Below are 57671 nucleotides of genomic sequence, written 5' to 3'. Positions count from 1 at the left end.
AAAGTTTTGTCTTCACCAGTACAAATCTCGTCACGGTTAAAATAAACCTGAATCCTCCCTTCGGAATCCTGCAATTCTGCAAAACTTGCCTTTCCCTGAATTCTTCTTGACATCAAACGTCCGGCAATCACCACCTTCTTCCCTTCTTCGAAATTCTGTTTTATAGATTTGGTGGAATCAGTGATTTTGTATTCAGCGGCAGGGAATGCATCGATTCCCAGATCGGTCAATTTTTGTAATTTTTCGCGACGGATAATTTCCTGTTCTGATAATGACATTTTAATTCAATTTTTTCGAATTGCAAAAATAGTGATTTTTAAATGGTTGTGGAAGTTAAATTTTGACATAACCACAAAAGACACAAAAGGAGATTCTTTGGATTTATTTTAACGCAAAGGGTGCAAAGTTTTTTTATTTATTGAGGATATTTTAAGATTCGCAAAGTCGTAAAACTCATCAAAGAAATAAACATAAACTTTGTCATTCCGTAGGAATCTTTGTTATTTAAGCTTCTACGGAATGACAAAGTGGTATTTTTAGGAAAACCTTTATTTTGCCGGCGAATTTGCAGCCCGGCTTGAGCGGAGCTCCTTTTTACGCAACGCAGTGAAGTGAAAAGAGCGTGAGCGGAAGACGGAAAAAGCTGCCCAAAAGTTACTTCTCTTTATTCAATTTTTCTATGCCGGCTTTCACGTCCGGATGGCTCATAAATAATTTCCAAATCAAACCTGTTCTGTGATTTTCCATCATCACGGTCATTGGCGCCTGATTCAGTCCCATAAAAATCGGAGAACACCAGTTGTTATTTAAATCAAACGAATCCCGGAAACCATATTCACCCCAAAGAAAATCGCCGTAATTGAGATAGAAATTTTTCAAAACTGCCATCGATTCGGTTGGTGTATAAGGAAAAGAGGCAATTGCGCCAGTCGGAGTCAATTTGCCTGTATCTTCTCTTTCCACAGGCTCATCAGGATTGTAGCCGTTTGGTCCGTCCGAAGCTGTTAAACCCCAACCGTCTTTACCATAACCCTTTTGTTTTTTCGGATTTTCGACACAATACAGGTAATTGATTTTGGCAATATTCTGATTATTTTTGAAATAATTGGTGTATCGGTCCGTCAATCCGTGTGGGTCATATCCCATAAATGAATAATGTGCGAAAAAGAGCGGACCGCCTTTGTTGACGCCAACATCCAGTTTGATTCCGTAATAGGTATTTCCGTTAGTGTACATTGAACCTTCATCAGATTTTCCCCAATCTTTCCGGTAATCCTGAGCAATTTTATCCTGACTCGCCCAACCCGAATAATATATACTCGCCGGAACCGAATGTGTTGGTGAAGCTATAGCCATCAAATAAGTTACCATCGTCTCGTTCCAGCCAATCAGACGGTGATTGATTGTCCAAGCCTGGTCAGGCGACCAATGCCAATATAGAAATTTGCTATCCGGCGTTTGTTTGAACCAGTCCCACTCGATACCTTTCCAGAACTTGTCGATTTTTTGTCTGATATTTTTCTCTTCCGCATTGTCTTTGTTAAAATATTGATGAGCCGCTAACAACCCCTGAACGAAAAATGATGTTTCCACCAAATCGGCTCCGTTATCTCTCTTTCCGAAAAACGGTTCGGTTTTCCCCGTTTTTCCGTCAATGAAATGCGCTACTGCGCCGTGGTATTTGTCTGCTTTTTCGATGAAATTAACAATCCTAGTAAAACGTTCCACAGATTCTTTTCTTGAGATAAATCCCCGTTCAGTTCCGGCAATCAGAGCCATAATTCCAAAACCTGAAGCGCCGGTTGCAATCATATTTTGTCTTCCGTTGGTATTTTCTTTTGACAAGCCGCTTTCCGGTTCTGCGCCGTCCCAATAATAATTAAAAGACGCTTCCTGAACCATCGTTATCAGTTCTTCATCAGACATATTTTTGGTTTCAGTTGAAGCGATTTCTGATAATTTTGATTCGTTGAAAAGCTTGTCGAGGAAACTAATTTTATAGGAATATTTCTTTCCGGTTTCATTAGTGAAATCAGCAAATCTATCAATATAAGCATCCTGAATTCCGACCGGTTTGAAATCTTTTCCATTTTCGGAGCGGTAGATTTTCACATATCTGATATTATTGTCTTTGATTGGACTCCATTTCAAATCTACGTGTTTCATGTAACCTTTAGCGAATGAAATTTTTGGAATTTCAGCAATCTTCTCCTTTTCTCTTGAATCAATGAAAGCAATATCGTCTAACCAAATTTTGTTATTAGAATCAGAGTTTTCAGGCTGAGTGAAAACAATCGCTTTAACGGATTTAGGATTATCCTTCACAGAAGCATCCATATTTGAAATGTCAATCAAAACATTTTCCCACTGATTATTTTTCACCAGCTTAAAAGTAATCGGTTTCGAAAAACCGCCGTCGGTTTTCTGAAGTTTTACAGTTGGCAGAATATTAGAATCATTTTTTTCAGATTTAATCCAAAAACTTAGGAAATTGGCTTTGGTAAAGAAATCTTTTCCTCTCACATCTTCATATTCTAATGATGCTTCCCATTTTCCGTCTTTTGCATTTTTATAATCCAGCAAAAGTGAATTTCCCGCAGAATGAAATTCATTTTTATCAACCAATAATTTATTATTCTGATTTTTCACAGAAGCTGAACCTGAAGATTTTACATTTCCATAAAAGAAATTATCTTTCATCAAACTGTTTGTGAAAAAAGTATAATCATATTGATATTCCTGCGCACATAACGATGCGGAAAAAAATAGAGCAGAATATAAGATAGACTTCATAGATTTTATTTTTGAAAAGATAATCATTTTCTCCAAAAGAAGCAAGACAGTTCAAAACTGCCTTTAATCCTTATAGTCAGAGCTATAAATTATTTTGAAGATAAAATATATTGTGCCATAAATTTCGCATTTTCTTTGCTCAATCCATTGTGAGCCGGCATTGGAACATCACCCCAAATTCCTGAGCTTCCTTTGATGATTTTATCTGCCAGCAATTCTACATTCTCCGGCGTGTTTTCATATTTCGCAGCCACTTCTTTATAAGACGGGCCAATCATTCGTTCATCCACTTTATGACATCCTAAACAATCTGCACCTTCCACTAAAGACTGACCTTCAGCAATTGGGTCCGTCACAACTTTTGGTGCAGCTTCGGGTTCTTGTTTCAGAACATCTTTGTTTCCTGAATTATCACTTTTCGAACAAGCCACAATTGAGGCCAGAGCAAACGCCAGAAATAGTCTTTTCATATCCATTGATTTATCCCACAAATTTACCGAATAAGGAATTAAGACTGAATTTAAATTAGAAATAATAGGAATGATTATCTTTGCAGAATGGTAAAAATTGGCAACATAGAACTTCCTGATTTTCCGCTTTTGCTGGCACCGATGGAAGATGTAAGTGATCCACCTTTTAGAAAACTGTGCAAAATGCACGGCGCAGACCTGATGTATTCTGAGTTTATCTCTTCGGAAGGATTGATTCGTGATGCAATTAAGAGCCGCAAAAAGCTAGATATTTTCGATTACGAAAGACCTGTCGGAATCCAGATTTTTGGTGGAGATGAGGAAGCAATGGCAATGTCTGCCAGAATCGTGGAAACAGTTGAGCCAGATTTAGTGGATATTAATTTTGGTTGTCCTGTAAAAAAAGTAGTTTGCAAAGGCGCAGGTGCAGGCGTTTTGAAAGACATCGATTTGATGGTTAGATTAACCAAAGCTGTCGTGAATTCTACACATTTGCCGGTTACTGTAAAGACCAGATTGGGCTGGGATGACAGCAGTATCAATATTGATGAAGTTGCCGAAAGATTACAGGATGTTGGAATCAAAGCCTTAACCATCCACGCCAGAACACGTGCTCAAATGTACAAAGGCGAGGCGGATTGGGAACACATTTCCAGAATCAAAAGCAATCCGAATATCGAAATTCCGATTTTTGGAAATGGCGATGTCGATTCTCCCGAAAAAGCTTTGGAATATAAAAATAAATACAATTGCGACGGAATAATGATTGGTCGTGGAGCGATTGGTTATCCATGGATTTTCAATGAAATCAAACATTTTTTTGAGACCGGAGAAATTCTTCCTGAGCCAACTATTGCAGAAAGACTAGAAGCCGTGAAAAACCACGCTCTTTGGTCTGTGGAATGGAAAGGCGAACGTCCAGGAATTGTGGAAATGAGACAACATTACAGCAATTACTTCCGCGGAATTCCGCATTTTAAAGAATTTAAGACTAAGTTTCTTCAGGCTTTGACGCTTGAACAAATTGACGAAATTATTGAAGAAACGAAACATTTTTATCAGGAAAATGTTAGCTAATTTTTTTTAAACACGACGCTCGCAAGGCTTTTTTACAAAGGTCAAAAATTATTATAGTGAACTTTGTGAACATCTTTGGGTCCATTGTGGTAAATATTATTCAATCTCTGTAACTTTTAACATTTAAATTCCAACTTATCAGACCTCAAATAATTAAAAATGAAAAAATTATTACTTCTCTCCATATTAATCTCCGGAGTTTCACAGGCTCAGTTTTTTGAGAATGCAAAACCGACCAAAATCGATACGCTAAAAGGCTCTAATACAGAATTCAGGAACTTTTGGGATGTTAAGAAATATGATATTGTCCTGGAACCGAACTTTGAAGCGAAAAGTATCAAAGGAAGTAATAAAATCAGTTTGACAATTGAGAAAGATGTCAGAAACCCGACTTTTCAAATCGATTTACAAAAGCCAATGAAAGCCGATAAAATATCGGCCAGCTTTCCAATTGCCGAGAAAAAAATTGACGGAGATTTTATTTTCCTGACGACAAAAAAGAATTTCAAAAAAGGAGAAAAATATACAATTGATATAGATTATTCGGGTAATCCTCAAATTGCTAAACACGCACCTTGGGACGGCGGCTGGATTTTCACAAAGGATAAAAACGGAAATCCGTGGATGACTGCGGCTGACGAAGGGATTGGTGCGAGCATTTGGCTTCCTGTAAAAGATATCTGGAGCGATGAGCCTGATAACGGCATAACGTTCAAAATCATCACACCAAAAGACCTTGTTGGCGTTGGCAACGGAAAATTAATCAAAGAAGAAAATCTGGGCGATAAAAAATCCTGGCTTTGGGAAGTGAAAAATCCGATTAATGATTATTCCATTATTCCATCCATCGGGAAATATGTCAATTTCAAAAATACTTTCAACGGCGAAAAGGGAAAACTGGACCTGGATTATTGGGTTTTGGATTATAATCTCGAGAAAGCAAAAAAACAATTCGAGCAGGTAAAACCAATGTTGAGCGCTTTCGAATATTGGTTCGGACCATATCCTTTCTATGAGGATTCTTACAAAATCGTGGAGTCACCGCATCTGGGAATGGAACATCAAAGCAACGTCGCTTATGGAAATAATTATGGCAACGGCTACCTTGGAAGAGATTTATCAGGAACGGGTGTCGGGCTGAAGTGGGATTACATTATCATCCATGAGTCGGGACACGAATGGTTTGCCAACAATATCACAGCCAAAGACCAGGCCGACATGTGGATCCATGAGAGTTTCACGATGTATTCTGAGCCATTGTTTGTGGAAAAATATATGGACAAAGACTCGGCTGACAAATACATCCAGGGTGTTCGCCAAATGATTGCCAATGACAAGCCAATCATCGGAACGTACGGCATCCGGAATGAAGGCAGCGGCGATATGTATCCGAAAGGTGCGAATATGATTCACACAATTCGCCAGGTGATCAATAATGATGAGAAATTTCGCCAGATTCTGAGAGGTTTAAATAAAGATTTTTATCATCAGACTGTGACCACACAACAAGTAGAAGATTATTTCATTCAAAAATCCGGAATTGATTTGAAGTCGATTTTTGACCAATATCTGAGAACTGTTAAAATTCCGACTTTGGAGTATAAACAAAACGGAAATCAATTGACTTACAGATGGACAAACGTTGTTCCTGATTTTAAATTACCGATCAGACTGGCTGACGAGCAAGAACTGAAACCAACTGAACAATGGCAAACCACGACTTTAAAATCAGACAAGCCTGTTGAGTTTAATAAGAATTATTACGTGATTTATTCGAAACAATAAGTTATTAAACGAAAAGACCTGTTCAAATTTGAACAGGTCTTTTTTCAGCAATATATGATATTATTGATTTTCTATTTTGGAACTTTAAATAACAAAATCATAGCCCAAATCTGTAAAATAGTTTGTACAATATTAATTATCCCTAAGACTAAATCATTCTTAAGGTTCTGAACTATAAAAGGCAAGCCGATTATTCCAAAAAATAAAAGTACCGCAAGAACATACTTCATCCATACTGCTCCTTTACTTACAAAATAACCAAGTACGAAGACGAAACCTACAGAAATTATTGCAATGAATATTTTCAAGCCATTATCTAAAGTCTCGTATTTCCAAATTAAATTTCCGATTCCCAAAGCACCAGAAAGGTAAATTAAATCCGCAGCTTTTTTATAGTTTGGAGAAATCTGAGATTCTTGATGATTTTCGTTCATTTATAATATTTTTTAAAATCAAATATAGTGTTACTGCAGAAAAAAGCCAACAAAAATACTGCTGGCTTATCACTTATTGATTATGATTGATCATTCATTAATTATTCCCACTCAATCGTTGCTGGCGGTTTTGAACTGATGTCATAAGCCACTCTGTTGATTCCTCTAACCTCATTGATGATTCTGCTGGAAACGGTATCCAAAAACTCGTAAGGCAATCTGCTCCAGGTTGCCGTCATAAAATCAATTGTGTTGGCAGAACGGACAACGGCTGTATATTCATAAGTTCTTTCATCACCCATTACACCAACGGATTTTACCGGAAGAAGAACCACGAATGCCTGAGAAACTTTCTCATACAAATCATTTTTATATAATTCTTCGATGAAAATATCATCAGCTTCCTGCAAGATTCTAACTTTTTCAGCATCAACTTCTCCCAAAACTCTGATTCCCAAACCTGGACCAGGAAACGGATGTCTGTAAACCAACTCGTGTGGAATTCCCAACTCCTCGCCTACTTTTCTCACCTCATCTTTGAACAATTCCCTCAAAGGTTCCAACAATTCGAATTCCATTTCTTCGGGAAGCCCACCAACGTTGTGATGAGATTTGATAACTGCAGAAGGTCCTTTCACAGATTGTGATTCGATAACATCCGGATAGATAGTTCCTTGTGCCAAGAATTTCGCACCTTCGATTTGTTTTGATTCTTCATCAAAGACGTGAACAAATTCGTTACCGATGATTTTACGTTTTTCTTCAGGATCACCTACTCCTGCTAATTTGGATAAGAATCTTTCGGAAGCATCTACCATTTTGATGTTCATATGGAAATGTTTGCCGTAATTTTCCATTACTTTTTTGCCTTCGTCTTTTCTCAAAAGTCCCGTATCTACGAAGATACAATTCAGCTGGTCGCCGATGGCTTTATGAATCAAAACTGCAGCTACGGACGAATCAACACCTCCAGACAATCCAAGAATCACTTTTTGATCGCCTACTTTTTCTTTGATTTCGGCAACGGTTCTCTCGATGTAATTTGTTAGTTTCCAGTTTTTGTCAGCTTTACAAATTCCGAATACGAAGTTCTCCAGCATCTTTCCGCCTTCTTCAGAATGCGAAACTTCCGGGTGAAACTGTACGCAATAGATTTTTTTCTCAGGATTTGAAATCGAAGCGATAACACCTGATTTTGCATTGAGTTCAAAACCTTCCGGTAATTCTGCAACCTCGTCAAAATGGCTCATCCAAACGATGGAATTCTGATAGACACCTTTCAGTAATTCGTTTTCTTTTACAATTTCAAGGTGAGCTTTTCCATACTCGCCTTTTTCTCCTTTGGTCACTTTTCCGCCCAAAAGATGAGCTGTTAATTGCATTCCGTAGCAGATTCCTAAAACCGGAATTCCTTGTTCATACAATTCTTTTTCTACAAGGTGCGCATTTTCTGCGTTCACAGAACTTGGACCGCCGGAAAGGATGATTCCTCTTGGTTTTTTCTCAAGAATTTCTGCTAATGGTGTGTTGAATGGTACTATTTCCGAATAAACTTCCATTTCACGGATTCTTCTTCCAATGAGTTGATTGTACTGTGAACCGAAGTCTAAAATGATAATTCCGTTTTGCATATAATGTTGTAATATTTTTTAAAATTGTGCATAAATAAAAGTTCTTTTGAACGGATAAAAAACCGGCGAAACTGTAAAAACTTTTCTAAGTTCTTCTTTATAATCCTGTTTGTACTGATTTTTCAATTCATCCGGCAGTTTTTCAACAAACGGAATCATTGCTGTTCCTGAAGCCCAGTCAAAAACGGCATCTGCATCTTTCATAATGTGCGGATAAACTTTTTCGAAGACATTGATTTTTCTACCTTCGTTGTCTGACAAAATCTTGGCATAATCTTCTATATTAAGAACCGAATATTTTCTTTTCCAACCATTGAAATGTTTCTGATAAACCTCGTGTTCCGCAACGACAGACAATAACTGATGAACTATGAAATTGTGATTCGATGGAACTTGTACGGCTAATTGCCCATCGGGATTCAGTTTTGAAATCAGTTTTGGAAACAACTCCTGATGATTATCACACCATTGCAAAGAGGCGTTGGCAAGAATTAAATCAAATTTATCTTTCAATTCCACCTGCTCCTCTACGCTTCTTTGAAAAAACTGCAATCTTTTTGTTGCGTATTGCTCTGCTTTTTGAAGCATTTCTGCAGAAGAATCGATGCCGATGATTTTTGAATTTGGAATAAAATCTAAAAGTCCAGAAGTCAATTCGCCAGTTCCGCAACCTAAATCGATAACAGACATATCAGATTCTATTTCAATCAGTTTTATTAAATCAAAATATGGTGCTGAACGTTCTTTCTTAAACTGGTCATATATATCCGGATTCCAAGGCATTTTTTAGTAATTAATGATTAATTGTTAATTATGAGTAGACACTTCGACGAGCTCTGTGTGCCAAATCTAATACTGAATTGCAAACTAGCCCCGATTGCAACGGCATCCTTTTTTGTCATTGCGATTGCTGACTTGTTCAACAGATTGCTTCACTTCGTCCGCAATGACAAAAAAGATATAGTGGAAAGCGGGAAACAGCTTCTAAAAAAAAGAGACATTGGTCGCCCAACATCTCTATATATTTAGAATTTCGCAATATCGTCTCGGTAAAATCCGTAGTCAAAATCTACTGCAATAGCATCCTCATAGACTTTTTTGCGTGCTTCTTCGAAAGTGTCTCCAAGCGCTACCAAGTTAAGAACTCTACCTCCCGTAGAAACGACTCTGTCTCCTCTTGAATCTGCACCAGCATAAAGCAACGTGCTTCCCTTTACTTTTTCTGCCCCTGTAATCTCAAAGCCTGTCTCGTGATTCTGAGGATAACCTCCCGAACAAACCACAAGACAAACTGCTTTTTTATTTTTAAATTTCAGTTCCAGCTCCTTACCGTGAAGACAATCCTCGATAACATCTACCAAATTGTTCTCTAACAACGGTAAAAGCACCTGAGTTTCCGGGTCACCCAATCTCATATTATATTCCAGAAGATAAGTTCCGCTTTTTGTCACCATTAATCCGAAGAAAATAAATCCTTTGAAGCTAAGACCTTCTTTTTTAAGACCTTCAACAGTTGGATTCATAATATTCTGAACAAAGTCCTGAAAATGCTCATCCGTGAATTCCGGACTTGGCGCTGCAGAACCCATTCCTCCTGTGTTTGGGCCTTTGTCTCCGTTTCCGACTTTTTTGTAATCTTTTGCAGGAATAAAAGGGAAAATCTTTTCACCGTTGGAAACACCGATGATGGATGCTTCGAAACCTTGCAAAAATTCTTCGATAATAACCTGAATCCCCGCATCGCCAAAGATTCTTTTGATCATAAAATCGTGAATTGTACCTTCTGCATCTTCGAGATTTTCAGCTATAACTACGCCTTTCCCGCCAGCTAAACCACTTGCTTTGATTACCAAAGGAAACTTTTGTTTCTGTAAATATTCCTTAGCTTCTGCGTAAGAATCAAATGTTACGGATTGTGCCGTTTTGATTCCGTAAGTTTTCATAAACTTCTTAGAGAATGCCTTGCTGCCTTCCAATGAGGCTGCTTTTTTTGCAGGACCAAAAACCTTGAGGTCAACTTTTTTAAACTCATCCACGATACCTTCTACAAGAGGTGCTTCAGGACCAACAATAGTCAAATCTACCTTGTGTTTGATTGCAAAATCTCTCAGTGCAATGATGTCGGTTTCGTTGATATTTTCTCCCAGTTTTTCGGTAGTGGCATTGCCAGGTGCAAAGTACATCTTCGTAATTCTGTTGTCTTCGCTTAGCTTGGTAGCCAAGGCAGAAGCACGTCCACCGTTTCCTACAATAAGTAATCTCATATTATGTTTTCAGTTTAACTTTTTAAAGTGCCAAATTTAAGATTTTTTGAGGACAAATCTTATACCGAGTCTGATGTATTTTTCTTAAAAGTTTATTAAAAAATTAAGATTGTGGTAATTGCATTGGAACTTCCATTAACAATATTTCGGAATTTTCTTCAGCTTCTAGCACAAAATTTTCTGTATCCCAGATCCCAAGACCATCTCTTTCATCAAGGATTTGGTCGCCGATTTTTGCCTTTCCTTTGATGACAAAAACATACACGCCATTTCCTGATTTATGGATGTTGTATTCCTTAGAAAAACCTTTGTCAAATCTTGCCAAACTGAACCATGCATCCTGATGAATCCACACACCTGCATCATCAGCATTAGGAGAAAGAATCTGCTGAAAATCATTCTGTACAGATTGTTCCTCGATGTTGATTTGATCGTATCTTGGTGTAACATCAGTTTTGTTTGGAATTACCCAGATTTGTAAGAATTTGACAGGTTGTTCGGTGGCGTTTTCCTCGCTGTGCATAATTCCGGTTCCTGCAGACATCACCTGGATATCGCCTTTTTTGATAATTCCGGAATTACCCATATTGTCGCCGTGTCGCAAATCGCCTTCCAAAGGAATCGAGATGATTTCCATATCGCGGTGCGGATGTCTCCCGAATCCCATTCCACCTTCTACAAAATCGTCATTCAAAACTCTGAGAACACCGAAATGCGTTCTTTCCGGATTGTGATAATTGGCAAAACTAAAAGTGTGATGACTTTTTAACCAACCATGGTTAGCATAACCTCTGGTGTCTGATTTGTGATATACTGTTTTCATTATAAATTGATTTTAATTGTTAGGCTTTTTTGTTGATACAAATTTCCAACTTTGAAAACTCTTACACATTGACGTAGGATAAGAACGAAAAATCCACCGATTTGGTGGATTTAATATTTAGACACTTCAACAAGTTCAGTGTGACAATTCCGTATGAAATTAGAAATGAACCTGCTGGATTTCTTCTTCGATTTCTTTTGGTGTTTCATCATCTGATTTGATGAAAATCATCGTGACAACTGCACCAATCAGCATACAGATTCCACCAACAACAATGTAATCAATTGCCATTTTTCCAAAAACATTGGAAACAATTGGGCCTCCGAAAATCCCGTTGATGATTTGAGGAATGACGATAAAGAAATTAAAAATTCCCATATAAACACCCATTTTTCTTTGGGGAATCACTTCAATCAACATCGCATAAGGCATTGCTAAAATACTTGCCCAGGCAAATCCCAATCCTATCATAGAAATCCAAAGCAACGATGTGTCCTTAATAAAATACATCGAAATCAATCCCAGTCCTCCTGATAACAAAGCCAAAGCGTGTGTTTGTTTTTTGCCTAAGAATTTGGCAATCGGTGTTAATAAGAATGCAAACGGAATCGCCCAAAGATTGTACATCCCAAATAATTTTCCGGTCAAATCCCCGGCATTATTAAAAGCTTCCGAGTGTGTATCTTCCGGAGACAACCCAAAGTGATGTGTAGCCAAAGCACTTGTGGTGAAAACCCACATCGTAAACAGTGCAAACCAAGAGAAAAACTGAACGACGCCCAATCTTTTCATCTGAGTAGGAATGTTCGCAAAATCTTTGAAGATGTCGCTAAATCTAGAAGGTTCTTCCACAATTTCTTTTCCGTCTTCAAAAGCTGCAAACTCTTCAGGTGAATATTCTTTCGTCGTCAGAATCGTGTACAGAATAGTCAACAGTAAAAATCCGGCACCAATATAAAAAGAAAAAATCACGTTATCTGCTACAAAACCTTCTGGTGCAACATTCGAGATTCCCAATCTGGTTAACCAATCAGGAAGATAAGAACCGATTACAGCTCCAATTCCTATCAAAATCGTTTGAACAGAAAACCCAATCGTTCCCTGATGTTTTGGAAGCATATCTCCGACCAGAGCCCGAAAAGGTTCCATTGCCACATTGATAGATGCATCCATCATTGCCAGGAAAATCACGGCTAGTAATAACACATTGGCTGCAATAAGATGAGTCACAGAAGCGGCGTTTGGAAGGAGAACCAATCCGATGGCACATAAAACTGCACCAATCAAAAAATAGGGTTTTCTTCTTCCCAATGGACTCCACGTGTTATCTCCCATATGTCCTATAATGGGTTGAACAATTAATCCTGTTACTGGTGCAACCAACCAAAACCAAGACAACTCGTGAACATCAGCGCCAAGATTTGCTAAAATTCTACTGGCATTTCCGTTCTGTAAACCGAAGGCCATCTGGATTCCCAAAAATCCCATACTCATATTGATAATCTGAGCGATGGAAAGATTTGGTTTAACTTTTTTTGTCATTTATTTTTAAGGTATTTATATATTATTTTAATTTCTGAATCAAAGCATCCTCGATTGGCGTTTTGATTTTGGTGACTTCATCAACAACTTCATTTGGAACTGTTACCGACAGAACGTATTGCTTTACTTTCCATTTTCCACCGATTTTTTCAACAACACCAGAACCTCTGCAGATTTTCATTTGTGTATCCAAAATCTCATCAAACCAAGCATAATTTCCGTCTTTGCTGAAATAAATATTTCGTTTTAGAGATTTGAAATTCCAAGTTGTTTTCTTATCAAAAAATGGTTTTGCCCAATCTTTGAATTCTTTTTTGTTCCAAACTTCCGTGGCATCTGTCCCGATAAAAGTTGATTCTTCTGCAAAACAATCAAAATAATTTTTATAATCTGCATTGGCAGCAAATGTATTGAAATCGTCCAGTAATTTGCTGATATTCTTTTTCTGCACATTCTCGTAAAATCCCTTTTTCTGGGCAAAGGCTGAATTAGAAAACAATAACAGAAAAAAGAAAAATCCAAATAATGTATATTTTTTCATAATTAAATATAGTTTAATTCATTCTAAAATTAATAATTATCAGAGCAGAAAAATATGCTGAAAATCATTCCCAAATTAAAAGCTGAATGGCAAACAATTGAACATAATAAAGAGTCTGTTTTTCTTCTGCATATATAAAATAAAACACTGACTAAAAACATACTGATTACCCAAATCAGAGTTGGAATCGTAAAAAGTTTCCATTCATTATTGATAAATACTAATCCGAAATGAGAAATATGAGTCAGAGCAAAAGCAGAACTATCAATTACTGACGCTTTCTTATCTCCAAATGATTTAGCAAAACTCGAATGAACAATGCCTCTGAAAATAATTCCTCTCCAATTGGACTAAAAATCATTCCTGTAACTGCCATTATTACGAACATTATCAATTTATCATTTTGTTTTATATCTGCCGGAATATTATATGATTTCCCAATATAAACATACCAATTTTCAAACGAATTTTGATAAATTAATTCTCCTAAATAATAAAGAACTAAGCTAAAAATCAGACCTGAAATAACAGCAAAAATTAACCAGCCATAATTACTTGGTTTTGTTAATCCAATTACTTTTCGACCATATCTGCTCAGGAAAATGAATGGTGCAATTGCGGAAACTGTCATTATCATACCAATGTATTTGTAATCTGAAGTTTCATTAGCATTTAAAACCAAAATGAATCTAGGAATACAAATAATTAGAATAAGGAAAAGTCCAAACTTCCAATTGAATGTGAATAATTTTTGCCAGAATGGTTTTAGTTCAGTTTCCATTAGATTTTATTTCAATTCCAAAATTAATGAAGATTTTGCAGGAACAGATAGATTGGTTTTCAAATCAAAATCTTTGTCCGAAATAATATCTTTCCCCGTTGTAAAATTCTTTAATCCTTCGGAAAAACGCTTCAAATCCAGATTTTGAGCTTCTTTGTTGTTATTGATAACAACCATTACTCTTTTGTTATCGGTATAACGGAAATAAACATAAACGTTATTTTTTGGTATGTAATGCAAAGTTTTTCCAGTGTGAACCGCTTCGTTTGTTTTTCTCCAGTTCAGAAGTTTTTTGGTGTAATCGAAATATTCATTTTGAGAAGCTGTTCTTCCTGATTTTGTGAAGGCATTGTTCGTATCGCCAGCCCAACCACCTGGAAAATCTTTACGGATTTCGCCATCGCCGCCGTTGTTTTTGTCGCCAGCCATTCCGATTTCGGAACCATAGTATAATTGAGGAATTCCACGAATGGTCAAAATCAAACTCATTGCTAATTTGTAATCTTCAACTTTCGGAAAAATCTGATTAAATCTATTCGTGTCGTGATTCTCAGCAAAAACCAACAGATTATTGATATTCGGATAAAGAAAATCATTCGCCAGATTGTCATAAACTCTCTGCATTCCAGAATCCCAGCCAGAATCTTCACGGAAAACCTGACCAAGAGCGTCGTGAAGTGTAAAATCCATCACAGAAGGCAAATAAGAATTATAACCTTCTATCGCTGCAATTTTGGAATCCTTCTGCCAATAAGACATCTGCGCCTGGTCGTGCATCCAAACTTCGCCTACAATATTGAATTTCGGATACTCATCGGTGATTCGTTTTGTCCAATCTGCAATTCCTTTTTTATCGTTGTAAGAATATGTGTCCACACGGAACCCGTCCAGACCTGCATATTCAATCCACCAGATTGCGTTCTGAGCCATATAAGTTACAACCATTGGATTGCTTTGGTTCATATCCGGCATTGTCGTATCAAACCAGCCATCCATACATGCTGCTTCATCAACTTTCGCAGCGTTGGTATCAAACTGCGTTGTCATTCTGTAATTACTCCTTTGGAAACCATTTTCCTGTCCGTTCCAATAATGAATCCAATCTTTTGAAGGCAAATCTTTGATAATCCAGCTTTTTGAACCCCAGTGGTTGGTCACATAATCCATTACGAGTTTCATTTTTCTTTTATGAAGTTCATCAGCGAGGTTTTTGTAATCCTCGTTGGTTCCGTAACGTGGGTCGATTTTGTAGTAATCGCTTTGCGCATAACCGTGATAAGAATAGGAAGGTTCATTATCTTCCAGTAAAGGCGTGTTCCAAATCGTGGTAACACCTAATTCCTGAAGATAATCCAAGTTCTTGACGATTCCGGCAATATCTCCACCGTGTCGACCACCGGTTTTGCTTCGGTCAGCTTTTTCAGCCGTGTCTGGTGTGTTGTCGTTTTTCGGATTTCCGTTCGCAAATCTATCAGGCATTATCAGATACATGACATCCGAAGATGTGTAAGAATCTCTGTTCGCTGAATTTTGTTGTCTTTGCCTAAATTCGTAATCAATAGTTTTAACGGTTTTGTTTCCGTTTTTGAAGTTCAGTTTTGTTTTTTGTGGCTGAACGCCGTTTGTGTCAATGGTTACGAAAAGGTAATTCGGGTTTTCAACTTTTTTGACTTCTTTGATTGTGATTCCGCCTGAGAATTCGGGTTGGAGATTTTGAATATCTTTTCCGTAAACTAATAATTGAAGTTCAGGGTTTTTCATTCCGCTCCACCAAAATGCAGGCTCTACTTTTTGAACCTGAGAATAAAAGATGGAGGAAAGTATGATTGAAGAAAATGTGATTATTTTTTTCATAGTGTAAATTTTAGGAAAAGACTTTGTCAAAGTGTGAACCAATGACAAAGTCCTGATTGGTGTTGAAAGCCATAGCCCCGATTGCAGTGGAAATCCTTTTTTGCGTGGACTCTGAGAGCCTCAGCCTGACAAAAGGTGTGGCAAAAAAGATTACAACGGAAAGCGGGATTAAGCTCCTAAAAAAATTATTTAACAGGCTTCACAGAAATTGCATAGCCGCCGCTTCTTACCAGGTGAACCGGCAGTTTTGTTTTGCTGTCAACTGTTTTTTTGTAGATATGATAACTCTGTGGATTGTTTACATAATCAGCGTCTTTTCCATCTTCATAGATCGTTGCTTCATATTTTCTACCCTTGTCCAGAAATGAAAAGTCTACTGTAAAATCTCTCGGGTTCTCATCTGTAACGCCACCTACAAACCAATTGTCTGTTCCTTTTGCTTTTCTGGCTGTATGGATGTAATCTCCAGGTTCTGCCGAAAGAATTTTTGTGTCATCCCAATCCGCAGCCACATCTTTTATAAACTGGAAGGCATCCATATGTTTTGCGTAATTTTCCGGTAAATCTGCAGCCATTTGTAAAGGCATATACATCACGACATAAAGCGCTAATTGCTTAGCCAAGGTTGTCTGTACAAATCTCTTATCTCCCGGGAAATAATAATCCAGTTTGGTTTGGAAAATCCCCGGCGTATAATCCATAGAACCGCCCATCCATCTTGTAAAAGGGAGAATTGTCTGATGATCCGGTTTGTTACCACCAAAAGCTTCGTACTCTGTCCCACGCGCAGCTTCTGCAGAGATCCAGTTTGGATAGGTTCTGCTTTCTCCGCCAGGACGAACCGACTCGTGAGAATTCACCATGATTTTATAGTCATTTGCTTTTTCAGCAATTCTGTAAAAATGGTTGATTGTCCACTGAGAATAATGGTGTTCCCCTCTTGGAATAATATCGCCTACATAACCCGTTTTCACAGATTTGTAACCGTATTTGTTCATCAATTTGAAAGCATCGTCTGCCCATCTTTCGTAGTTGGTTGCTGAACCGGAAGTCTCGTGGTGCATGATTAAATTAATTCCTTTCGAATGTGCATAATCATTCAACATTTTGATATCAAAATCGGGATAAGGTGTAATGAAATCGAAAACAAACTCCTTAGAATGTCCGAACCAATCTTCCCAACCCGTGTTCCAGCCTTCGATAAGCAAACCTTGGAAGCCGTTTGCAGAAGCGAAATCGATGTATTCTTTAACTTTTGTATTGTTGGCAGCGTGTTTGCCATTCGGAGTTAATTTAGAAAAATCGGTTTTTCCAATGTGCACGTTTTCGGACGTAGAATATGCCCATTGTGATTTCCCGATGATCATTTCCCACCAGACACCCATGTATTTGGTTGGTTTGATGTAAGATGTATCTTTATATTTTGTAGGTTCGTTCAGGTTGAACATCATTTTAGAATCCATTACGTCTTCTGCTTTGGGAGCAACGATAATTGTTCTCCAGGGTGTTACAGTAGGTGTCTGGATGTAACCTTTAGCTCCTTGTCTATCAGCCGTGAGGTGGGTTTTGAATTTGAAATTCTGAGCATCTACTTCCAGGTGTGAAGCCGGATAATCCAGAACTGCCGCTTCTCCTACATTGACATATAACTGATCCTTCCCTTCCTTTTTCAACATCAAAGGTGATTGAACAGCATTCTTGATCAGTTTTTGAGATGCATTGGAATCATAAGCCTTGGGCCACTGATTCGGAATTTCGGAGATTTTTGTGGTTTGATATTGATATTCCTGAGAGTCGTAATCTGCAACAATCCACCAAGCTTTCATATCTGTAGGAAAATCAATCTCGGAATCTTCTTCTCTGATGACAAAATAATTCAGATTTTTTTGTTGAGGAAATTCGTATCTGAATCCTAAACCGTCATTAAACAATCTGAATTTCACAACAATACTTCTATCTGTAGAAGCTTGGTTAAGTGTAATAGCTAATTCATTATAATTGTTAATATAGTTCTTTTTTTCTCCAAGAATTGGCTGCCAGGTTTCGTTTTTTGAATCTCTTTTTTCAGCCGTCTTTGTAAAGCCATTATTAAGATCAAAACCAGCATCTTCGGGTTTTGCAATTTCGGAAGCAAACTTGATAGAAGAATCTTTGAATAATCTTAATCCTAATTTAGAATCCTCTACAACCACATTACCGTTATATTTCAGGTTATAAAATGGCACTCCATTTTTCAGTTGGAAATTAGCTTCGAATTTTCCGTCCGGAGACTTTAGACTTTGAGCATAAACGCCGTTAAACATCATAGTAAGCAAAACTGCTCCAATGGTGAATTTTTTCATTTGACTAAATTTATTTTTTAAAGGTCAAATGGAATCGTTTATCAACTTTTGTATTAATTAAATAATAAATTGGCCAATGACGATTTCATTTTTCTAAGGTTTATATATGTTGTACAATATAAAAAAAGTGCTGCGAAACCGCAACACTTTTTTGTTATAATTAGAGAATTTTACAACTTCACTAGCTTGTAAGTTCCCATTTTCAAATCTACAGTAATGGTATAGAAATTATCACCTCCACTAAATTTGATATTTCCATTAGCATCATTTATACCAAGATATCCGGTATTTCCAATGTTATCTTTACCAATATTACCCCACTCTTTTCCAGACCAATCCTGCTGACCCAGGAATTTGAATTCTGCATTATCAGGAATCTGCCTGATCATTTCAAATTTGCCATTCCCAAGAGAATTGAACTGTTCTGCTGCTCCAGCATTCCAACCTTGTAGAGATCCAACCAAATACAGGTTCGGAATATCCCAAACACCTGCAGTAGCAGTAGCGGTCAAAGACTTAACCCCAAAATCTGCATTAATAACAACATGATAAATTCCTGCTGTTCCGGTGAATTTCATATTTTCATGATCCCCAAATTCAACATTAGATGATACAGTCTTGAAATATCTTTTTTCTGCATCAGTTCTGGAATCATCAATACTATAATTAAGAGGATTCCAGTCTTGTTGACCTAAAAATCTAAAATTTTCAGGTTGTAAATATGTATAGATTTCAGATATATTGTCATGCTTGTATAGCTTTTGAGATCCTGTCGCATTCCAAGAAACCGCTGATGCCGCTCCAACCAAGAAAAAGTCAGGATAATCAACCTGATATGGTTTCATTTTAGCGGTGACAATAGCAGATTTTAGTTCAATGGCAGGAGTAGAAAAGCTTGTTTTTGCAGTAACTCTGAAATCAAATTCGCCTTCAGTATTAACTATTCCTCCAGCTGTCAAAGCTGCAGTATTAAGATCCTTATTTGAAATAGCCAAAGATTTTGAGTTTGTAACTACACCTAGAGAAGAAAAAGTTGTAGAACCTTTCTTAGCAATTTCTACCGTATAAGTCACCGGTGATCCATAGTTAGAATAGTCATTCCAAGTAATTGTAGTAGCAATTGCAGACTGATCAGCAGAATTAAGGGTAATTGTACCTCCATTTGTCGGAGCTGTAATTATAGGCCCATCAACAGGATAAACTTTTACTCCAAAGCTGATTGTATTAGAAATTTCCGAATCTTTTGTTATTCTTATATAGACAAGCTGAGAAGTGAATGGCGAAAAATTTAGTTGTAACAACTTAGCATTCAAATTTCCTATAGTTGTTGTAAAACTGTTTTCGGATGATTTTCCTAATTCAACTTTTTTAGTAAAATCAGATGTTGATGACAATTCTACTTTATATTCACCGCTTCCTATTGATTCCCAAACCAAAGTAAAGGGATTGTTGCTCATAGTTTTGTATAATACATTTTCAGCACCTAAAGATGTATCATTAAGCTTAAAGCTTGCTTCCGGTGTTGTCCAATCTCTATCTGCATCATTGTTACATGCTACAAATAAAATTGACACAAATACTGAAGCTATTATTAATTTAAATATATTTTTCATAATAATTTTGATAAATTAAAAAATTATTTTATTGGAATCAAAGTGTAATCTCCTGTTACATCATTAAAATAGACATCATAAATCCATTCTGAGCTTACAGGTATATTATCACCTCCCTTTTGGGCCGTTCCGAAGAATTCAGATTTTGTACCCCAGCTTACATCCCACGTATTGTTAGCTCTAAATTTAAATTCACCTTCTTTCAGGGTAATACTTTTTGCCGTCCATACGTGAGGATCAAAAGCCGATTTAGTCAGTTGCGTATCTGTATTCCAATTACCATTCACAGTACCAATAATGGAGATGTTGCTATAACTTGCAGTAGGTGCTTGCAACGCTTGCAATGTGTAAGTTAATGCGTTTGTATTAATTGTCAATTTATAGTACCCATCGGCAGGAATAGTAATATTTCCAGAACCACCACCTGTATCTAGTGTTCCGCTAGTAGCATTAGTCGCAGTTCCCAGACCATATTGTGCATCCCATGAACCTTTGTTTTTGATAATTTTGAACCCATCAGCCTTAAAGAATCCTGAATAAGTATAAACATCCTTATTTGTTGTTTTAAGTAAAGGATAAATATTAAGGTTAGTTATTTCATTGGTCCATCCTCCAGCAGTAGCCGCACCAATCAGATAAAGATCAACATAATTATATATGGGACTTGCCAGGTAAGGTGTAACTGTGAGGCTTGTAACATTAGAAACCTGTGAATAGAAGTTACCATTAACTGAAGATATAACCCTAAAATAGATTTTTTGAGGTTTTGCAGGTACTAAACCAATTAATTTAGCCGCATCATTGATCTGTTTCGTTGTAAAACTTTTAGTATTTACAGATTGAACAATTTTTTCGCCCAATGGGAATTTTTTATCAAAATTTTCATTCGCACTGATTTCAATATTATAATTGATCTCCACAGGAACCGTGTACTTTGCAGGAGTCCAAGTTACTGTCAATGCTGGATTAGTAGGAAAATTGGAATCCAAAATCAAGTTTTGAGTAGATAGATTTGCAATTACTGGACTCTGCGAATCTTCAATTGTAATTATCTCCCTATCTTGACATCCCACAATCATTAAGCTTAATGCAATAAGCGAAAAAATATATTTTATATTAGAATTTTTCATAAGATTGATTTTTAGTAACCAGGATTTTGAGTTAAATTAGGATTAGCCTGCAATGCCGTAGTTGGTATCGGGAATAGTTTATAAGTATCAGGAATTGATGTTCCTTCTTTTACACCTCCTTTCCATGGCCATAGATAAGATCCCCCTGTAAACTTACCAAATCTTATAAGATCTTGTCTTCTCATGCCTTCAAAATTTAATTCTCTTCCTCTTTCATCAAGAATATTTTGTAGGTTGATCGTAGTAAAAGGGACAGCTCCAGCTCTTTCTCTCACCATATTAAAATAAACTAAAGCTTGGTTTAGGTTGGCAGAAGATGCTCCACGCAAAGCACACTCAGCGTACATTAATAAAACATCACTGTATCTAAACAAAGGAAAATCTGTTGACGAAAAACTTGTAGGAACTCCGCTTCCATCTGAATTTTTGTTCCAGAACTTGACAGATGGAAAACCATCACTCCAAGTTTTATAATCGTTCATTTCCCAAGTATGACCTGTTGTAAAAAAATAGTGTCCACGAATATCTGGATTGGAAAGAATCTCAGCTGCACTGTTACCATATAGCCCATACCAAGATTTTGTAGCTCTGTGGCCTGCCCATCCTTCAGTTGCTCCATAATTTGCCAATGTCATGTCATCACTACTTAAGCTACCATTTACAATATAAGTTGTATTCCCATAACTTTGACTATTAACTGCATCAGCAATTAATGGAAAAATTATCTCTTTGGATGTATTGTTATCTGCTGAAAAATTCTTTCGAAAGTTAGACTCCAATTGGTATCCCCCCTCAGAAATAATTTTATTAAGAAAAACAGCTGCATCATTATATCTCGATGTTCCAGTATATACTTCCGCATTCATATAGAGTTTTGCAAGTAACATTCTAGCGCATGATTTGTTAGCTCTGCCATAAGAGTTAGTAGGAGGTAGACTAGATTCTATTGCAAGTAACTCACTTTCTGCAAATTTGAATAAATCAGCTCTTGAGGTTTCCGGCAATGGTGCGGATGTATTGAAAGTTTCATCATTTAAAAGTGGACCTTTACCAAAAAAATCAATCAAATAGTAATACGACAACGCTCTAAGAAATCTTAGTTCACTAATCACTTGCTCTTTATTCGCATAATTAACTTGATTACTTTTCATAATCAGAATCAGGTTAGTCGCTTGAGGTATAGTATAATAAATTCTATTGAAAACGTAACCAAAAAACTTATTGTTACTTGTCCAATTGGAAGTGGTTGTCAGCTGATCTAGCCCATTATCTCCCCATCTGTTTTTTAAGTCATCTGCTGTAAAATCCTGCAAATTGACAAGTCCTCTAATAAACGGCGACTCTCCAGCATTATCTGTTGACCCAAGATCAGAATCCCCAGGTCCACTAACACTCGATAATGCAAAACTTGCATACAATCTGGATAACAATCCATCTACGGCATTGGGATCTTGTTGTAGAAGATTTTCCAATGTTGGCTCTACCTTATTGTCTACATCTAAATCTCCAATACATGAATATGTGGAAATCAGAAAAAGTGATGATACAGCAAGTACTTTTAAATATATTTTTCTCATTGCTTCTTAAAAATTAAAGTTAAAACCAATAGTGAAAACTCTCGGTCTTGGATAAAAATTATTATCTATTCCATTAAAATTCTCTGGATCTTGACCAGTAAAATTCGTCCATGTATAAACATTATTTACAGCACCATATACTCTAACATTGGTATTACCAAACATATTTTTGATCATATAACCAAGTGTAATATTGTCTACTTTTAGAAACGTGGCGTCTTCTAGAAAATAATCTGAGAAATACGTATTATCGGAAAGCTGTAAAAATGGGGAATCTGCTGCGTAAGTAATAACATTATTAAGGTTATTAGAGTTTGCAGGGACTGCGGAGCTTCTGTAACCCTGTGCAATTTTTCTTGTGTTATAAATTTCCCCTCCAATCTGACCTCTAAATGCTGCAGATAAATCCCAATTTTTATAATTGAAAGATGTTCCAAAGCCATACGTCCAGTTTGGTCTTATAGGTCTATAATAGCGATCTGAATTATTGATAACTCCATCGCCATTACGGTCCACATAAACCTCTGCTAAAGGATTTCCATTAGCATCATAGACTTGCTGAAAAACCCAAGCCGAATATGGTTGATAGCCTACCGTGTTATAAGCGATATTAATTCCTGTTCCGACCGGCAAAGTACTACCAGAATCACTAAAGGTGGTGATATTTTTTAAATCTGTAATTTTCCCTTTATTATATGCTCCATTTAATGAAACACTCCAAGTTATATTTTCAGATTTTACTGGTACTACATTTAACCCCAGCTCTACTCCATTATTTTCCAAAGAGCCTATGTTTTCAATAAAGTTGGAGGTAAGACCTTGTCCTGGTGGTAAAGGAACTCTTGCCAATAAGTCTGATGTTTTTCTATTGTAAACATCTACACTACCTGTAATTCTGTCACTATTAAACAATGAAAAATCAAGCCCAGCATTGAGTGTTGTTGTTTTTTCCCAAGTAACGTCAGGATTAAAAGGCAATGCGCTATAAGTCGTTAAACCTGGAAAGTACTGCGCATTGGATGCCCCAATTGAAAATAAAGCACTGGATGGATAAAATCCTACCACACCTGTAATATTCTGTTGACCGGTTTTACCCCAACCTAATCTCAGTTTTAAATCTCTGACAGTATTAGAGTCCTTGAAGAAATCTTCCCTCACTTTCCACGCAAAACCTACAGCTGGAAAATATCCCCATCTTTGATCTTTCTGAAAAAGAGATGAAGCATCCGCCCTAAAGGTAACAGTGAATAAATATTTATTATAAAAATCAATATTAGTTCTACCAAAAAAAGACTGCAGATTTTGGAATAGATAATATCTGTTATTTGGGTTGAGTTCAGTTCCAGGTTTTGTAACCCTTAAACCAGACGTCACATCGTACATATAATTATCTTTAAAACCATCATTCTTAAAATTCTGATAAGAATAGCCGCCCTGAATTAAAAAATGTGATAAAAATCCCGAGAAGTTCTTTTCATATACCAAATAGGAATCTAACGTTGTGTTTGTAATAGTTTGATGTTCGGCATAGTCAACTCCAGGATTAAATACATAATTGTTAGGATTTGTATATGGAAAAGGGTTGTTGAATGTTGCAATAGCATTATCTGCGAAAACAGTCTTAAGATCAGATTTAGAAGCTTCAACCCCAAGATTCACTACAGCTCTCAAGTCTGGAAGAAAATGAAACTTATAGTTAATCTCCGTATTTCCTAAAAATTTCCATATTTTTTGAGGCGCACTTCTCTGATTAAGTGCTGCTAATGGATTTGTCTGACCAACTAATGTATATCGATTACTATTAAGCGTTGTACTTTGGTAATAACCCCCAAAAATGTCATATGGGACACCAGATAACCCCGTCTGACTCGTATAAATTGGTTTTGTAGGATCCATAAATAGTGCACTTCCGATAGTTGCGCCTGCATCAATTGCATTAAGATCTGTAAATGATCCTTTGGCATTAATATCTATCTTTAGATGTTTATCTAAAAATGTCGGCGACATATTTAAAGAGACAGTATATCTGTCAAGGTCATTGGTTTTAACCACGCCTTCAATTCTGGAGTAACCAAAAGACAATCTAGTAGGTACACTCTTGAAAAGACTTCCTGATAGACTCAAGTTGTTATCAGATGATACAGATTGTCTATAAATTGCTTTCTGCCAATCTGTATCATAAATCTTACCCATAATCAAAGATTCATTCACTTCAGTATCAGGATTATCTGACATTCCTCCCACTCCTAACCTAAAGTTATATAGCGGATAGTTTTTATTAATGAAATCTACAAATTGACTAGAATTCATAACATCTGCATATCTTGTGACTTGACCTACAGACACATTTGTACTTAAACTAACTTTCAATTTTCCACCGCCTCTTTTTGTTGTAATAATAATAACACCATTAGAAGCTCTAGAACCGTAGATAGCAGTAGCAGAAGCATCCTTCAGTATAGAAAAAGATTCAATGTCATTGGGGTTAACATAATTAAGTGGATTTGCAGCTCCAGCAACACCATTAGAATCGACTGGAACACCATCAATAACAATCAGAGGATCATTAGAGGCACTCAAAGAAGAACCTCCTCTAATTCTGATATTTGGTTTGGAATCAGGAGACCCGCCGTCATTTACAATTCTTACACCTGGAGCTTTACCCGTTATAAGCTGATCCGCAGAAACGATTGCTCCCTTGTTGAAGTCTTTGGAGGTCACAGAAGTAATAGACCCCGTAAGATCCGTCTTCTTCTGCTTACCATAACCAATCAGCACAACCTGCTCGATTTCGGTTTCTTTTTTGGCCGAATCACTTTGTTGTGCATGTAACACTGATCCGAGCAATAGAAATGCTGGAGCAATTTTTAATACATTATAGTTTCTCACAAAAAATAAATTTTTAAGGTTTATATTATTATTTTCAAATCATTAAGATATACACTATCTCTTGTTTCGCAATTTATAAAAAAATCGATATTCTGTTAAAATAATTTTAAAATCATCACAATCCCACCTAATTTAATGCTAAAAAAAACAAACACAAACAAATAAAACAATGAAATACAGAAACTTAAGTTTATGTTAATTTTTTTAACAAAAACTGTTTTTGCAATGTTTTTCATGAAATTTTAACAATTTTTCTTCTTCTAAATTAACCAATATTAATCCTATATTAATCAAAAATGAACTTTTTGGAATTTTATCGATTTTCATGTAAAGAGGAAAAAACAAGTATTTACGGTGATTTCAAAAAACAAATAAATTACATTAATAATCATTAAAAAATTATTTTTTTCAACAATAAATAAAAAAATAGTTAAAAACCATCAAAGCCAATTTGAAGAGACATCTGAATGGATAAGGTTAATAAATATTTTTCCATTGGCCTATCATTTCTTTTATTAACAATCTAAATGAAAATCGTAATTTTGCAATTCAAATTTTTATTTATAAAATGTCAAACAGAAAGATGATTACGGCAGCTTTGCCTTATGCAAACGGACCGGTTCATATAGGGCATTTGGCGGGTGTATATATTCCTGCGGATGTTTACGCAAGATTTCAGAGAAGATTGGGAAAAGATGTAGCGTTTATCTGTGGTTCGGATGAGCATGGGATTCCTATTACCATAAGAGCTAAAAAAGAAGGAGTTACGCCACAGGATATTGTTGATAAATACCACGAGATCATTAAAAAATCTTTTTCGGATTTGGGGATTTCATTTGATGAATATTCAAGAACGACTTCTAAAAATCACTATGAGACAAGTCAGGATTTCTTTAAAGTTCTTTATGAAAAAGGAAAGTTTACGGAAGAACTGTCTGAGCAATATTTTGATGAACAGGCTAATGAATTCTTAGCCGACAGATATATCGTCGGAACCTGCCCGAATTGCGGAAACGAAAATGCATACGGAGATCAGTGTGAAAGATGCGGAACTACCCTTTCTCCATCTGAACTGATCAATCCGAAATCAATGTTAAGCGGAAATGTTCCTATCTTAAAAGAAACAAAAAACTGGTATTTACCGTTAAATGAATATGAAGATTTCTTAAACGAATGGATTATCGAAGGTCATAAAGACGACTGGAAACCGAATGTTTACGGACAGGTAAAATCCTGGTTAAACGACGGTTTGAAACCTCGTGCCATGACCAGAGATCTGAATTGGGGAGTTCCTGTTCCGCTTCCTGATGCAGAAGGAAAAGTTCTGTATGTTTGGTTTGATGCGCCGATCGGCTATATTTCTTTCACCAAAGAATGGGCTGCGAAAAACGGAAAAGACTGGAAAGATTACTGGCAAAGCGAAAATTCTGATTTGGTTCACTTTATCGGTAAAGATAATATTGTATTTCACTGTATTATTTTCCCTTCGATGATGAAGGCTCACGGAGATTTCATCATGCCGAAAAACGTTCCTGCTTTTGAATTCCTTAATCTTGAAAATGATAAAATTTCAACTTCAAGAAACTGGGCGGTTTGGGCACATGAATATGTAGAAGATTTCCCGGGACAACAGGATGTATTGAGATATGCTCTTCTTTCATCGGCTCCCGAAACAAAGGACAATAACTTTACATGGAAAGATTTTCAGACGAAGAATAACTCTGAATTAGTTGGTATTTTTGGGAACTTTATCAATAGAGTTGCTGTTTTAATTCATAAATATTATGACGGAGTTGTTCCTCAAGGTAATACAAACAGTCCTGAATTAAAGGAAATCAACAAAGCAGCGAAAGAAATTTCAGGGTTTTTAGAAAATTATGAATTCAGAAATTCTCTAACAGCTTTGATGAATTTAGCTCGTTTTGGAAACCAATATCTTCAGACAGAAGAACCTTGGAAAACCATTAAAGACAATCCTGAAAAAGCGGCTCAATCCTTATTTGTTGGAGCTCAGATTGCAGTTGCTTTAGCTCAGTTATGCGAACCGTTTATGCCTTTCAGCTCTGAGAAATTATTGAACATGTTCAATGTACAGAGGTCAGACTGGAATGATGTTGAAACAAAATCTGTTTTAATTGAAACGGGCCACAAAATCAACGAAGCATCTCTTCTTTTCTCAAAAATCGAAGACGATGTGATTGAAGCTCAAATCCAAAAGCTGGAAGACACAAAGCAAAACAATAAAAAAACAAACCCTAACGCAAACCCTATGAAAGACGAAATCACTTTTGATGATTTTACTAAAATTGACTTAAGAACAGCCACCATCTTAGAAGCTGAAAAAGTTGAAAAAGCAGATAAATTACTAAAACTTACTGTGGATACAGGTATTGACGTAAGAACTGTAGTTTCAGGAATTGCAGAAAGTTTCACTCCGGAAGAAGTGGTTGGAAAACAGGTGATGATTTTATTGAACCTTGCTCCAAGAAAAATCAGAGGAATTGAATCTCAAGGAATGTTGCTATTAACAACAAAACCGGACGGAAAACTATCTTTCGTAACACCTGATGACAGCAATGTTGAGAACGGTATTGAGATTGGATAGACGAATGAAATAATGTTATTAATATAAAAATCTTTTGGAAATTATCTAAAAGATTTTTTTTCGCATAATTTTTGATACTGTTTAAAAAAAATTTAACCTATTCATGAGAAAAATATATCTTCTATTTCTTTTTGCCACAATCCTTTCCTGTGGGAAAAATAATAACCACGAAATGATATCTGCAGATTTAGCTCTAGTAGATAATGTAAGCGCAAAGAGTGAGAGTAGTGACAAATTACTTCCACTACCAAATTTAATTGAGGAAAAAACACCCTCGGACAATCCTCAAAAGATTTCTCAAAAAATAATTAAAACCGGAAGAATAGAAATTGAAGTTGGAGATATCAACAAAGCTCAAAAAATCATTACCGACAATTTCAAAAAATTAGATGCTTACAAGCAAGGCGAATTTTTCAGCAATAGCGAAGAGCAGGAAATGCTGAAAATGACTATCAGAGTTCCTAATGAGAACTTTGATAATCTTTTGCAATCAATGGATGAAGGTATTGGAAATGTCATTTCAAAAAATATAGGTACTGATGATGTTACAGAAGAATACACCGATGTTTCTATAAGACTTGAGAACAAATTAACCTATCTTGAAAAATATAGAGACCTTCTGAAAAAAAGTACTAATACAAAAGATATTTTAGAAATCCAGGAAAATATTCGCAATTTAGAAGAAGAAATAGAGTCTTCAAAAGGAAGATTGAAGTTCATAGATGATAAAGTAAAATACAGTACAATAGAATTGACTCTAATTAAAAACAAACCGAGAAATTCTGTTACCTCTAAAATAGGTTTTGGAAGTCAGTTTGTAGATTCGGTAGCACAAGGCTGGAATAATTTTGTTGGCTTCATTTTAGGATTAATTACGTATTGGCCATTTTTATTAATCATCCCGATCATTATCATCTTATTCAGAAAATGGAGAAATCGAAAAAGAAAATCTAAAGACTAAAATAAAAACCTCAGAGTTAATTTCTCCGAGGTTTTTTTTATTTCTTGATCAACTTTGACAGATAAGCATCTTCATCCTGCAAAACTTTTTCAATTGCAAACCCATTGTTTTCAACTGCATTTTTCAAGGTATTAAAATCAAGATACAGCCATTTAATTGGATCTTCAGATTCACCTTTGTAATGAACGATATAATCCAGCTCGCCATAATATCCTTCTGCAGGAATATAAACTCCGCCGTCTTCATCCCGATCGAACATATATAAAATATCGGTGCTGTCAATCAAAATCTGACCTTTTTCATTCAACAAAGAATGTAATTTTTTGAGATAAATATCAATGACTTTCAGGCTTTGAAAAATCCCTGTTCCGTTCATTAATAAAAGAATTGTATCAAAAGTTTCTCCTTCAAAATGAAGCATATTTTCAGCAACCGCTTTTTTGATTCCCCTCAATTTGCATACTTCAATGGATTTTGGTGAAATATCTAACGCAGTAACATCCAGATTTCTATCATTTTGAAGATATAAAGAATGTGATCCGGATCCGGCTCCAATATCTAAAACTTTTCCTTTGGACAGTTCTAAAGCTTTTTGTTCAATATCATTCATATCTTCAAAATCACGGAAAAGATAATCCACCGGAAGCTCGTCCAGTTCAGAAATTGAAGTTTCAGTCTGCAAATCTTTTGGATCTTCATCATGATAAAAATCCCAGATTGCACGGCCCATTAAATCTTTCATAGATGTAAATATGGCGGCAAAGATACTGCGTTCCGAAAAGAAACGAAAAATATATTCTTAATTAAGAGTATTATTTCTTTTAAAATCATTTTAAATACTTTATAAGCATCATTAACATTTTCTATTTTTCAAGCACTATTCTTCTTACAATATTTCCTAACTTGTCTGTTTTTAAATACAAGAACAACCTCATGACAAATAAAAGTTTTAATGTTCATCAGGGTTTTACTTTCAGTAAACATGTTCCGGAGGAAATTTCCAATTTCGAAAGGGTTTTCGATGTATTCAGAGATTTGCTCATCCACACTTCCGGCGATCTTGAGGAAGCTTTTGAATGGCTCGATATGCTCGACAGAGAATACAATATTTTCGATGATGAATACACCCGTGAAGATTTTGAAGAAGATCTGAAAAAACGCGGCTATATCAAAGCAGAAGATCCTGAAGATGGCAATTCCGGAACCGGAGAAGGTAAAAACGTGTTGACTGCCAAACTGGAAGCTGCCCTTCGTGAATATGCCTTGGATCAGATTTTCGGGAAGCTCCAGAAAAGTGGTGTCGGAAATCACCGAACCACCAAAACCGGAATCGGAGATGAACGTGATGGAGAAAACCGGAATTTCCAATATGGTGATGATTTATCAGCTGTAAATATGACTGAAAGTTTGAAAAACGCCCAGATTAACAATGGAATTTCAGATCTCAGAATGACGGAAGATGACCTCATCGTAGAAGAAACCAAACACAAAGCTCAGATGAGCACGGTTTTAATGATAGATATCAGCCACTCTATGATTCTGTATGGCGAAGACCGTATTACTCCTGCCAAAAAAGTAGCCATGGCTCTGGTGGAATTAATCAAAAGAAAATATCCGAAAGATTCTATTGATATTATTGTTTTCGGAAATGAAGCGTGGCCAATTAAAATTAAAGATTTGCCTTATTTGCAAGTTGGGCCGTATCATACCAATACGGTTGCCGGGTTGGAATTGGCAATGGATATTCTGCGAAGAAAAAGAAATACCAACAAGCAGATCTTCATGATTACCGACGGAAAACCAAGCTGTCTGAAGTTACCGAACGGAGAATATTACATGAACAGTGTAGGACTTGATGAAAGAATTGTTTCCGAATGTCTTCATAAAGCAGCACAGGCAAGAAAACTGAAAATTCCGATCACTACTTTCATGATTGCACAGGATCCTTATCTCCGAAAATTTGTTGAGATCTTTACTGCTCAGAATAAAGGAAAAGCTTTCCTTACAGGACTTTCAGGATTAGGGCAGATGATTTTTGAAGATTACGAAAAGAATAGAATTAAAAGGATTTGAGGAAGAGCCAAGGAAAAAGATAAAAGATAAAAGTTAAATGTCTTTACAAACCAAAATAAAGCAGTTAGTTAGACCTATTAATACTGCTATATAACAAATTATATGACTAGACAAATGAAAAACGATACAACATTTAAAGAACTAAAAAATTCAGGGTATACTCATAAAACCATCAATCAGGAAATTCAGGCTAATCTGATTGCTAAAATTAAAGCTAAAGAACCTGTTTTTGAAGGACTTTACGGTTATGAAGATACCGTAATTCCGCAATTGAAAAAAGCAATTTTGGCGGGTCATCACATTAATCTTTTAGGATTACGCGGACAGGCAAAAACAAGAATTGCCAGAAGCATGGTCAATCTTTTGGATGAGTATATGCCGATTGTAAAAGGTTCTGAAATTAACGACAGTCCGTTTCATCCGATTTCAAAATATGCGAAAGACCTGATTGCAGAACTTGGTGACGAAACTCCGATTTCATGGGTTCACCGTTCAGACCGTTTTTTTGAAAAACTGGCAACTCCTGATGTAAATATTGCCGATTTAATTGGAGACATCGATCCCATAAAGGCAGCAACTTTAAAATTACCTTATTCTGATGAACGCGTTTTACATTACGGAATGATCCCAAGAGCCAACCGTTCCATCTTTGTTTTGAATGAATTACCCGATCTGCAGGCCAGAATTCAGGTTTCTTTGTTCAATATTTTACAGGAAGGTGATATTCAGATCAGAGGTTTCCAATTGAGAATGCCTTTGGATATTCAGTTTGTATTTACGGCAAACCCGGAAGATTATACCAACAGAGGAAGTATTGTAACGCCTTTAAAAGACAGAATCGGTTCTCAGATCTTCACTCATTACCCGAAAAGTGTCGAGCTTGCCAAACAAATTACCGAGCAGGAAGCTTTGATTTCTCCAGAAGACCGAGACAAAATTCAGATTTCCGATTTGGCGAAAAATCTTTTGGAAGAAGTAGCTTTTGTAGCCAGAGACAGCGAATATGTGGATGCCAAAAGTGGAGTAAGCGCAAGATTAACAATCAGTGCCATGGAAAATCTTTTTGCAGCGGCTAAACTGCGTCTTTTGGAAACCGGTTCAGAAAAAACAAGCATTCGTCTTTTAGATTTCATGTCTATTATTCCTTCTATCACCGGAAAAATCGAATTGGTGTATGAAGGAGAACAGGAAGGCGCAGATCATGTTGCCAAGATTCTTATCGATGATGCAATTATGGTTCAGTTTGAAAGTCTTTTTCCCCGAATTCCCAAGCTGGAAAAAGAAGGACTGAAAACACCTTACACCGATATCATCCAATGGTTCAACAGCAATCATCTTGAACTGAATTATGCTGATACCGACAAAGAATTTTATAAGAAACTGAACAGCATAAAACCTTTGACAACTTTGATTGAAAACAATGTTCCAGAATTGGATGAAAACGAACAAAACTTCTGCAAAGAACTTGTCCTTTGGGCTTTAACCATAAGCAAAAAGCTTGACAAGTCCGAGAATACTTCAGCTTTCAATTTTGAATCTGCCGGAATCGGGCAGTTTTTCAGAAGTTAAAAATTACCGGTAAACTTACGTTAAAAAAAGTATTCATGTCATCAAACCAACAACCTCAGATTAATCGTCTGAGGTTGTTGTATTTATAGCCCCGATTGCAGTGGAAAATCCTTTTTGCGAGAGGCTATGCCGAGCAAAAAGATTATAACGAAAAGCGGGATAACGCTTCTAAAAAATATTTAAAACTGTCCGCCTCCGAGTGCTCTGTAAAATTCGGTTACGGCCTGTAACTGTTGCAGTTTGTCGTTAACAGCAGACAATTTTGCAGCCAATAAAGATTGTTCGGAAGTCAAAACATTCACATAGTTGGTGTTGGAAGAATAGGTCAATAATTCTTTGTTGAATTCAACAGCTTTCTCCAGAGACTGGATTTGCAGCTGTCTTGTCGCTTCCTTCTCCTTCGCTTTTTGGTAAGATAATAAAGAGTTGGAAACCTCGGAACCAGCCGTCAGTAATGTTTTTTCAAAGGTATAATAAGCCTGCATTTTTCGGGCTTCCATTATTTTGACCTGAGCTTTTCTGTTGCCCATCTGGAAAATATTCTGTGTTAGAGTACCGCCAACCGTATAAAATAAAGAGTTGGTGAAGAAATTTTCCAGAGTTCTCGAGGACAAACCTAAAGTTCCGGTAATGCTTAATGTAGGATACACCTGTGCAATTGCCATATTTTTATTTTCGAATGCCTGGCGGAAACCCAGTTCTGCGGCCTGCACATCCGGACGGTTTTTAAGTAATGAAACAGGAATACCGGTCTTAAGGTCACTGTAAACCACCTGCGAATCGATAGTATTTCTGTCAATCGATTGTGGATTGTCATTCATCAGAATGCTTAATGAGTTTTCTGTCTGCTGAATCTGCAATTCCAAATCCGGCACTGTCAATTGCGCTGAATACAGATTGGCCCTGCTCTGCTCCACATCTGCACCCGTGAGATAGGCTGCTTCCATAAGAGCTTCCACTGTTTCCACATCTTTTTTCCTAAGCTCGATGGTTTGTTTTGTGATCTCAAGCTGCTTATCTAGCGAAATCAATTGGTAATAAAGATTGGCAGCCTGTGCAACCAGCTGAGTCTGAATAGCACGTTTTGCCGCATCGGTTTGAAGAAAACCTGCATAAGCTGATCTTTTCAAAGACTTGATCCTTCCCCAGATGTCCACTTCCCAACCTGTGGATATCCCTAATCTGTAAACCAACAGATCCGGCATTATAAAGTTACCGCCTTGAGCAGCTGCACTGTTCTTGGTTTCTGTCACAGAAGCAACACCATCCAGACTTGGCAGATTCTGTAATTTTGATTGTTTGAACACCGCATCGGCTTCCTGAATTCTTGCAACGGCAAGCTTCAGGTCAAGATTATTCTGAATAGTTTTATTAATGATGTTCTGAAGTTTCTGATCAGTGAAAATCTGATTCCATGAAATGTTTGCGATAGACGTACTGTCATTACTTGTTTTCTGGCGGAAGAGATTATCCTGTCTGCTTTGTTCTATCTGCGGATCCTGATAAGTATCCGTCACTTTACAAGAGTAAAAGAAACCTGCGATACCTGCCAATAGAACTAAATTTATGATTTTAATTTTCATCTGTAACTTTAATTTGGGTTATTCGCTAAGTGCTCCTTCGTATTTTTCAAGGTCTTTTTTACCACTTACTTTTTCTTGCAGATACATAAACACAGCAAATAAAATCGGGATAAAGAACACGCCAAAAATAGTTCCGAACAACATTCCTCCAATGGCTCCAATACCAATCGATTGGTTACCTACTGCTCCGGCTCCCGTTGAAATCGCTAACGGAATCAAACCGAAAATGAAAGCAAATGATGTCATCAGAATTGGGCGAATCCTTTGTTTTGCGCCGCTAATAGCAGCGTGACCTATTGAGTAACCTTTTTTCCTTGCATCTAAAGCAAACTCTACAATCAGGATCGCATTCTTCGCCAAGAGTCCAATCAACATAATGAGTGAAATCTGAGTATAAATATTATTAGAGCCTCCAATCCATGCGCTAAACATCATTACTCCTGCCAAACCGACAGGTAGTGATAGCATTACCGCAAATGGTAACAAATAACTTTCGTATTGTGCAGCCAGAAGAAAATAAACAAATACACAGCAAAGAATAAAAATAAATACCGTTTGGCTTCCCGCGCTAACTTCTTCCCTTGTCAAACCGGAATATTCGTAACCGTAACCCTGAGGGAGCGTTTGACCCGCAACTTCCTGAACGGCATTAATTGCATCTCCCGAAGAGAATCCCGGATTTGGTGTTCCATTGACGGAAATTGCTGTAAATAAGTTGAAACGCCCAATTGCCTGAGGTCCGTAAACTCTTTTTGCCGTTATAAATCTGCTAAGCGGCGCCATTTCCCCACTTGCATTTCTTACCTTAATCATATTGAAACTCTCCAAGTTCTCTCTAGCTTCATAAGGCGCCTGATAAATCACACGATATTGTTTCCCGAACAAGTTGATGTTGGACGAATATACTCCACCATAATAACCCTGCATCGTACTCAAAATATCGGACACCGAGAAACCGGCAGCTTTTGTAGCAGGAATATCAATATCAATCATGTATTGAGGATAATTCGGGTTGAAAGAAGTGAATGTTTTCTGGATTTCCGGGCGTTGGTTCATTTTATCAATGAAATCATTAGTCACCTTATTAAGATCGCTCACACTTCCTCCTTTCTGATCCTGTATCTGCAATTCGAAACCGGCAGCATTACCAAACCCTTGCAAAGTCGGTCTTCCGAAGAATGTCATTTTTGCATCTTTGATTCCGGCTGTTTCCTTGTACATTTTTGCAACGAACGATTGTAGATCCTCACCTTTTTTGGTCCTGTCTTTCCAGTCTTTCAGTTTTACAATCAACATCCCATTATTAGACCCTGTTCCACTAATCATTCCTCTTCCTGAAACTTTGAAAACGTGAAGAACTTCGGGTTGCTTCTCAACAATTTTTTCAACTTTGGCAAGAACTTCTTTCGTTCTATTTTCGTTGGAACCAATCGGAAGCGAAATATCCATAAAAATCCCGCCCATATCTTCACTAGGAACGAAAGACTTAGGTGTCGTATTCATTAACCAGACAAAGATTCCGGCAAAAACTGCAAGTCCGGCAAATGCCATCCATTTTTTTCTCAGTAAAAATAAAACACCTCGTGAGTATCGTTTTACAAAAGCATCGAAAATGATATTGAAGTTTGTGAAAAATCTCTGTATAAAATTCTTTTGCTTTTCTTCATGGGAATGAGGTTTCAGGAAAATTGCACATAATGCAGGACTCAGTGTCAATGCATTAACGGCAGATAATACAATCGATATCGCTAATGTCAACCCAAACTGTTTATAGAAAACTCCTGCGGAACCGGTAATGAAACTCACAGGAATAAAAACCGCAGCCATTACTAATGTTATACTGATAATCGCTCCACTGATCTCATCCATTGCATTCACCGATGCTTTTAAAGGAGATTTTTCACCTTGCTCCAGTTTACTATGGACTGCTTCTACAACTACAATTGCATCATCCACAACAATTCCCACCGCCAAAATCAATGCAAAAAGCGTCAAGAGGTTTATTGTAAATCCAAATATACTCAGGAAGAAAAACGTACCAACAATTGCAACCGGAACCGAAATCGCAGGAATCAATGTCGAACGCCAATCCTGTAAGAATAAGAAAACAACAATAAATACAAGAATGAATGCTTCAAATAATGTATGGATAACTTTTTCTATAGAAGCATCCAAAAAATCATTTGCGTTAACAAGTGCCACATACTTTACACCTTTTGGAAAAGATTCTTGAGCCTTATCCAAAACCGCAATCGATTGATTGATTACATCCTGGGCATTGGAACCAGCAGTCTGCGCAACAGCCATACCAATGGCAGGATGTCCATCCGTAACACTGCTACCTGTGTAATCCTGCGCACCAAGCTCCACCTTTGCAACATCTTTCAGCCTTAAAATCTGACCGTTTTCTGTTGCCTTAATAACAATATTATCAAATTCAGGAATCTCGGTCAGTCTTCCTTTGTATTTCAATGTATAACGGAAGGCCTGATTACTTTCGTCACCTAAACTTCCGGGAGCGGCTTCGATATTCTGTTCAGCTAAAACCGCCCTGATATCAGAAGGAACTAATCCGTAAGAAGCCATTTTGTTCGGATCCAGCCAGATTCTCATCGAGTAATCTTTGGTACCGAAAACCATTACATCACCAACTCCTGTTACCCTTTTAACCTGCGGAATGATATTAATATTGGCATAGTTTTGCAGGAATGTCATATCGAATTCCGGATTCTCACTATAAAGCGAAAAAATTAAAACATTGGAACTCTGTCTTTTGGTAGTTGTAACTCCGGCCTGTGTAACTTCGGCAGGTAACAATGGCGTTGCTCTGGAAACCCTGTTCTGGACATTAACGGCTGCAATATCCGGATTAACACCCTGTTTGAAATACACTGTAACAGATCCGGTTCCATCATTGGTTGCGGTAGATGTCATATACGTCATCCCTTCTACCCCATTGATCTGCTCCTCTAACGGAACAATAACACTTTTTAGAATGACATCAGCGTTAGCACCCTGATAACTTGCACTTACAACGACCGTTGGCGGGGCAATATCGGGATATTGAGAAACCGGTAAAGTCACAATTCCCAAAACACCGAGAATCACAATGATAATGGAAATTACGGTGGATAATACCGGGCGTTCTATAAATTTTTTAAACATAAATTTTTGGCTAGAAGAAAAAGATGAAAGAGAAAAGATTTAAACAGAATCTAATTCTATCTATCTTTCAAATTAATACTAATATTATTTTTTGTTGATGACATTTTGTAAAGTCGTTTCCTTTGGAACAACCTGAGTATCATCTTTCAAAAGACCAATACCTTCAACTACGACTTTATCACCTTGCTTAAGACCAGAAGTTACAGCATAAGTCAATCCGTCCGGAAGATTTTCAACTTTGATTTCCGTAGATTTTACTTTATTATCATTTCCGATGACATAAGTGAAAACCTTCCCTTGCAGTTCATATGTTGCAGATTGCGGAATTACAATGACATTTTCCAAGTTATTAGGTAACTGTACAGTCGCACTGTATCCGCTTCTCAAAATTCCTTTTGGGTTTGCAAATGTTGCCCGCATAGAAAAAGAACCAGTATTGGGGTCAACCAAACCACTGATAGATTCTATTTTTCCTTTTTCGTCATACTTGCTCCCGTCAGATAAAATCAAATCAACCAAAGGTGAATTATTAATTTTTTCCTGAATTGTTGCTCCTGTTGAATGTTTAAAAAAATCAAGCTGCTGTTTTTCATTAATTGAAAAATAAGCAAATATCTTGGAAATATTGGAAACTGTCGTCAAAGGTTGTGCAGTAGCACTGCTGATATAACTGCCAGCTTTATAAGGAAGCGTACCGATAACGCCATTCACAGGGCTGTATAGTCTGGTATAACCTTGATTCACTTGTGCATTGGTCAATTGTGCTTGAGTCTCAGCCAAGGCCGCTTTTGCAGATTTAAGTGCTAGTTCAGCTGCCTGAAGTTCGTAAGCAGAAATAATTTTTTTATCTACCAAAGGTTTTGTTTTAGTGACCTGCATCTGGGCAGTGGCAACTTGTGCTTTTGCACTATTCACAGTCGCCTGCGCAGCTAAAACGGATTGCTCGTATTGAGGATTTCTTATAAGAAACAAAAGCTGTCCTTTACTCACCTGACTACCTTCATCTACATAGATTTTTTCAACAAATCCGTCAATCTTTGGACGGATCTCTACATTTTGTATACCTTCTAATCTTGCTGGATATTGGGTAAGATTTTCTGCAGATCCACTTTTCGCAACAATATACTGATATGGTTGTGGTGGCAATTCTTTTTTGCTGTCTTTATTTTCTGACTTTGAACAAGACGTCAAAAGACCTAAAACAACAAAAAAGCTTAGCGCGATATTCCTCATAAATACTATTTTTTAGATATGTTTTTCAAACAAACGTTCAAATTTATTGATTAATTATGCATTCCACAAAATGTACCAATTAATAAAATTAATCAAATATAATCAACAAAAACTATTATTATTGAAAACCAAATAGTTAATAATTATTTTTAAAGAATATTTAACACAAACCTATCAAACAAATGTTTGAAAAAAATGTCTAGTTTTATAAGTACTTTAATGTAATCATTTTATATTTTCATTAAATTTAACAATAATATATTTTTCAAATTTTACACTTAAGAATGAAAAACACTGTACTAATATTAATAACATCAATCCTATTGAGTTGTAAATCTCAGAGCAAAAATACAGGAAATGAAATATACGTTTTATTCATTGGAAATAGTTTAACCTATTTTCACAATATGCCACAAACTCTTCAGGAAATGATAAATGAGACTAATCCTAATATTAAAATTGAACAAAGTACATTTCCCGGAATGCCTCTAAATGGACATCTGTCAGAAATAATTACCTCTCGCACCGAAAACGAAATTAGTACAAGAAATAAAAAAGAAAGTGAAAAAACTGAAACAGAAAAAAAAATTGCGGAAAAAAAGTGGGATATTATTGTTTTACAAACAGGTTCAGTAAGTGTTTTGATACCCGAAAACCGTGAGTTTAAAATAAACAAAGCAATTTCTGATATAAAAAAGATAGTTGCTAATCCCAGATGTAAATTCATACTTTTCAATACCTGGCCTTCTAAAGATAGATATCCTAAAGAGTATTGCTATCCTGCGATACTTATTGACAAATCTATAGAAAAGTCAAAATGCTGCTCCCCAATTATGGAAAATTTAAGGCAAGAAGTAAATGTTATCAACAAATCATACGAAACACTTGCAAAAGATAACAATCTTGTCAAATCCTCAAATGGAACAAAATTCTTTGAAGTCATAACAAAATATCCTGAAATTGAACTTTACGACGATGATAGTCATCCTAGTAAATATGGCTCTTTTTTGAATGCTTGCATATTTTACCAAATGCTGACCGGGAAAAAAGCATCCGAGTTAACTTTCAATGGAGAAATAGAACCAGAAAAAGCGAAATTATTAAAATATATTGCTGATAAATAATTTAATGCAAATTTAATTTTTTCTCACAACCGGTAAAATCTCATTTTTATTAAGACCAAATCTTTTGATATCAGCCTCGGAGAATTTTTGTGAATAGAAATTGATTTCAGTTTCAAAACCGACATCGTTTAAACGGTCAAAATAATCCATTCCGTACCAGCGAACGTGGTCATATTGTCCAAAATGTTTCTGACGCTCTTTTGGATCTGTGATGGTAAAATCTTCGTAAGTTTTTTCGAGGGAATTTTTCATCGGAACCTGAATTATTCCCCAGCCTTTTGGCTTCATTACACGATAAAGCTCAGACATTGCCTTTTTATCGTCAATAATATGTTCCAGAACGTGATTGCAAATAATGACATCAAAGCTGTTGTCCTCAAAAGGTAAATCCAGAATATCAGCCTTTACGTCCACAATCGGAGAAAATAAATCTGCAGAAGTGTAATCCAGATTATCCATTTTTTTGAATTTTCTTAAAAATTCCTGTTCGGGAGCAATATGAAGGACTTTTAGTTTTTCAGAAAAAAAATTGGTTTCATTCTGAAGATAAAGCCACAGTTGACGGTGTCTTTCTAAAGATAAAGTTCCGGGAGACAAAGCATTAGCCCGCTGTTTACCATAACCATAAGGCAAAAATTTGCGATAGGATCTGCCGTCAATGGGATCGTAAAAATTATTCCCTTTAAAAACCTGATATATGATCGGTCGTGCCAAAATGCTCAATTGTATAAGAGCAGGTCTTGGAATTGTATTCAGCAGAAATTTGGCTACTTTTTTCAAAACGGAATCGAAGTTAGCTTAATTAAAACTCAACCTGAAAAGCTTTTTCCTCATCAGATTTAATTCCTAAAGCATCATAAATGTACTGATAAGTTGAAAGTAAAACCGGTTTTCCGTTATAGATACAAACATCGTGTTCGAAATGCGCAGAAGGCTGATTGTCCAGAGTGGTCACAGTCCATCCGTCATTATGAAATTTTACTTTTTCCGTTCCAAGATTAATCATTGGCTCAATGGCAAGGCAAATCCCATCTTTGAGTACTTTCCCACTGCCAGGTTTTCCGTAATTCGGAACTTGTGGATCTTCGTGCATTTGTCTTCCAACACCATGTCCTACTAATTCGCGTACAACACCATAACCTTCTTTTTCGCAATGTTTCTGAATCGCATTAGAAATATCTCCAACACGTTTTCCTCTGACACATTGTTCGATGCCTTTGTATAATGATTCTTTTGTAACCCTTAACAGCTTCTTAATCTCATCAGAAACTTCACCAACTTCAAAAGTATAAGCATGATCTCCAACAAAGCCATTCCAAAAAACACCACAATCTACTGATAAAATTGTACCTTCTTTGATAGGCTCAGAATTTGGAATCCCATGAACAACCTGCTCATTCGGAGAGATACAAAGTGATGCCGGGAATCCGCCATAGCCTAAGAATGCAGGTTCTGCACCGTGGTCTTTGATAAAATCATATGCCAGTTTGTCAAGATGCAAAGTTGTAACGCCCGGCTTAATTTCTCCTGCCAACATTCCCAAAGTTTGTGAAACCAATCTTGCGCTTTGCTTCATCAATCGAAGCTCATCTATATTTTTAAGTTGAATCATTATTATATTTAGATGTTAGAAGTTAGGCTCTAGAATTTAGATAAAATAGAAATCTAATTTCTAACATCTAATCTCTAATTCTTATTCTGTTTACCAGAATAATCCTCTTTTCTTTTCTTTTTTCATTTTGGAGTAAGCGTGAACTTCACCTCCTGCTACTTGGAATTCGATTCTTTCATTAATAATCTGATAAATTTCTCCCCAACCCGGGAATCCACCAAGATTTCTGTCATCAATGAATAGATCTGCATCAATTTTTCTAGACTGGGTTTCCGAATCGAAAATCTCACCTTCAAAACTTGAATTAACAGCATAAAATTCGATGCCGTTTTTTCTACAGAATTCTACAGCTTCTTCCAAAGTTTTACCATGACGGTAAGTCCAGAGAATCAATCTGTAACCTTCTCCCTGAAGTTTCTTCAAAGTCTCAAAAGCAAATGTTTTAGCCTTTCCAATTCCTGGATAAGCATCATCTACAATCGTTCCGTCAAAATCGATAGCTAGTTTTTTATTACTTTTTATCATCTGGTTTTATATAAAAATATCCGCAAATATACAAAATATTAAAATGTGATTTCTTGATATTTTTTACAAAAAAATGCACCATTTTTGGTGCATCAGATAATTATTTAACTCTTAACCCATTTGAAACTGTAAGGTAACTGTGGTGTTGCTATTCTGTCTGAGATTCTCTGTAGCCTGTCCGGTAATTTCATCAGATAATCTCTCGCACGTTCTGCTTTATCATTCAGGTTTTTCATGCCTTCGATTTTCCACTCATCCAAGAGATCTTTCAGAATATTGATATAATCTTGTCCTGTATACACCATTGCACGCTGTGCTGCATCAGAAAAATGTTCCCAAAGTTCGCCGGCTTTCTGCCCGGATTCTCTTAAAAGATGCGCCGGCATTACGATCTTTCTTCTCATCATATCTTCGAAGGCAAGCATCATTCCGCTGGCATCCATTTCAAAAATTCTGGACGAAAAATCTTTGTAAGCTTTGGCATGTCTGGCTTCATCAGCGGCAATGACACCACACATCTGTGCCAACTTTTTATTACCGGATTGTTTAGCTAAAGTTCCTACTCTTCTGTGAGAAATATTAGTTGCGGTTTCCTGGAAACTGGTATAAACAAAATTCTTGTAAGGATCTGAGCTGGTTCCGATGTCAAAACCGTCATTTATCAAATGATGCGTGGTGATTTCCATTTCACGCATATTGACGCGTCCGCATAAGTAAAGATATTTTCCCAAAAGATCACCGTGCCTGTTTTCCTCAGCTGTCCAGGCTCTCACCCACTGTGTCCAGCCGGTTCTTTTCTCCTGGTCCACACCTTCCAGTCCCATCAACCAGGATTCATACGTTGGTAAAGCTTCCTCCGTAATACAATCTCCGATAAGTGTGACGAAAAGGTCATAGGGCATCTCTCTGGCAAAAGTCTGAAGTTCTTCGATTTCGTATTTGAAATTTTCGCTCGAACTGTCCGGAAGAAAATCGGACGGCTGCCATATTTTATCTATTGGAGTAAGATATGAGCTGATAAATTCGTCCATATTTTGCTCCAAAGTCTTCATTACCTCTAGCTGTAATTCTTTCTCGTGCATCAATTAATAATAATTTAAAGCCGTAAAGATACAATAAATTAAAATTATTCATCGCATAACTTATTGAACTTTAACATACAATAAGACCTGAACACATCATTCAGGTCTTAAATATTTGATATTCTAACTATTATTATTTTTTGATGACTCTGAAAGTTTTTGATTCACCATTTTCAGAAATCGTACTGACAAAATAAACACCTTTTGACAACCCCGAAACTTCAACTTTGTTATCCTGAAGGTTAGTTATTGTTTTCACAATCTGACCAGCAGGATTATAAATAATCACTTTGGAAATCGACTGATTTGAACTGATGTTAAGTATATCCGAAACCGGATTCGGGTAAACAGAAATATCACTTTTCTTTACATCTCCAACACTAAGATAAGGATTCGTAAAGCCTGAAACCTCGAAGACATAATTATAACCCGGATTTGACTCCCAGCTTTCTCCACCATCAAATGAAACAACAGAATCCAGATCATTACCGGCATTGGGCGTCACTTCCCAACGTTGATAATCTGTGAACGGAAACGGTGCTGCAATCACTTCTATAAAATACCTTCCCGGCAATAACTCAACAGGTTGATTCCAATTAAATTCCACATCTGCAGCCACAACGTCCAGCGGAAATCCTGCAACCGGGTGATACCCATAGAAATTCTCAGTGGTCGCCCCAACATTTTCAAATGTATGAAGAATCTCGCCTGGCAAATCATTTTCAGACTTACGGATATTGATTGTTGCATACTTGATATTCCCAAGTTGTAATGTGGAAATTTTGAATTTTGTAAAAATAAATTTCTGTCCTTCCGGAACTACAAAATCATCTGCCAACGATGTCCAGACCATATGAACGCCGCCCTCGTGGGAATCTCCCGGATTACCTGTTGAGAAAGGTGTTCCTGTTGGCTGCTCTTCGCCTGTATCGTTACAGTTTCCAACAAGCTCGAAAACATGATCATAATAAGAGAACCCTCCAAACCAAGGATCACTGTCAAATTTTGTAAAATCGAAACGACCTAATTTTCTTGTAGTTTCTTTATTGATTTCCCAAAACACTGATGTTCCGTCTGCTAAAGCAGCTTTTAACTGGATATAATATTTTCCTTTTGGCAAATCAAAAGAAGTAGGAAAATCGATGCTGATTTTATAAACATCAACGTCTTCCACAGTCGAATTGTACTCTAAAACTTGAGATATAGGAATCAAATTTGTGAAAGTGTGAATCACATCACCGGGCATTCCCTGATTTTCCTTCATAATATAAACATTGACGTAGCTCACGGGTGATGTACCTTTCATCACATTAAAAGACAATTGTTTCGCTGTCAAAATTTTTCCGGAAACAACGTCAAAATCTGTTGCTGCGCTATAATCAAAATTGCCTCCCGTCGTGATATTCTCGCCATTAGAAGTCCGGTCTGATATCACACTGTAATTGCAATCTGAACCTGTCTGACCAAATCCCAAAATTCCGGATAAAGCCAAAACCAAAAGTAAGTTTCTTTTCATTTTAATCTTCAAAATATTATTTGATGCTAAACTATGGCACAACATCGGCAAATCCAATTATAATACTTTTGAAATCCCTGATTTTTAAAACAGAAAAATCAAATCAAAATACTGGTTACCAATACATTAAAATTTAAAATATGCCTATTGCGAAGATTGGCTTTTAGAAGCTTCGCGAATAAAAACTGAGGGCGAAATGCCAGTAATATTTCGGAAAACGGTCGCAAAAGAACTGTGCGAAGTGAAACCGCTTTCTTCGGCGAGATAACTGATTTTGTAATTCTGATACTCTTTATGATTATAAATTTTCTGGCAGATATAGGCAATTCTCAGCTCATTAATGTAAGTGTTGAAATTCTTGCCTTTGTATTTATTAATCACTTCGGAAAGATAGCTCGTGTTGGTTTTCAACTGAAGCGCAAGGCTTGCAATCGTTAATTTTGAATTGGTAAATTTTTGCGATTCTTCAAACTTTTGGAGTTTCTCCAGCAAATCCTTTTCGACAGGATTAGGAATCTGAATCATTGATTCTTTTTGAATTTCCACAGTGGACTCCGGAAGATTGTCTTCGACTAGATTTTTATCAGATTCCAATTTTTCAATGATGTTTTCGAAAACTTTCCTTTCCTTTTTTCGTCGGTAAAGCAAAAAGATAATTGCTAAAGCCAGAATCAAAACGAAGATTGTCGCAATGATCACAACACTTTTCCTGGAACTGTCCGCATCGGAAATCGCTTCCTTATAATCTTTCTGCTCAGCATTAATAGCGGAAGAAATGGCCTTCATTTCACTTTCCTTAATCGCCCGGCTCAGCGTGATGTATTGTTCGTTATAAAACGAATATTGCTTCTGGTCATTCAGCGCTTTGTAATCCTGAGAAAGATTATAATAAATGTCGGAAAGCAAACGCGTATCCAGATCATTCTTATGCTTAAGTACAATCTTCAAAGTATCAATTGCTCTTTGATAATCTTTCCTTTCCGCATAAACTTGTGACAAAGCGTTATAAATGAAATAATTAATTTCCCGGTTGTAATTACTCTTGATTAATAAAGCTTTATTCAGATAGATTTCTGCAGAATCATTTTTGAGATAGTAGTAAGAATTGCCGATATTATAGAGCGAACGCCTGTGATGATAAATCGCCTGGTCGTCAGGATTTTTCATCAGTTCAATTTCTTTAAGCGATTTTTTATAAAATTCACTGGCTTTTTGATAATTTTCTTCGTCAAACTCGATATTACCGATTTCCAGATAAGACAAGGTTTTCAGCAGTTTTTTCTTATCGCTTTCAGGTAACTTGTTGATTTGTTTTATGGCATTATCGAGATAGAATTTTGCTTTATCATTCAGATTCAATTGGACATATTGATGAGCGATTGAACCGTTCATCCTGGCAATCAAAGCATAATCATCGGTTTTTTCTGCATATTCTTTAGCTTTGAAAAGTAATTCCGTCGATTTTTTAAGATCATTCTTTTTAAAATACGATATCGCTAAAGAAGCTAGCTCTTCACTTTTCTTAGTATTGTAATCAGTATCATCAGGCAAAATATTTTGTCCAAAAACAAGATTTACAATCAAAATACAACAGAAAAGCAGTCTGCCAGTCATAATTATTTATGAATTAATAAAACGAATTTACACCAAAAATTAAAAAAGCCGGTAAAAAACCGACTTTCAATTTTTATTTATATCAGGCTTTAGTTAGCCAAAACATTTCCTGTCATTTCTTCGGGAATATCAACACCCATTACTTTCAGAATAGTTGGTGCGACATCGCCTAATTTTCCCGGTGTCAGATTCCAGGTGTGGTCTTTATCCATCACAATGAAAGGAACAAGGTTTGTTGAATGCTGCGTGTTTGGACTTCCGTCCGGATTGATCATTACATCAGAGTTACCGTGATCTGCCAAAATGAAAACCGCATAGCCGTGCTCATAAGCCGTTGTTGCAACTTTCTGGATGCATTCGTCCACCACTTCTGCTGCTTTCACCGCCGCTGAGAAAACGCCGGTGTGACCAACCATATCTGTGTTTGCAAAGTTAAGACAGATAAAATCCGCAGATTCTTTCTCCAGTTCCGGGACAATGGTATTCGTGATGTCATAAGCAGACATTTCAGGTTTCAGATCGTAGGTCGGAACATCTTTCGGGCTTGGGCAAAGCAAACGTCTTTCCTGAACGAATTCTGCTTCGCGACCACCTGAGAAAAAGAACGTTACGTGTGGATATTTTTCCGTTTCAGCAATTCTGATTTGGGATTTACCAGCCGCTTCCAAAACTTCGCCCATTGTTTTCTGAAGAACATTTTCATCAAAAACAACTCTTACATTCTGGAATGTCTTATCGTAGTTTGTCAAAGTCACATAATATAGATCCAGCTTCTTCATTCCATATTCCGGGAAATCCTGCTGAGAAAGTACTTCTGTAATCTCGCGACCTCTGTCTGTACGGAAATTGAAACAAATGACAACATCGTGGTCTTCGATCTTCGCAATAGGGAAATGATTCTGAACTCCGACAATAGGCTTGATGAATTCATCCGTCACATCTTCGTTGTAAGACTCCTGAATCGCCTGAACAAAATCCTTGGTTTCTTTCCCAACGCCATTTACCAGAAGATCGTAGGCCAGCTTTACACGTTCCCAACGTTTGTCTCTGTCCATAGCATAATAACGGCCGATAACTGAAGCCAGTTTTCCTGTAGTGGACTTCATATGATTTAATAAATCTCCTATAAAACCTTTTCCTGACTTTGGATCACAGTCACGGCCATCTGTAAAAGCATGAACATAAACCTTGTCCGTAAATCCAAATTCGTGAGCCGCCGTCAGCAATCCTTTAAGGTGGTTGATATGGGAATGCACACCGCCATCAGAAACCAGACCGATGAAATGTACTTTTTTGTTGTTCGCTTTGGCATATTCAAAGGCTTGTTGGATCACAGGTTCTTTTCCAAGGCTTCCGTTTTCCACAGCCATATTCAGTTTTACAAGATTTTGGTAGACTACACGACCAGCACCCAAATTCATATGCCCTACTTCCGAGTTCCCCATTTGTCCGGCCGGCAATCCAACCGCTAATCCGCTCGCTTCAAGTGTTGTATTGGGAAAAGTTTTCAAGGCATAATCCATAAAAGGCGTTTTGGCCTGAGCAATGGCTGAAACAGCAGGATTTGGCCCGATTCCCCAGCCATCTAATATTGCAAGAATTGCTTTTTTTGACATTGTTGATTTTGTTTTGTTATTACAAATTTACGAAATGGAAAATTTAATTCATTAGAACCCTTAGATATTTTAAATCATATATAATTTTCAGAATTATTATTTATAATGACTTTATCCACTGTTTCAGGATCTAATGATATATATCCAGCATATGGTGTTCCCGTTTTTATAGAAAGAATATTATTATTTATTATTCCTGACACAAGAAAATTATTATTATTTGAAACTAAAATCACAGGTTCTGATTCAGCTGTATACAAATGACAATTATTAATAGTAAAGAATTTGGAATTATTGACTCTAATACCTTGATGTGACTTAATATTAGTCAAAAAAGCATGATAGGAATTTAAAAATATCCTACCAAATTCCCCACCTGAAATAAGAATTTTTGAATCTATTTCTGAATAAGAAAATACTGATTCCCCGGATATATTACAATTATTAATACCAACATCAAAAATTTTATTATTAAATAATAAATCTTCCTTAAAGCTACAGTTATTGAAAGTTATTTTTTTATAATAGATTATTGTATTGAAGTTTTTAAATGAAGAGTTTTCAAGTAAAATCTCCGATAATGGATTATTATCTATAGGAATAAAATCAATATTTGATTCTTGAGCATTAATTTTATTTAAGATTACTTCATCGATCACATAAAATTCAAAATTACCTTCTTCAACAGTTGTATTATTCAATGTGACTTTACAAATAGGAAAATCATTATGTTCTAGTAACACACCATAATAAATAGGGTTCTTCTTAAATTTTCCTTTTATACTAACTTTATCAATTAATACATTATAGTTCCTTTTAACAAAATCTTTAGCGTTACTAAAACTTCCTCTAATACCTTTATTTAATAATGGTTTATCACTATTACATATAATGTTTAAATTATTTAAATATAAATTTGTATTAAAAATATTAAGTGCAGAGCTGTCGAAAGTTACATATTGTCCCGGGGCAGTATAGAAAATATTATCTCTAGGACTTCTTTCAGATATATTTATGTAAAGATTATTCACATAAGCATTTGTAGTAGCTTCAAAAAACATTGCTCCACTTGGATTATTGGATTCAAATTTTTCACTATTGTTTGTAACATGAATGTTATTAGCGAAAAAGGCTGTATTCCTATCAGAACAGATAGCTGACGCCCCATAATTTTCTACTTTTATATTCTCTATATAGTATTCTCCAAAAGTTACGATTGCTCCATAAGACCATTGTGGAAGCCCTTTAGATTCATCTCTACTAATTGGAGTAGAGCTACTAGAACTATCAAGAGTTTCTATAATATAATCTGCTAAATATCCACAATCTTTAATGCCGACATTCGACACAAACGTTCTACCTCCTTTATTAATAGAATGATAAATATGAAATGGCTTCATAGAAATATTTTCAAAATATGAATTTTCTATCCTTACTGTTCCATAAGTTTCTATAGTGATTGCAGACATTGCATGAATATTTATAGCTTTAAAATTGTTAATCTCAGCAGATGCAGATGTATTTTGAAATTGTGAAAAAAAGAAAATATCACCAAAATTTGGTTCTATAGAAGGTATTTCGCGATCCCCTTCTCCTCTTACCCAAGTTTCTGTACCAATCTTATACGTTCCCCTTCCTCCATCAATAGATATATTTTCAAATGTGATGTTTCCATTGACATTGATTTTCCAGCCGCCAAAAGTAATATAGTCATAGTTATTACTTAGCTTAAAATTAAAATTAACGAAAGCAAAATTATCAAAGCTATAATCACACGTTACAATTCTAGTTAATAATGAATAAGTAAGTTTTTGACCATCAATAATAAATCCATGAGATGAGATTTGCATCATTTTTAAAATCACAGAAGCATCATTATTTATACCATCACAAAATGGATTAAATATTTTCGCATTTAAGATGTTATTATCTAAAACTCTTTTGTATAAATCACTTCCTTTTTTCCTGTATATAATCCCGTCTTCTTGTATACTTGAACTATTTAGTTTCTCAAAATTTACGTTTTCTAAAGAATAGCTATCAATTAACTGAACCAAATCATTGCTTGGATATAAACTTCCAATTGCGAAAAAATCTTCTGTGTAAATCATAAATATATTATTGTTTATTAGTTTTATAAACTTACAAAATTAACTTCAAAACAATTTCTCAACTTATTTTTTGCAGATTGATAAATATGATTAACTTTAGAGCCCTTTTTTAAAAAATTAAAATGGACTTAAGAGACCAGTTGAAAAACCTTTTCCCTGACCACGAAGAGCAGGATTTTGAAATGCCGAAAGAAGTGTTCAAACAGAAAGAACCTTTGGTCTGCAAATTCGAAAAGAAAGGCCGGAACGGAAAACCGGTAACTTTGATAGAAGGTTGGGAAGGCGATGATGAAGGATTGAAAGAGATTTCGAAAAAAATCAAAACAACACTTGGAATTGGTGGCTCGGAAAAAGACGGCATCATCATCATCCAGGGCGACAACCGTGACAAAATAATGAACATCCTAAAAGATATGGGATATAAGACCAAACGTGTCGGAGGATAAACAAAATGATGAATTATAGATTATAAATTTTAAATGATAAATGTTTCACTTAACCAAACACTCAGAAATTGTAATCTTTAATTTAAAATCTAAAATTTAAAATTATAATATAAATAATATGATAAACAAACTAGCAGCTTCTGAATTGGTTCTAAATGACGACGGAAGTGTTTACCACCTTAACCTTCTTCCGGAAGACCTTGCAGACAAAGTACTTCTTGTAGGCGATCCTGACAGAGTTCCGAAAGTTTCTAAATTCTTCGATACTATCGAAATTAAAAAGAACAAAAGAGAATTCTATACGCATACAGGAACTTTGCGTGGCGAGAGAATCACGGTAATGTCAACGGGAATCGGGACAGAAAACATTGATATCGTGATGAACGAATTGGATGCTTTGGTCAACATCGATTTGAAAGAAAAAGAATTCAAAAAAGAACATAAGTCGCTGGAGCTTTTCCGTATGGGAACTTGCGGCAGTGTGAATCCTGATATCGAAGTGAATAATATGCTGGTAACGGAAAACGTAGTAGGTCTGGATGGACTGATGCATTTTTATCAGGATTACAATTTTGAGAATGAATTCAGTAAGAATTTCCTTGAAAAATTCCCTTACGAGAGAATCAAGCCAATGTTATATTTCTCCAATTATGCAGAAGATATTGCAGATTATTATGCGGATGCTAAATATAAAGGCAACACAGCGACTTTCCCTGGATTCTATGCACCACAAGGCCGCCAGTTGAGACTGAAAGCTTTGGATGACCAATTCCTTGAAACATTGAATGATCTCGGTGTTTCCAACTTTGAAATGGAGACTTCGGCTATCTATGCATTATCAAAACTACTGGGTCATAAAGCAATCACTGTGAATTGCGTTATCGCTAACAGAAGACGTGGCGAATTTGCAAGCGACCATCACGCTTCTGAGAAAATGATGATAGAATGGGTACTTGACAGAATCATAAAATAACCATATCAGACTAATCAATGAAAAGCAATATTCAGATGAATATTGCTTTTTTGTTTTACTCAGTCCTTACAAAACAATTTTCTATATGGTCATCTACGATTCCCGTTGCCTGCAGATGGGAATAAATAACAGTTGAGCCCAGAAACTTAAAACCTCTTTTCTTCAAATCCTTGCTGATGGCATCAGACAACTCTGTCGTTGCAGGCGCTTCTGTGTGAACCTTCCATGTATTTACAATCCGGTTTCCATCTGTGAATGTTGAAATATAATTGTAAAAACTCCCGAATTCCTTCTGAAGTTCTATAAACTTTTGAGCATTGGAAATGGCCGCATTGATCTTCAATCGATTTCGAACGATTCCTGAGTCTTGCATTAATTCTTCGATTTTATCTTCTCCGTATTTCGCAATTTTCTTATAATTGAAGTCATCAAATGCTTTTCTGAATGTTTCTCTTTTTCTCAGAATCGTAATCCAGCTTAAACCTGCCTGGAAACTCTCGAGAATCAGAAACTCAAACATTGTAGCATCATCCGTCACCAATCTCCCCCATTCTTCATCGTGATATTTCTGGTATAACTCGTCGGTTCCGCACCACGCACATCTGATTTTTTCCATTGCTTTTAATTTTGATGTCAATTTAGTAAACATTATAAATTCAAAACAAAAGATTAACGTTCATTAAGACTTTGCGGCATTCTAATTGAATAATTGATTAACATCAAATCAAATTTTTCAATATTAACCCAAAAACAAAATATTATGAGTACGCACGACGAAAAATACAATGATGCAGAAAGAGCTGTTAACAAAACTGAAAATTCTTTAGAAAATGCAGCCGACACAGCTAAAAACAAAGTGAATGAATATGCAGACAGAGCGAGGAATTATATTGATGAACAAAAAAGAAAGAACGAAGAGCCGACGAGAGAAGGTTTCTTCGATAATCTAAAATCAAATCTTTCCGATGCTTGGGAAGATACCAAGGATTTTGCTGATAAAGCGTGGGAAACCACCAAAGACACAGCTTCTGATGCATGGGAAAAAACCAAAGATGCTGCAGAAGATGTAAAAGCTGAAGTAAGAAAAGCAACCAATTAGTTTTTAAGTTAGTAATAGTTTTTCACAACGAAAGGAGAAGATTTTTATAAGTCTTCTCCTTTTTATTTTATATTTGTCAATTATTATTACGTAATGAAAAAACGTCTTTTATTTGGTTTGTTTTTACTTGGATTTTTAGCAAATTCTCAAACATTCAATCAGGCTTACGCCGATGTCAGTAATCAGGTTTCCCAAACCAATATCAATACTTATCTGCAGGAATTTGAAGGCTTGGGTGTAAAAACCACGGGGTCTACCGCCAATAATAATGCTTATACCTGGCTCAGAAACAAATATATTTCTTTTGGTTACACCGATGCTGAAATCACAAAAGACACTTTCACTTACAACGGACAATCAACATCCAATATCATCGTTACAAAACAAGGAACCAAATATCCCAACACTTACGTTATTGTCTGCGGCCATTATGATACAATTACCGGAACCGGAACCAATGACAACGGAAGTGGTGTTTCTGTAATCCTGGAAGTTGCCAGACTTCTAAAAAATGTTTCAACGGATTATTCTATCAAATTCATCAATTTTTCCGGTGAAGAGCAAGGTTTACTAGGTTCCGCTCACTATGTTTCAAGTGTTGTGAATGCAACCAGTCCGAAAATGAGCATCCGGTTGGTTCTTAACATCGATGAAGTTGGTGGAGTGAAAGGAAAAACCAATGATACCATCACCTGCGAGAGAGACGAATCTAACAGTCCTAGTTCCAACAATTCGGCTTCCAATACTTATACACAACAATTGATGAATTGCGTGACTTTGTATTCGCCGCTGAAAACCAATCTAAGTTACGCTTATGCTTCAGATTATATGCCGTTCCAGGCCAACGGAGAAATCATCACCGGCTTATTTGAGTATAATGAAACGCCTTACGCCCATACTGTTAATGACAAATACATCAATCTGGATCCTGTTTATATCTACAACATAGCAAAAGCTACAACAGGAGCAGTTCAGCATTTTGCGGTTGCAGGTCAGACTTTGGATGTATGCACGCCCAGAGAAATCGCAATGAGCTTCAGATTCTACCCGAATCCGGCAAAAGATTATCTGCAATTGGAATTTCTAAACAGCAAAACCCAACGTTTCAGCTTTACCATTACAGATTTTGAAGGCAAAATCCTCAGCAAAACAGACAATCAGACCAGAATTGACATTTCTACAATTCCGAAAGGGATTTATTTAGGAACATTTAAAGTAGAAGATCAGCAGATTACCAAGAAATTGATTGTAGATTAATTATCATTCAGCAATTATAAATATAGGGGCAATCCCCTCGCCCAGGCATTTGCCACAGCTCGGGTCGCGCTATCCACTATTATCTTTTGTCTTGTTTTGCAAAACAAAACAAAAGGATAACCGTTTTTATCGCTATTGCGGAGGCTTGAACCATTAGCGAAAAAATTCGGCAGAGAATTTGCTATGAAGTTTTCGAAATTTGAAAAATAATCAACCGTAATTAATTCGTTTTACGAAATCTAAAATCACTATATTTGCGCCTATGCAGAAAATCTTAATAGTAGAAGACGAAAAAGCAATATCCGGAGTTCTACACAGTATTTTATCAGACGAGCTTCCTGACTACCAATTCGAAATTGCCGAAGACGGTTTGGAAGGATTCAAATTCATAGAAAAAGATGATTTTTCTCTAGTGATTTCTGATATCAAAATGCCAAAAATTTCCGGAACCGAACTTCTGAAACAAAGCCTCCAGCTAAAACCGGAGACAACATTTGTGATGATTTCCGGTCACGCAGATATTGATACTGCCGTTAGCTGTCTGAAAGAAGGAGCTTACGATTTCATCTCCAAACCTATTGACATCAACAGGCTGATAACAAGTGTAAAAAACGCATTAGACAAAGGCAATCTGCAAAAAGCAAATTCTAACCTGAAGCAGGAAAATTCTCAGCTCAAGAAAAAAGTCAACAAAAAATATCAGATGATTGGGGAATCCACTGCGCTTAAAAGAATCCAGGAAATCATCGATAAAGTGGCGCCTTCTGACGCAAGAGTGATGATCACCGGACCAAATGGTGCCGGTAAAGAATTGGTAGCGCACGCGATTCATTCGCAAAGCGAGCGTTCCAGAGGACCAATGGTTGAGGTGAATTGCGCTGCGATTCCGTCCGAACTGATTGAAAGCGAACTATTTGGACACGTAAAAGGTTCCTTCACGGGTGCCATCAAGGATAAATCCGGAAAATTTGAGCAAGCAAACGGCGGAACTATATTCCTTGATGAGATTGGAGATATGAGTTTAGTGGCTCAGGCTAAGGTATTAAGAGCTTTACAGGAAAACAAAGTTTCCCCTGTTGGAAGTGATAAGGAAATCAAAGTGGATGTACGGGTCATTGCAGCAACCAACAAAAATCTGGCTAAGGAAATTGAGCAGGGAAAATTCAGGGAAGATTTGTATCACAGGCTTTCTGTAATTGAAATCAACGTTCCGTCTTTGAACGACAGGAAAGAAGACATTCCTTTGTTAGTAGAATATTTCACGCAATTGATTGCGAACGAAAACGGAACTTCGGCAAAGAAATTTGATGAAAAATCTATCAAGGCTTTGCAGCAATTTGACTGGACAGGAAACATCAGAGAACTTAGAAATGTGGTGGAAAGATTAATCATCTTAGGTGCAGATCCTGTAACTGCTGACGACGTAGCTAATTTTGTAAAGAAATGAGATTAAATAAATAAAAATATTTAACCGTCTCGTTCTTTTCAACGAGACGGTTTTTTTTGAATAAAAATGAAAGGTTTGCGATTATGACTTTCTTTTAATAAAATTATATGAAATAAAATGAACTTTTTAAACAAACAATACACACAGGAAGGACTGAAGTTAGCACTTCCTGTAATGCTGACACAAGTTGGGCAAGTTTCTGTAAACCTGTTCGATAACATTATTGTTGGTAAACTTTTGGGCGCTCAGGCTTTGGCTTCTGTGTCTTTAGGAAATGCATTATTCTTTTCCATTTTCGTATTGGCATTAGGTTTTTCTTTCGCCATTCCGCCTTTGGTTTCGGAAGCTAATTCTCAGAAAAAACACGATGTGATCAATTCCGTTTTCAGACACGGATTTGTAATTAATTTGGGAATCGGAACATTACTGATGATTATTTTGTTATGTGGACTTCCATTGATTTATCATATGGATCAGCCTAAAGAAATTATCCCTAACACAATTAGTTTCCTTAGCATAATGGCATTTACGATGATCCCATTTATGATGTTCCAGACTTTGAGAGAAGTTTCGGAAGGTTTGTCGTTTACAATTGGAGTTACCAAAGCCACCATTATTGCAAACATAATTAATATCGTCCTGAACTATGTCTTCATAAAAGGGCTTTTCGGATTACCGGCAATGGGCGTTCAGGGTTCTGCATTAGCAACCTTGATTGCCAGAATATTTATGGTGGTTTTCTTGTATTTCGTTTTGGTAAAAGAGCCAAAAACAAGACGTTACATTAAAGAATTCTCTCTGAAAATCAGTCTTTTCACAAAGGAGATGTTCAACAAAATGTTCAAGCTTGGTTTGCCAACTGCTTTACAAATGTTTTTTGAAGTGACTGCTTTTGCTGCTGCTGCTTTCATTTGTGGAATGATAAGCTCTACGGATATTGCTTCGCATCAGATTGCGTTGTCTATGGCTTCGTTCACATTCAATCTTTGTATTGGGTTCAGTGTGGCTTCTACGGTTATGATTGGTAATAAAATGGGTATTAAAGACTTTGACGGATTGAGAAAAATCGGGATTAATAATTTCAAATTAACCTTGATCTATATGGGATTTTGTGGATTAATGTTTATTCTTTTCAGAAATGTCTTGCCTCATTTTTTCACAAAAGAAAGCGATGTTCTGGTCATCAATTTAGCTTCTAAATTAATGATTATTGCAGCTCTTTTTCAATTATCAGACGGAATCCAGGTAACAGCTTTAGGATGTCTGAGAGGAATCCAGGATGTGAAAATCCCGAGTGTCATTACATTCTTGGCTTATTGGGTTTTCACAATTCCGGTTGGTTATTTTCTTTGTGTTACTTTAAAAATGGGCGCTTTCGGGATGTGGATCGCCCTTGGTGTTGGTCTTACAATTTCAGCAGTTTTACTGGTAATTAGATTTTTGAGACTGAGCAAGAGGAAAGCTTTGGCTACAGCTAATTAATAATGAAAGAATTAACAATTAATTTAGCTGACTATTAAGCATTTTTGTCATTCCGTAGGAATCTCAGCAGTCTAGATTCCTACGGAATGACAAACTTTATGTAATAATTTTATTACATAAACCTATTTTAAATTTTTAAATTTGCAACACAAAATTTCGAAATGAATATTAAACAAAATATACAGTCAAAAATAACCGAAATCATTGCTAAACTCTACGGAATAGAAGGCGTAACGCTAGAAGTCCAGAAAAATAAAACCGAGTTTGAGGGAGATTTCACAATCGTTATTTTTCCTCTGGTGAAACAGGCGAAAAAAAGTCCGGATGTTATCGGAAACGAATTGGGCGAAGAAGTAAAAAATCAAATTGATTTTGTTGAAAACTTCAACGTGGTAAAGGGTTTTCTTAATTTGAAAATCAAAGACCAATTATTCGCTGAACAATTATCTGAAATCAGTAATGATTTTGATAACATAACGCCGAAAAATCAAACGGTAATGGTGGAATATTCTTCGCCAAACACCAACAAACCGCTCCATTTGGGACACATCAGAAATAATCTTCTCGGTTTTTCTGTCGCCGAAATCCTGAAAGCGGACGGTTATAAAGTGATTAAAACTCAAATCATCAACGACCGAGGAATCCACATCTGCAAATCGATGTTGGCTTGGGAAAAATTTGGAAACGGAGAAACTCCGGAATCTACAGGTTTGAAAGGCGATAAATTGGTCGGAAACTATTATGTAGAATTCGATAAATTGTATAAATCCGAAATCAAGGCAATGGTTGCTGACGGCATCGACGAAGAAACAGCGAAAAAACAAGCGCCATCTATCATCGAAGCTCAGGAAATGCTTTTGAAATGGGAACAAAACGACTCAGAAGTTCGCAAACTTTGGGAAATGATGAACGAATGGGTTTATGCAGGATTTAATCAAACTTACTCCAGATTGGGCGTTAATTTTGACCAAGTTCAGTATGAGAGCAATACTTATATTCTTGGAAAAGATTTGATTCAGAAAGGTTTGGAAG

The 57671-nt window shown here is 36.3% G+C and carries 45 protein-coding genes (2 of these 45 running past the window's edge); 14 read left to right on the top strand and 31 right to left on the bottom strand.

Annotated elements, in window-relative coordinates; translation table 11 throughout:
- The 3 genes from lysS to QOL71_RS09615 all read right to left on the bottom strand — a co-directional run.
- Positions 1 to 278, bottom strand: the 5' portion of a protein-coding gene (gene lysS / locus QOL71_RS09625) for a lysine--tRNA ligase (protein WP_283416719.1). The gene continues 1423 nt to the left of window position 1, outside the view; the window shows 278 of its 1701 coding nt (coding positions 1-278); the start codon lies at positions 276 to 278; the stop codon falls past the left edge of the window.
- A 376-nt stretch (positions 279 to 654) separates the two neighbouring features.
- A complete protein-coding gene (locus QOL71_RS09620) occupies positions 655 to 2793 on the bottom strand; it encodes a glucoamylase family protein (RefSeq protein ID WP_283416718.1) in 2139 nt (712 codons plus the stop codon).
- Between the two features lie 89 nt (positions 2794 to 2882).
- Positions 2883 to 3263 carry a c-type cytochrome gene (locus tag QOL71_RS09615; RefSeq protein ID WP_283416717.1) on the bottom strand — a complete coding sequence of 127 codons (381 nt, stop codon included), beginning with the start codon at positions 3261 to 3263 and terminating at the stop codon, positions 2883 to 2885.
- Between the two features lie 87 nt (positions 3264 to 3350).
- Here QOL71_RS09615 and dusB point away from each other — a divergent pair, with 87 nt between their 5' ends.
- The gene (gene dusB, locus QOL71_RS09610) at positions 3351 to 4340 is read left to right on the top strand and encodes a tRNA dihydrouridine synthase DusB (RefSeq protein WP_283416716.1); all 990 of its coding nucleotides are present in this window, start codon (positions 3351 to 3353) and stop codon (positions 4338 to 4340) included.
- Between the two features lie 159 nt (positions 4341 to 4499).
- The gene (locus tag QOL71_RS09605) at positions 4500 to 6125 is read left to right on the top strand and encodes a M1 family metallopeptidase (protein WP_283416715.1); all 1626 of its coding nucleotides are present in this window, start codon (positions 4500 to 4502) and stop codon (positions 6123 to 6125) included.
- A 71-nt stretch (positions 6126 to 6196) separates the two neighbouring features.
- On the opposite strand, the gene QOL71_RS09600 is transcribed toward QOL71_RS09605, so the two are convergent.
- From QOL71_RS09600 to QOL71_RS09530, 15 genes are all read right to left on the bottom strand, one after another.
- The gene (locus QOL71_RS09600) at positions 6197 to 6559 is read right to left on the bottom strand and encodes a hypothetical protein (protein WP_283416714.1); all 363 of its coding nucleotides are present in this window, start codon (positions 6557 to 6559) and stop codon (positions 6197 to 6199) included.
- A gap of 101 nt (positions 6560 to 6660) precedes the next feature.
- The gene (guaA, locus tag QOL71_RS09595) at positions 6661 to 8190 is read right to left on the bottom strand and encodes a glutamine-hydrolyzing GMP synthase (protein ID WP_283416713.1); all 1530 of its coding nucleotides are present in this window, start codon (positions 8188 to 8190) and stop codon (positions 6661 to 6663) included.
- Positions 8191 to 8208: 18 nt separating this feature from the next.
- The gene (locus tag QOL71_RS09590; protein WP_283416712.1) at positions 8209 to 8973 is read right to left on the bottom strand and encodes a methyltransferase domain-containing protein; all 765 of its coding nucleotides are present in this window, start codon (positions 8971 to 8973) and stop codon (positions 8209 to 8211) included.
- Between the two features lie 242 nt (positions 8974 to 9215).
- Entirely contained in the window at positions 9216 to 10454 is a 1239-nt protein-coding gene (gene purD / locus QOL71_RS09585) for a phosphoribosylamine--glycine ligase (protein WP_283416711.1), read from the bottom strand.
- Between the two features lie 103 nt (positions 10455 to 10557).
- Positions 10558 to 11277 (bottom strand): pirin family protein, encoded by a 720-nt coding sequence (locus tag QOL71_RS09580; protein ID WP_283416710.1) that lies wholly within the window; start codon positions 11275 to 11277, stop codon positions 10558 to 10560.
- A 159-nt stretch (positions 11278 to 11436) separates the two neighbouring features.
- Positions 11437 to 12819, bottom strand: a complete 1383-nt coding sequence (locus QOL71_RS09575) for an MFS transporter (protein ID WP_283416709.1) — start codon at positions 12817 to 12819, stop codon at positions 11437 to 11439.
- 22 nt (positions 12820 to 12841) lie between these two features.
- A complete protein-coding gene (locus QOL71_RS09570) occupies positions 12842 to 13360 on the bottom strand; it encodes a nuclear transport factor 2 family protein (protein WP_283416708.1) in 519 nt (172 codons plus the stop codon).
- Between the two features lie 29 nt (positions 13361 to 13389).
- Positions 13390 to 13680, bottom strand: coding sequence for a CPBP family intramembrane glutamic endopeptidase (locus tag QOL71_RS09565; protein WP_283416873.1), 291 nt, complete (start codon positions 13678 to 13680; stop codon positions 13390 to 13392).
- The gene (locus QOL71_RS09560; RefSeq protein WP_283416707.1) at positions 13629 to 14141 is read right to left on the bottom strand and encodes a hypothetical protein; all 513 of its coding nucleotides are present in this window, start codon (positions 14139 to 14141) and stop codon (positions 13629 to 13631) included. The genes QOL71_RS09565 and QOL71_RS09560 overlap by 52 nt, the downstream gene beginning before the upstream one ends.
- A 6-nt stretch (positions 14142 to 14147) precedes the next feature.
- Entirely contained in the window at positions 14148 to 15995 is a 1848-nt protein-coding gene (locus tag QOL71_RS09555; protein ID WP_283416706.1) for a glycoside hydrolase family 13 protein, read from the bottom strand.
- Between the two features lie 185 nt (positions 15996 to 16180).
- Positions 16181 to 18337: a glycoside hydrolase family 97 protein gene (locus QOL71_RS09550; protein WP_283416705.1), complete on the bottom strand. Its 2157-nt coding sequence runs from the start codon at positions 18335 to 18337 to the stop codon at positions 16181 to 16183.
- A 170-nt stretch (positions 18338 to 18507) separates the two neighbouring features.
- Entirely contained in the window at positions 18508 to 19950 is a 1443-nt protein-coding gene (locus tag QOL71_RS09545; RefSeq protein ID WP_283416704.1) for a SusE domain-containing protein, read from the bottom strand.
- A 23-nt stretch (positions 19951 to 19973) separates the two neighbouring features.
- The gene (locus tag QOL71_RS09540) at positions 19974 to 21080 is read right to left on the bottom strand and encodes a SusE domain-containing protein (RefSeq protein ID WP_283416703.1); all 1107 of its coding nucleotides are present in this window, start codon (positions 21078 to 21080) and stop codon (positions 19974 to 19976) included.
- 11 nt (positions 21081 to 21091) lie between these two features.
- Positions 21092 to 22657: a RagB/SusD family nutrient uptake outer membrane protein gene (locus tag QOL71_RS09535; RefSeq protein WP_283416702.1), complete on the bottom strand. Its 1566-nt coding sequence runs from the start codon at positions 22655 to 22657 to the stop codon at positions 21092 to 21094.
- 6 nt (positions 22658 to 22663) lie between these two features.
- A complete protein-coding gene (locus tag QOL71_RS09530; RefSeq protein ID WP_283416701.1) occupies positions 22664 to 25546 on the bottom strand; it encodes a SusC/RagA family TonB-linked outer membrane protein in 2883 nt (960 codons plus the stop codon).
- Positions 25547 to 26114: 568 nt separating this feature from the next.
- Between QOL71_RS09530 and metG the strand changes: the two genes are divergently transcribed.
- Positions 26115 to 28151 (top strand): methionine--tRNA ligase, encoded by a 2037-nt coding sequence (gene metG, locus QOL71_RS09525; protein WP_283416700.1) that lies wholly within the window; start codon positions 26115 to 26117, stop codon positions 28149 to 28151.
- 103 nt (positions 28152 to 28254) lie between these two features.
- Positions 28255 to 29112, top strand: coding sequence for a DUF4349 domain-containing protein (locus QOL71_RS09520; RefSeq protein ID WP_283416699.1), 858 nt, complete (start codon positions 28255 to 28257; stop codon positions 29110 to 29112).
- Between the two features lie 37 nt (positions 29113 to 29149).
- On the opposite strand, the gene QOL71_RS09515 is transcribed toward QOL71_RS09520, so the two are convergent.
- The gene (locus QOL71_RS09515; RefSeq protein ID WP_283416698.1) at positions 29150 to 29854 is read right to left on the bottom strand and encodes a class I SAM-dependent methyltransferase; all 705 of its coding nucleotides are present in this window, start codon (positions 29852 to 29854) and stop codon (positions 29150 to 29152) included.
- Between the two features lie 191 nt (positions 29855 to 30045).
- Here QOL71_RS09515 and QOL71_RS09510 point away from each other — a divergent pair, with 191 nt between their 5' ends.
- Complete coding sequence (locus QOL71_RS09510; RefSeq protein ID WP_283416697.1) at positions 30046 to 31185, top strand: vWA domain-containing protein; 1140 nt, start codon at positions 30046 to 30048, stop codon at positions 31183 to 31185.
- Between the two features lie 114 nt (positions 31186 to 31299).
- On the top strand, positions 31300 to 32754 hold the full coding sequence (locus QOL71_RS09505; RefSeq protein WP_283416696.1) for a sigma 54-interacting transcriptional regulator: 1455 nt from the start codon (positions 31300 to 31302) through the stop codon (positions 32752 to 32754).
- Between the two features lie 179 nt (positions 32755 to 32933).
- Here the strand turns inward: QOL71_RS09505 and QOL71_RS09500 are convergent, their stop codons facing one another.
- The 3 genes from QOL71_RS09500 to QOL71_RS09490 all read right to left on the bottom strand — a co-directional run bounded on the left by QOL71_RS09500 (position 32934) and on the right by QOL71_RS09490 (position 38735).
- Positions 32934 to 34337 (bottom strand): efflux transporter outer membrane subunit, encoded by a 1404-nt coding sequence (locus QOL71_RS09500; protein WP_283416695.1) that lies wholly within the window; start codon positions 34335 to 34337, stop codon positions 32934 to 32936.
- A gap of 18 nt (positions 34338 to 34355) precedes the next feature.
- The gene (locus tag QOL71_RS09495) at positions 34356 to 37502 is read right to left on the bottom strand and encodes an efflux RND transporter permease subunit (protein WP_283416694.1); all 3147 of its coding nucleotides are present in this window, start codon (positions 37500 to 37502) and stop codon (positions 34356 to 34358) included.
- Positions 37503 to 37586: 84 nt separating this feature from the next.
- Positions 37587 to 38735: an efflux RND transporter periplasmic adaptor subunit gene (locus tag QOL71_RS09490; RefSeq protein ID WP_283416693.1), complete on the bottom strand. Its 1149-nt coding sequence runs from the start codon at positions 38733 to 38735 to the stop codon at positions 37587 to 37589.
- A gap of 284 nt (positions 38736 to 39019) precedes the next feature.
- Between QOL71_RS09490 and QOL71_RS09485 the strand changes: the two genes are divergently transcribed.
- A complete protein-coding gene (locus QOL71_RS09485) occupies positions 39020 to 39859 on the top strand; it encodes an SGNH/GDSL hydrolase family protein (RefSeq protein ID WP_283416692.1) in 840 nt (279 codons plus the stop codon).
- A gap of 12 nt (positions 39860 to 39871) precedes the next feature.
- Here QOL71_RS09485 and QOL71_RS09480 read toward each other — a convergent pair whose 3' ends face one another.
- The 8 genes from QOL71_RS09480 to QOL71_RS09445 form a co-directional block, all read right to left on the bottom strand.
- Entirely contained in the window at positions 39872 to 40639 is a 768-nt protein-coding gene (locus QOL71_RS09480) for a class I SAM-dependent methyltransferase (RefSeq protein ID WP_283416691.1), read from the bottom strand.
- A gap of 22 nt (positions 40640 to 40661) precedes the next feature.
- The gene (gene map / locus QOL71_RS09475; protein WP_283416690.1) at positions 40662 to 41471 is read right to left on the bottom strand and encodes a type I methionyl aminopeptidase; all 810 of its coding nucleotides are present in this window, start codon (positions 41469 to 41471) and stop codon (positions 40662 to 40664) included.
- 90 nt (positions 41472 to 41561) lie between these two features.
- Positions 41562 to 41993: a BT0820 family HAD-type phosphatase gene (locus tag QOL71_RS09470; RefSeq protein WP_283416872.1), complete on the bottom strand. Its 432-nt coding sequence runs from the start codon at positions 41991 to 41993 to the stop codon at positions 41562 to 41564.
- A 107-nt stretch (positions 41994 to 42100) separates the two neighbouring features.
- Complete coding sequence (locus QOL71_RS09465; protein ID WP_283416689.1) at positions 42101 to 43078, bottom strand: acyl-ACP desaturase; 978 nt, start codon at positions 43076 to 43078, stop codon at positions 42101 to 42103.
- Positions 43079 to 43211: 133 nt separating this feature from the next.
- Positions 43212 to 44594, bottom strand: a complete 1383-nt coding sequence (locus tag QOL71_RS09460) for a T9SS type A sorting domain-containing protein (RefSeq protein ID WP_283416688.1) — start codon at positions 44592 to 44594, stop codon at positions 43212 to 43214.
- Positions 44595 to 44738: 144 nt separating this feature from the next.
- Positions 44739 to 46208, bottom strand: a complete 1470-nt coding sequence (locus QOL71_RS09455; RefSeq protein ID WP_283416687.1) for a helix-turn-helix domain-containing protein — start codon at positions 46206 to 46208, stop codon at positions 44739 to 44741.
- 89 nt (positions 46209 to 46297) lie between these two features.
- Positions 46298 to 47824, bottom strand: coding sequence for a 2,3-bisphosphoglycerate-independent phosphoglycerate mutase (gene gpmI / locus QOL71_RS09450; RefSeq protein WP_283416686.1), 1527 nt, complete (start codon positions 47822 to 47824; stop codon positions 46298 to 46300).
- 74 nt (positions 47825 to 47898) lie between these two features.
- A complete protein-coding gene (locus QOL71_RS09445; protein ID WP_283416685.1) occupies positions 47899 to 49935 on the bottom strand; it encodes a hypothetical protein in 2037 nt (678 codons plus the stop codon).
- 122 nt (positions 49936 to 50057) lie between these two features.
- Here QOL71_RS09445 and QOL71_RS09440 point away from each other — a divergent pair, with 122 nt between their 5' ends.
- Both QOL71_RS09440 and QOL71_RS09435 read left to right on the top strand, forming a co-directional pair.
- On the top strand, positions 50058 to 50381 hold the full coding sequence (locus tag QOL71_RS09440; RefSeq protein WP_283416684.1) for a translation initiation factor: 324 nt from the start codon (positions 50058 to 50060) through the stop codon (positions 50379 to 50381).
- 118 nt (positions 50382 to 50499) lie between these two features.
- On the top strand, positions 50500 to 51354 hold the full coding sequence (locus tag QOL71_RS09435) for a nucleoside phosphorylase (RefSeq protein ID WP_120214643.1): 855 nt from the start codon (positions 50500 to 50502) through the stop codon (positions 51352 to 51354).
- Between the two features lie 55 nt (positions 51355 to 51409).
- On the opposite strand, the gene QOL71_RS09430 is transcribed toward QOL71_RS09435, so the two are convergent.
- Positions 51410 to 51970 carry a DNA-3-methyladenine glycosylase I gene (locus QOL71_RS09430; protein WP_283416683.1) on the bottom strand — a complete coding sequence of 187 codons (561 nt, stop codon included), beginning with the start codon at positions 51968 to 51970 and terminating at the stop codon, positions 51410 to 51412.
- A 144-nt stretch (positions 51971 to 52114) separates the two neighbouring features.
- Here QOL71_RS09430 and QOL71_RS09425 point away from each other — a divergent pair, with 144 nt between their 5' ends.
- The 5 genes from QOL71_RS09425 to argS all read left to right on the top strand — a co-directional run.
- Positions 52115 to 52453, top strand: a complete 339-nt coding sequence (locus QOL71_RS09425; RefSeq protein ID WP_283416682.1) for a hypothetical protein — start codon at positions 52115 to 52117, stop codon at positions 52451 to 52453.
- Positions 52454 to 52546: 93 nt separating this feature from the next.
- Positions 52547 to 53710, top strand: a complete 1164-nt coding sequence (locus QOL71_RS09420) for a M28 family peptidase (protein WP_283416681.1) — start codon at positions 52547 to 52549, stop codon at positions 53708 to 53710.
- Between the two features lie 262 nt (positions 53711 to 53972).
- Positions 53973 to 55157: a sigma-54-dependent transcriptional regulator gene (locus QOL71_RS09415; protein ID WP_283416680.1), complete on the top strand. Its 1185-nt coding sequence runs from the start codon at positions 53973 to 53975 to the stop codon at positions 55155 to 55157.
- A 117-nt stretch (positions 55158 to 55274) separates the two neighbouring features.
- Positions 55275 to 56639 (top strand): MATE family efflux transporter, encoded by a 1365-nt coding sequence (locus tag QOL71_RS09410; protein ID WP_283416679.1) that lies wholly within the window; start codon positions 55275 to 55277, stop codon positions 56637 to 56639.
- A 161-nt stretch (positions 56640 to 56800) separates the two neighbouring features.
- Positions 56801 to 57671, top strand: the 5' portion of a protein-coding gene (gene argS / locus QOL71_RS09405) for an arginine--tRNA ligase (RefSeq protein ID WP_283416678.1). It continues 893 nt past the right edge of the window; 871 of the gene's 1764 nt are visible here — the first part of the coding sequence; its start codon is at positions 56801 to 56803; its stop codon lies beyond the right edge, outside the window.

The organism is Epilithonimonas pallida (genome assembly GCF_900182975.1).
GTDB lineage: Bacteria > Bacteroidota > Bacteroidia > Flavobacteriales > Weeksellaceae > Epilithonimonas > Epilithonimonas pallida.
This window is presented reverse-complemented; position numbering and strand designations above follow the sequence as displayed.

Excerpts from the sequence above, each read along its gene's own strand:
- QOL71_RS09620 (WP_283416718.1), bottom strand. The coding sequence starts at position 2,793 with ATGAAGTCTATCTTATATTCTGCTCTATTTTTTTCCGCATCGTTATGT.
- QOL71_RS09615 (WP_283416717.1), bottom strand. The coding sequence starts at position 3,263 with ATGAAAAGACTATTTCTGGCGTTTGCTCTGGCCTCAATTGTGGCTTGT.
- dusB (WP_283416716.1), top strand. The coding sequence starts at position 3,351 with ATGGTAAAAATTGGCAACATAGAACTTCCTGATTTTCCGCTTTTGCTG.
- QOL71_RS09605 (WP_283416715.1), top strand. The coding sequence starts at position 4,500 with ATGAAAAAATTATTACTTCTCTCCATATTAATCTCCGGAGTTTCACAG.
- QOL71_RS09600 (WP_283416714.1), bottom strand. The coding sequence starts at position 6,559 with ATGAACGAAAATCATCAAGAATCTCAGATTTCTCCAAACTATAAAAAA.
- guaA (WP_283416713.1), bottom strand. The coding sequence starts at position 8,190 with ATGCAAAACGGAATTATCATTTTAGACTTCGGTTCACAGTACAATCAA.
- QOL71_RS09590 (WP_283416712.1), bottom strand. The coding sequence starts at position 8,973 with ATGCCTTGGAATCCGGATATATATGACCAGTTTAAGAAAGAACGTTCA.
- purD (WP_283416711.1), bottom strand. The coding sequence starts at position 10,454 with ATGAGATTACTTATTGTAGGAAACGGTGGACGTGCTTCTGCCTTGGCT.
- QOL71_RS09580 (WP_283416710.1), bottom strand. The coding sequence starts at position 11,277 with ATGAAAACAGTATATCACAAATCAGACACCAGAGGTTATGCTAACCAT.
- QOL71_RS09575 (WP_283416709.1), bottom strand. The coding sequence starts at position 12,819 with ATGACAAAAAAAGTTAAACCAAATCTTTCCATCGCTCAGATTATCAAT.
- QOL71_RS09570 (WP_283416708.1), bottom strand. The coding sequence starts at position 13,360 with ATGAAAAAATATACATTATTTGGATTTTTCTTTTTTCTGTTATTGTTT.
- QOL71_RS09560 (WP_283416707.1), bottom strand. The coding sequence starts at position 14,141 with ATGGAAACTGAACTAAAACCATTCTGGCAAAAATTATTCACATTCAAT.
- QOL71_RS09555 (WP_283416706.1), bottom strand. The coding sequence starts at position 15,995 with ATGAAAAAAATAATCACATTTTCTTCAATCATACTTTCCTCCATCTTT.
- QOL71_RS09550 (WP_283416705.1), bottom strand. The coding sequence starts at position 18,337 with ATGAAAAAATTCACCATTGGAGCAGTTTTGCTTACTATGATGTTTAAC.
- QOL71_RS09545 (WP_283416704.1), bottom strand. The coding sequence starts at position 19,950 with ATGAAAAATATATTTAAATTAATAATAGCTTCAGTATTTGTGTCAATT.
- QOL71_RS09540 (WP_283416703.1), bottom strand. The coding sequence starts at position 21,080 with ATGAAAAATTCTAATATAAAATATATTTTTTCGCTTATTGCATTAAGC.
- QOL71_RS09535 (WP_283416702.1), bottom strand. The coding sequence starts at position 22,657 with ATGAGAAAAATATATTTAAAAGTACTTGCTGTATCATCACTTTTTCTG.
- metG (WP_283416700.1), top strand. The coding sequence starts at position 26,115 with ATGTCAAACAGAAAGATGATTACGGCAGCTTTGCCTTATGCAAACGGA.
- QOL71_RS09520 (WP_283416699.1), top strand. The coding sequence starts at position 28,255 with ATGAGAAAAATATATCTTCTATTTCTTTTTGCCACAATCCTTTCCTGT.
- QOL71_RS09515 (WP_283416698.1), bottom strand. The coding sequence starts at position 29,854 with ATGAAAGATTTAATGGGCCGTGCAATCTGGGATTTTTATCATGATGAA.
- QOL71_RS09510 (WP_283416697.1), top strand. The coding sequence starts at position 30,046 with ATGACAAATAAAAGTTTTAATGTTCATCAGGGTTTTACTTTCAGTAAA.
- QOL71_RS09505 (WP_283416696.1), top strand. The coding sequence starts at position 31,300 with ATGAAAAACGATACAACATTTAAAGAACTAAAAAATTCAGGGTATACT.
- QOL71_RS09500 (WP_283416695.1), bottom strand. The coding sequence starts at position 34,337 with ATGAAAATTAAAATCATAAATTTAGTTCTATTGGCAGGTATCGCAGGT.
- QOL71_RS09495 (WP_283416694.1), bottom strand. The coding sequence starts at position 37,502 with ATGTTTAAAAAATTTATAGAACGCCCGGTATTATCCACCGTAATTTCC.
- QOL71_RS09490 (WP_283416693.1), bottom strand. The coding sequence starts at position 38,735 with ATGAGGAATATCGCGCTAAGCTTTTTTGTTGTTTTAGGTCTTTTGACG.
- QOL71_RS09485 (WP_283416692.1), top strand. The coding sequence starts at position 39,020 with ATGAAAAACACTGTACTAATATTAATAACATCAATCCTATTGAGTTGT.
- map (WP_283416690.1), bottom strand. The coding sequence starts at position 41,471 with ATGATTCAACTTAAAAATATAGATGAGCTTCGATTGATGAAGCAAAGC.
- QOL71_RS09465 (WP_283416689.1), bottom strand. The coding sequence starts at position 43,078 with ATGCACGAGAAAGAATTACAGCTAGAGGTAATGAAGACTTTGGAGCAA.
- QOL71_RS09460 (WP_283416688.1), bottom strand. The coding sequence starts at position 44,594 with ATGAAAAGAAACTTACTTTTGGTTTTGGCTTTATCCGGAATTTTGGGA.
- QOL71_RS09455 (WP_283416687.1), bottom strand. The coding sequence starts at position 46,208 with ATGACTGGCAGACTGCTTTTCTGTTGTATTTTGATTGTAAATCTTGTT.
- gpmI (WP_283416686.1), bottom strand. The coding sequence starts at position 47,824 with ATGTCAAAAAAAGCAATTCTTGCAATATTAGATGGCTGGGGAATCGGG.
- QOL71_RS09445 (WP_283416685.1), bottom strand. The coding sequence starts at position 49,935 with ATGATTTACACAGAAGATTTTTTCGCAATTGGAAGTTTATATCCAAGC.
- QOL71_RS09440 (WP_283416684.1), top strand. The coding sequence starts at position 50,058 with ATGGACTTAAGAGACCAGTTGAAAAACCTTTTCCCTGACCACGAAGAG.
- QOL71_RS09435 (WP_120214643.1), top strand. The coding sequence starts at position 50,500 with ATGATAAACAAACTAGCAGCTTCTGAATTGGTTCTAAATGACGACGGA.
- QOL71_RS09430 (WP_283416683.1), bottom strand. The coding sequence starts at position 51,970 with ATGGAAAAAATCAGATGTGCGTGGTGCGGAACCGACGAGTTATACCAG.
- QOL71_RS09425 (WP_283416682.1), top strand. The coding sequence starts at position 52,115 with ATGAGTACGCACGACGAAAAATACAATGATGCAGAAAGAGCTGTTAAC.
- QOL71_RS09420 (WP_283416681.1), top strand. The coding sequence starts at position 52,547 with ATGAAAAAACGTCTTTTATTTGGTTTGTTTTTACTTGGATTTTTAGCA.
- QOL71_RS09415 (WP_283416680.1), top strand. The coding sequence starts at position 53,973 with ATGCAGAAAATCTTAATAGTAGAAGACGAAAAAGCAATATCCGGAGTT.
- QOL71_RS09410 (WP_283416679.1), top strand. The coding sequence starts at position 55,275 with ATGAACTTTTTAAACAAACAATACACACAGGAAGGACTGAAGTTAGCA.